Origin of the sequence: Pseudochrobactrum asaccharolyticum (genome assembly GCF_003314995.1) — a bacterium.
Classification (GTDB): Bacteria; Pseudomonadota; Alphaproteobacteria; order Rhizobiales; family Rhizobiaceae; genus Pseudochrobactrum; species Pseudochrobactrum asaccharolyticum.
In genome coordinates, this window is record NZ_QNRH01000002.1 from 692,058 (window position 1) to 749,394 (window position 57,337).

Genomic DNA, 57,337 nt, shown 5'->3' on the forward strand with positions numbered 1-57,337 from the left:
TGAAGGCGGCTGCTACGCCAAGACCATCCGTCTCTCGGCAGAAGCTGAACCGGAAATCTATTCCACAACACAGCGTTTCGGTACTGTACTGGAAAATGTTGTTCTCGATGAAAACCGCCAGCCGGATTTCAATGATGGTTCACGCACAGAAAATACCCGCGCAGCCTATCCGCTGGACTTCATCTCCAATGCATCCAAAACCGGTACTGCCGGTCAGCCGAAAAACGTCATCATGCTTACTGCTGATGCGTTTGGTGTGATGCCTCCGATTGCCAAGCTGACCCCTGCTCAGGCTATGTACCACTTCCTGTCCGGCTACACCGCTAAGGTTGCCGGTACAGAAAAAGGTGTAACCGAGCCGGAAGCAACCTTCTCCACCTGCTTTGGTGCGCCTTTCATGCCGCGTCACCCTTCGGAATACGGCGATCTGCTGCGTAAGCTGATTGCTGAGCACAAAGTTGACTGCTGGCTGGTAAATACCGGCTGGACCGGTGGTGCTTACGGCACAGGCAACCGTATGCCGATCAAAGCAACCCGCGCCCTGCTCTCCGCAGCGCTGGATGGTTCGCTCAATGGTGCAGAATTCCGCACAGACCCGAATTTCGGTTTTGAAGTTCCGGTTGCAGTTCCAGGTGTTGATTCAAGCATTCTTGACCCGCGTTCCACATGGGCAGACAAAGCTGCTTATGATGCACAGGCTAAAAAGCTGGCCAACATGTTCATCGCAAACTTTGCCAAGTTTGAAGATCATGTTGATGCTGATGTGCGTTCGGCTGCACCGGCTCAGGCCATTGCTGCTGAATAAATAATCTGCAGTTCTGAATTTAAGAACGGTGCCCTTCAGGCACCGTTTTTTATTTCTGCACTTCTCTTCGCAGTTTTAGGATAATCCGTTATAAATCCGCTCATGACGGAACAAAACAAACATCTTATCCGCATTACCAACCGGATCAGTATTCACGAAAATCTGCTGGAAGAGAGCTTTATCCGCTCGTCAGGTCCCGGCGGACAGAACGTGAATAAGGTTTCAACAGCCGTGCAACTGCGCTTTGCAGCTCTGCAGGCAGGACTTTCGGAAGATGTCTATTCGCGCCTCATGAGCCTTGCAGGGCAGCGTGGCAATAAAGACGGTGAGATTGTGATTGAAGCCAGCCGCTTCCGCAGTCAGGAGAAAAACCGTGAAGATGCCCGTGCCCGTATGATTGCTTTGATTGCCGAGGCTGCCAAACCACCACCACCGCCACGTAAAAAGACCAAACCGACCAAAGGCTCTGTTGAACGGCGTCTGAAAGCAAAATCCGGACGTTCAGATGTCAAGAAAATGCGCCAGCGGGTCAAATCGGACTAATCGAACAAGAATAGCGGTATTTTAAATAACCGGCTTTCTTAATTCATATATCTGCCTATATTCTTTACCGGATCGTACCTGATACCAAAAGGAGAGACAGAATGGGCATATTTGATTTCGTGAAATCGGTTGGTACCAAACTTGGTTTTGGTGACGATGAACCTAAAGCTGAAGATCTGAAAAAAGAGCTGGATTCCCACAATCTCGGCACCGGTGATGTGCAGGTCTCTGTGCAGGGCGACAAAGCTGTTCTGACGGGTAATGTCAAAGATCAGTCTGCTTTTGAAAAAGCAATTATTGCAGTCGGCAACTCCCTCGGTGTATCCAAAGTGGAAGCCTCAGAGTTGAAAGTTGATGGCACAGCGGAAGGCGCTGCACCGGTTTTCTACACTGTGAAAAAGGGCGACAATCTCTGGAAAATCGCTGAAGCCCAGTATGGCAAAGGCCATGGTGATAAAAATCCGCAGATTTTTGAAGCCAATAAACCAATGCTGACCTCACCGGACAAAATCTATCCGGGTCAGGTTCTGCGCATTCCGCCACTGGCATAATAATAGTTTTAATAAAAAAGCCCCGCCTGTCAGCAACAGCGGGGCTTTTTCACATAAAAAACTCAGATTTTGCGTAGCGCGACTTCTTCAATCATATGGTTTTCGCCCTTGCGCAGGATCAGATCCGCGCGCGGGCGTGTCGGCAGAATATTCTCAAACAGGTTTTTGAGATTGATATTCGTCCACAGCCCTTCGGCAATCGACAATGCTGCCTCTTCCGACAATTGCGAATAACGATGAAAGAAACTCTGCGGATCACGGAACGCCGTTTCACGCAGTTTCATGAAGCGGTTGATATACCATTTGTGGATCAGTACCGGATCAGCATCAATATAAATCGAGAAATCAAAGAAATCCGACACAAACGGCACCGCTTTGCCATCCGCAGGCAGATCACGCACCTGCAAAACATTAATGCCTTCGAAAATCAGGATATCCGGCCGGTCAATTTTCACATGCTCACCGGCAACCACGTCATAGGTCAGATGCGAATAGACCGGTGCCTCAACATGGCTCATCCCCGCCTTCATCGATGACAGGAAATTCAAAATAGCGCCGGCATCATAACTATCCGGAAAACCTTTACGCTCCATCCGGCCTTCAGCACGCAGCACTTCATTGGGATAGAGAAAGCCGTCGGTGGTCACCAGCTCGACTTTAGGGCTAGACGGCCAGCGACGCAGCAATTCCTTCAGAATACGCGCTGTGGTCGATTTTCCGACGGCAACAGAACCGGCAATACCAATAATGAACGGTGTTTTGACCGTATCATCTTTCATCAGAAACTGTTTGCGCTGCTTATAAAGCGATTGCAGCGCCTCAACATGGGTGGACAGCAAACGCGACAGCGACAGATAAATCCGGCGCACTTCATCCAGATCCACCGGATCGTTGAGTGAGCGCAGACGCTTCACTTCATCCAATGTCAGGGTCAGCGGCGTATCGGCACGAAACTCTGCCCATTCTGCAGCGGTAAAAACCTGATAAGGCGAATAATGCGTCTTTTTAAAAAGATCCATGGAGTGCATTTCGATCTCTGAATAAACTGGATTGCGAATGAAGACTTCCGGTTATTCCGGTTTTCGCGCAGCTTTTTCCTGAAGGCCGGTCTGAGACGTGCGATTGTCCAGCTCCTCCATTACGGATTCCAGAGAGACCCCTGCAATTTTCCACACCACCATCAAATGATAGAGCAGATCGGCACTCTCCGAAATAACGGCTTTTTCATCCTGCATCATCGCTGCAATAACAGTTTCAACCGCTTCTTCGCCCAGTTTCTGGGCGGCCTTATGCTGACCTTTGGCAATCAATGAAGCCGTATAAGATGAGCCGTCTGTGACCGCTGCGCGTTTTGCAACAATCTGCTCAAGCTCAGCAAGGGTGAAATTTGTCATGCTGCACTCCCGTTTCAGTGCAATTTATGGAATGCGCGATAAGAATCCCGCACAGCAATGCCAGTGGTCTTTAAAGCAAATGAGGGATGAAAAGCACCCCTCATTGCATGAAACAACTTAATTTACCAAAGAAACAGAGGTTTTCTGTTTGAAAAACCTCTGAATATTTAATTTTGAATATCATCCAGACGCATAGCAATACCGTGACTTGCCATATAGCGTTTAGCTTCTTCAATTGTGTAAGTGCCGAAGTGGAAAATAGATGCTGCCAATACCGCGCTGGCATGACCTTCTTTAACACCAGCCACCAGATCATCCAGCGAGCCGACACCGCCGGATGCAATTACCGGAACACTTACAGCATCTGCCACAGCGCGGGTCAGCGCCAGATCATAACCAACTTTAGTGCCGTCACGATCCATCGAGGTCAGCAGGATTTCCCCTGCTCCGCGATCAACCATTGTGCGGGCAAACTCAATCGCATCCAGACCGGTTGCGTTGCGACCGCCATGGGTGAAAATCTCCCAGCGATCCGCCTCGCTTTGCGCCGATACTTTCTTGGCATCCACGGCGACTACGATACACTGATTGCCGAATTTATCGGCTGCTTCTGCAATCAGATCAGGATTTTGTACCGCAGCAGTATTGATTGAAACCTTATCGGCACCGGCCAGCAAGAGTTTGCGGATATCAGCAACGGCACGTACACCGCCACCGACTGTCAGTGGCATGAAACATTGCTCAGCGGTACGCGCAATCACATCAAAAATCGTCTCACGATTGTCGGAGGATGCAGTGATATCGAGAAAGCACAATTCGTCAGCACCTGCTGCATCATAGGCTTTTGCAGCTTCCACCGGATCACCGGCATCAATCAAATCAACAAAATTGACGCCCTTGACGACACGCCCGTCCTTAACATCAAGACATGGAATAACCCGTGCTTTAAGCATTTTCGCCTCCCCGCGCGGCTTTTAAGATTGCAAGCGCCTCAGTCGGGTCAATACGGCCGTCATAAAGTGCACGACCGGAAATCGCACCTTCAAGCTTGCGCGCATCAGGCTGCGTCATCCGATGAATATCATCCATCGAGGCAAGACCGCCGGAAGCAATCACCGGAATAGACACGGCTTCTGCCAGCGCCAAAGTTGAAGACCAGTTGATGCCTGCCAGAATACCGTCGCGGTCAATATCCGTATAGATAATCGCTGCGACCCCTGCCCCTTCAAATTTCTGCGCCAGTTCAATCACGCCGAGTTCTGAGGCCTCTGCCCAGCCCTCAACTGCAACCTTACCGCCTTTGGCATCAATACCAACAGCGACTTTGCCCGGAAATTCTTTACAGGCTTCAATCACCAGCTGCGGATCACGCACGGCAACGGTGCCGAGAATGACACGGGAAAGCCCTTTGGAAAGCCATGCATCAATATGCTCCAGCGTGCGGATGCCGCCGCCGAGCTGAACCGGATTTTTGGTTGCTTTGAGAATAGCCTCAACCGCTGCACCATTGACACTGGAACCGGCAAAAGCGCCGTTCAGATCAACCACATGAAGCCACTCAAATCCCTGATCTTCAAAGGCTTTCGCCTGAGCTGCAGGATCAGTGTTATAAACCGTGGACTGGTTCATATCACCCAGTTTCAGGCGAACGCATTCACCGTCTTTAAGGTCAATTGCCGGAAAAAGTATCATGGCTTCCACTTCAGGAAATTAGTAATGAGTTTAAGGCCGAGGTGCTGGCTTTTTTCCGGGTGGAACTGCGTGCCGACGATATTATCGCGTGCAATTGCCGCCGTGACTGATCCGCCATAGCTGGTGGTTGCCAGCACATCAGCGCTGTTTTTCACATCAAACATATAGGAATGCACGAAATAGGCATGCAAACCATGCTCACCGGTCGCAATATCATTGAAAACCGGATGATCATGCTTGAGCTCAATCGTATTCCAGCCGATTTGCGGGATTTTCAAAGCGGGGTCAGACGGTTTCATCTCGCGCACATCGCCTTCAATCCAGTTCAGACCATTGGTTGTGCTTTTTTCCAAACCGCGTGTTGAAAGCAGCTGCATTCCGACGCAAACGCCGAGAAACGGCCGCGCTTTATGCTGCACAGCCTCATCCAGCGCATCGACCATACCGGCAACGGCATCCAGTCCGCGGCGGCAATCGGCATAGGCGCCGACACCCGGCAGCACAATATGATCTGCGGCCAGCACGGCTTTGGCATCACTGGTCACGTCCACATAAATAGGACTGCCCATATCCGATACCGCACGTTCAAAAGCCTTGGCTACCGATTTGAGATTTCCGGAACCATAATCAATAATGGCAACACGCATGTCACGACCTTCCGTGATATTCAACCAGACCGATCATAGTGTTTTCCGTATCAGGTACACTATTGCCGGTTGTGCTTTTCAACACTGCTTTGGCGGGAGTATCAGCCGGAGGCTCCGCTTTTTCAGCAGGTTTTGACGCACCATAAAAATAAAGAATTTCCGCATCGCTCAAGTCATTGGCACTGATCAGTGCCACCTCCTCATAACCTTTGCGTCTGAGAGCCGTGAGATACCAGTTACGCCCTTCCAGCGCAACAAACAGCGACAGCAAAAGTGACAGGCCGGAAACGACAAAAGCCGAGGAAAGATATGAGCCTAAAACGCTGAATGCGCCCCAGCTGATCAGTGCAACCATCAGCGCATGCCACCACAGCCGATGCGTAAGCAGCCAGAGAAACGGCAGGATCAGAGCAAAGACCGTAAATTCATCGCGCACGAAAATCGTATGGTCACCGCTGACAGCTTTAACCGGTTTCAGTTTCACTGCATCCGTTGGTTCCAGAACGATATAGCTGGCCATAATCAGCCTTTCAGCGTACCTTTTGTCGAAGGAATGGCATCTTTCTGCCGCGGATCGGTTTCAATCGCCATACGCAATGCGCGCGCCACAGCCTTGAAACAGGTCTCGGCAATATGATGATTATTGATACCATAGCGCATATTCACATGCAGGGTAATGCCTGCATTCTGCGCCAGCGCCTGAAAGAATTCGCGCACCAGTTCTGTATCGAATGTGCCGATTTTCGGCGCATTGAATGCCACATTCCACACCAGAAACGGACGACCGGATACATCGAGTGCCGCAGAGGTCAGTGTCTCGTCCATGGCGAGATCAATCGAGGCATAGCGCACGATACCGCGACGCTCACCCAGAGCTTCCGCAATAGCCTTGCCGATCGCAATACCGGTATCTTCAACCGTATGATGGTCATCAATATGCGTATCACCCTTGGTGGTAATATTCATATCAATCAGCGAATGTCGCGATAATTGCTCCAGCATATGATCGAAAAAGCCAACGCCGGTCGAAATATCGAAACGACCCGTACCATCCAGAAACACTTCAGCTTCAATGCTGGTTTCTTTGGTGCTGCGGCTGACTTTTGCTGTACGCTGATTGCTCATATTGATAACCCGATTTTGTTCTTCTCCAAGGTTGTTCTAGAACAGAGCCGGAGTTTTGCCAAATGCTTTGATCATACAGGGTGTATTATTGTCCGTTGTAATTTACGTATGAGAACATAAATACAGCAGATCGATTTGATGAATACCAATCAGCGGAGTTGCGCAAATGATTGAACATAATCCGAATACAATTTACGGCACCACCATTGTTACCGTGCGCAAGGGCAATAAAGTGGTGATCGCCGGTGACGGACAGGTGTCCCTCGGCCAGACTATTATGAAGGGCAATGCCCGCAAAGTGCGCCGTATTGGCAAAGGCGGCAGTGTAATTACCGGTTTTGCCGGTGCGACAGCCGATGCTTTCACCCTGCTGGAGCGACTGGAAGCCAAACTGGAGCAATATCCGGATCAGCTGATGCGCGCATCCGTAGAACTGGCCAAAGACTGGCGTACGGACCGTTATTTGCGCAAGCTGGAAGCGATGATGCTCGTTGCTGACAAAAACATCACTCTGGCTATTACCGGTCTTGGTGACGTTCTGGAGCCGGAAAACGGCGTTATGGCCATTGGCTCCGGCGGCAATTATGCCCTGTCGGCAGCACGCGCGCTGATTGATACAGATATGGATGCAGAAACCATTGCCCGTAAAGCAATGACCATTGCCGCTGAAATTTGTGTCTACACAAACAGCAATTTCACCGTAGAAAGTCTTGATTGCGCGTAAGAAGCTGCCAATTATGCGAAAACTAAATTTAATTCTGTTTTTCGCTAAAGGTATATTGTGAACGCATCACCAGTTTCATCCAAAGCAACCGGCTCATCGTGGCCATGGGGTAAAATCCTGTTCATCATCGGGATAACAACAGCCATACAGGCGGTTATCCTTTATATGATGGGTCGTGTACCGGTTTGTGAATGCGGAACAATCCGTCTCTTCGTGAATGAAGTGAACAGCAATGAAAACTCCCAGCAATTCTTTGACTGGTATACGCTGTCCCACATCATTCACGGGTTTCTTTTTTACGGATTGTTCTGGCTGATTGCACCAAAAGCACCGCTGCATGTGCGGTTGCTGCTGGCGCTTGGATTAGAAATCGGCTGGGAGCTGGTTGAGAATTCGAATTTCATTATTGATCGTTACCGTGCCAATACATCTTCCGTAGATTATTTCGGCGACAGTATCCTCAATTCCGTATTCGATACGCTCTCCATGGTTCTGGGCTTTTTTCTGGCAGCCCGGCTTCCTATATGGGTGATAGTCGCCACGGCAGTGTTTTTCGAAATTCTTGCCCTTATCGTTATTCGAGACAACCTCATTCTTAATGTTATCATGCTGCTGCATCCGTTCGACTTTATCCGGCAGTGGCAAAGCGGATCCTGATAAATATGACCACATTTTCTCCCCGTGAAATCGTCTCTGAGCTTGATCGCTTCATTATCGGTCAGAATGCAGCCAAACGCGCTGTAGCTATTGCCCTGCGTAACCGCTGGCGCCGTCAGCAGCTGCAAGGCCAGATGCGCGAAGAAGTGATGCCGAAGAATATTTTAATGATCGGGCCTACCGGCGTCGGTAAAACAGAAATTTCACGCCGTCTTGCCAAACTGGCCGGCGCACCTTTTATCAAGGTTGAGGCAACCAAATTCACCGAAGTCGGCTATGTCGGCCGCGATGTGGAACAGATCATCCGTGATCTGGTGGAAATTGCCATTGGTCTTGTTCGCGAGAAAAAACGCGAAGAGGTCAAAGCCAAAGCCCATATCAATGCGGAAGAACGCGTGCTGGACGCACTGGTCGGCAAAACAGCCAGCCCTGCAACCCGCGACAGTTTCCGCAAAAAGCTACGTGAAGGCGAACTCGACGACAAAGAGATCGAGATTGAAATTGCCGATACCAGCTCAGGTATGCCGGGCTTTGAAATTCCGGGCATGCCGGGTGCCAATATCGGCATGATCAATTTAAGCGATATGCTTGGTAAAGCGATGGGCGGGCGTACAAAGCCGCGCAAGACAAGTGTCAAAGAATCTTATGCGCTGCTGATCAATGATGAATCCGACAAGCTGCTGGATCAGGATCAGGTGACACAGGAAGCGCTGGAAGCAACCCAGAACGACGGTATTGTTTTCCTTGATGAGATCGACAAGATCGCATCACGTGAAGGCGGTACAGGGGCAGGGGTTTCCCGCGAAGGCGTACAGCGCGATTTGCTGCCGCTCGTCGAAGGCACAACCGTTGCGACCAAATACGGACCGGTTAAAACCGACCATATCCTGTTTATCGCTTCCGGTGCGTTCCATGTGGCCAAGCCATCAGATCTCTTGCCGGAATTGCAGGGTCGTCTGCCGATCCGCGTTGAGCTCAATGCCCTGACACGTGAAGATTTCCGCTCGATCCTGACCGAAACTGAAGTGAGCCTGCTGAAACAATATGTGGCACTTATGGCCACAGAAGAAGTGACGCTGGAAATTACGGATGATGCAATTGATGCACTTGCGGATATTGCCGTTGATCTCAATTCCACCATTGAGAATATCGGTGCGCGTCGTTTGCAGACAGTGATGGAAAAAGTGCTGGATGATATTTCATTCAACGCGCCGGATAAAAGCGGCTCCGTCTTTACCGTTGATGCGGATTATGTCCGCAACAGTATCGGTGATCTGGCCAAGAATATCGATCTGTCGCGCTTTATTCTGTAATCAGGCTATAAACGCGCATATCAGTATTGTGTGACATTCACACATCAGATGCAGTTAAGTTTTGAAACCCTCTCGACTTGTGCGTGAGGGTTTCTTATTTTCTGCACGAAGTTAAAATGCCGTGCTTTCCTGAAATTCTTTTAGTAATGAGAGCAAGTGCAAATGGAGCAAAATACTTATGAATCTCGGCCATCCTTTTAAAAAGATCGCAATCGCAGCCGGAACAGGTATTTTTGCATCCACAATCATTTCAGGCGCACTCATCTCAGCCGCACAGGCAACGACAGTTGTACCGGCAGGCAATCGTAATGCGACACAGCCACCAATTCCTGGCGCTTCGGCCAACCGTACAAAAAAGCTGAATACAACTTATGAAGCGAAATATCAGAAGATTTATACGCTTCTGAAAACCGACCGTAATCTGCGTTCAAAAATCAAATCAACAGCTGCCGCCTACAATATTGATCCGGTGCATATTGCCGGTGCAATCATTGGTGAGCACACCTATAATGTTGATGCCTATGACCAGTTGCAGACCTATTATGTCAAAGCCATTTCCTATGTGAAACAAGGCGTCAGCTTTGAATATAAAGGCGAGGCTGTCGGTGATTTTATCAAGCGCCCGGAATTTGCGAAATGTTCAGGCCTGTCCGACAGCTATTCTCTGTGGGTCTGCCGCGAAAACATCTGGGATACACAATTCCGTGGCAAAAAAGTCGATGGTAAATCCTATCCAAATAACCGCTTTGCCGCTGTATTCTTCCAGCCTTTCTATGCCGGTCAGACCTTTGGCCTCGGTCAGATCAGCCCGCTGACCGCGCTGCAAATGTCCGATACGGTCAATCGTGTTTCCGGCCTGCCAAAACTCAACGCAGAGAATGGTGCGCAGGTCTATAAAACCATTATGGATCCGGATCTAAGCCTCGCTTATATGGCAGCGACGATCAAACATTCCATCAGTTCTTACAAGAAATATGCCGATTTCGATATTTCGAAAAATCCGGGTATTACAGCAACTTTGTATAATACCGGCGGTGCGGATTCACGTGCCCGTGCACTGGCTGCTGCCAATGCAGGTAAACCAAATAAACAGCTGCCGCAAGAAAATTACTATGGATGGCTGGTCAATTCCAAAATGGATGATTTGCAATCACTGTTTTAATTAAACAGTTTAGCGCAGGCTGCGGTGCTTTTTATAAGCCTGCCGCAGCATTGTGCTGAGACTTGTAATCGTTTCTTTATCCAGAATATGGATATGATTGGCCAGCAGATTGGCCAGTTCTGTGGCCTCCGGTGATAATCCCGCCGTATCAATCGTCACGCGCGGATGCGAGATCATTGCAAGATTTTGCAGTTCTTCGGCTTCGTCCCAGATAATATTCAGATAGCCGATCATTCTTTGCAGCAGATCCCAGGTCGGCTGTCCGCGCCGCCCGTGCTCCAATGCTGAGAGATATGCAGCAGAAACGCGAATGGCTGCGGCCATCTCTTTCTGACTGACACCCCGTTCTTCACGCAATTGCCGTAACCGCTGCCCAAATGGCGTCATGATAGTGACCGTTTATTCAATTGGAGAGACTGGCGTTCTGCAAGCTTCTCAGCCGGTGTTTTACGCAGTCTGACATAGAGCGCACCTTGTCCGCCGTGATGGCGCACAGCATCCTCATAGGCGCTCACATAGAGGCGGAAGAGGGGTGTAGAGAACCAATGCGGCACTGCCTGTTTTAACACCCCGTCACTGCCCATGGATGTGCCTTTACCGGTAATAACCAGCACAAAGCGCAGGCCTCTGTGCCATGCATCCGCAAGAAAACCGTAAAGCAGGTCATGCGCCTCGCGCTGGCGCATACCGTGCAAATCGATCCGTGCCTGAATTTCAACACGCCCCTTAGCAATTTTGCGGATGGTTGGCCGGTCAATATCATGGAGCGGATTGGTGACCGTCTCCTGCTTTTTACGCGTTTGCAGAGATGTTTCGCTCGCAGCTTTTGCTGTTGCGGCTTTCACCGGTTCTGCCTGCACCCGCTGCGGAATATTCAACCCGTTTTCCATATCCCACAGATGCATATCCTCAATCGCAAAAGCTGGCCGTTTGGCGACCGGACGTAAAGGACGGGTGGTGCGGGCAACAGTTTCCCAGAGAATGCGATCTTCCGATTTCAGAAAACCGGAGGTTTGCTTCGGTGCGATTTCCGCAGGCTTCTGCTCTTCTTTCGGATTTTTCAACATTCTCATTATATTTTTATCCGAAACGCGTGGTACAGAGCGTTTTTTCTTCGTGGTTTTCATCGCACTACTCCGCTCCATTTTTGCGGGGAAGTAACATAATGAAATCCGCATCATGACGTATCCGGCCGGCAAGCTGGCCTGCTTCATCGCCGGAACCGAAAAACAGATCGCCGCGGGCAGGGCCAAGAATGGCTGATCCGGTATCTTGCGCAATCATCAAATGACGAAATGAACCGTCATTTTCTAAAAGTCCGTGTACATTTATGAAAAACGGCGTGCCAAAGCAATGATATTTACGATCAACCGCCAGCGATCTTTGTGCGGTGAGAGGTACTTTGGCAGCTGCCACCGGCCCTGCCGCCGCATCATCCACCGGTGCCTCACGGAAGAAAATATAAGAACGGTTATGCCATAGAATTTCATCAACACGGGCAGGGTGCTCTGCCAGCCATTGCCTGATGGTCTGCATGGTGACCTGTGAAGGTTCCAGTTCACCTTTATCGATCAGGACGCGTCCGGCGCCCGTAAAGCCATGACCGGACTTGGCCGCATAGGTCAGACGCATCTGTGTGCCGTCTTCAAAGTTCAGCCGCACAGCGCCCTGTACATGGGCAAAATAGGCATCCACTTTATCCGCAACATAGGCGATTTCCAGATCTTGCCCTGCCAATGCCCCCTGATCAATCGCCTGCCGGTCAAAATACTCTGTCACCTGCCCGTTGTGATAACGGCCAAAGGCCATATCCTCAGGCAAATGTTTCGGGCGTTTATCCGCATCCAGCTTAATGAGATCTGCCGGCTTTCGGTAAAACGGCACAGAAAATTGCACCGTTTTTACACGGGAAGCCGCAATTTCCGGCTCATAGAAACCGGTTACAAAACCGGTTTTCCGGTCATGGGGAATAATTCTGACAGGATAGAAATGGTGCTCAAAAAACGCACGTGCTGTATCAGCGCTAACTTGGTGTGATGCTGCCAGTGAGCGTGCTTTTACAAAAACCGGTAAAAGCTCTTCAAATTTCGGGCCTAAAATCCCGCTTTTATAAATATTTGTTTCCGCATAGATCGCGCATTTTAAAAATGTAGAAAACGCCGCTGCGTGATCATCCTGTGCCCAGCCGTCACAATCAGCGAAATCTAAAACGTCAAAAGAGCAGTGTTTTTCAGACAGATCTGACATCACACTGCTCCTCTCATCATTTCAGCAACAGGAATTAGTCTTCCGCTTCTGTAGCAACCAGTTTCCAGTTTGGATCGCGGTTTGCGGTATTCCGCGCGAAAGTCCAGACATCGCGGATTTCCGCAACTGTTTCCAGATCGCCATCAATAATATTGCCCTGCTTATCCTGCGTTGCAGAAATCATCTCACTGACAATACGCACTGTAACCTGTGCATCTTTGCCCTTCATATCAGCCGCAACAATTTTCGCCTGATTGATACCGACAAAGGTGGAATTGACCTTTTCACCACGGGTTTCGCGTTCTTTGATCGCAGCATCAAAACCTTCATAAACATCTTTGGAAAGCAGGTTTTTCAAGGTTTTACGATCGCCGTCCGCATAGGACAGTACAATCATCTCATAGGCCATTTTAACGCCATTGAGGAATTCTTTCGGATCAAAGCTGGCATCCTGTGCACGGATATTGCGCAGACCGGTATTCAGCTCTGTGCCCTCAGGGGCAATCGCATCGATCGATTTGAAATCTTTAGCCTGATTTTCAATGGTCTGGCGCTGCGGCAAGGCGACAACATTATCTTTCTGCTGAGACGCCTGCGCTGTGTCTTCCTCGCGCCGTGTATACGGATCGAATGGCGGGCGCTCATTACCTGTGCGTTTTCCCAGCACGCTGCGCAATTGCAGAAAAATAATCACTGCAACGATGAAGAAAAAGAATGTGCCAAAACTGAAAAAATTCATACCGCTCGCCAACTATCTCCGCAGTTATCTGCCGGATCACACAATGAACACCTCAGTCTCAGGTTTTGCCTGTACTGATGAATTATACAATATCTTTTTTACAGAGCATATTCAGAATATGCTGTAACAGGCCTGATCCTTATACCGAAAAAGCCTTCAGATACGCTGTCATCAGCCATAATCTGCTGATAAGATACCATAAAAACGCTATGTTTTAAAAAAATATATAGTTCACTGCATTCCGGCATTCAAATGCCAAACCGGCATTCTTATCTATATATTCTGTTTAATTTCATAATCCGGCATATTTACGGTCAAAACCGCATCTGTCGTCTGTCCATCAAGAGGTCAATCACCCGTGAAGAAAATGCTAGGTCCGATCAGCCTGCTCATGTTTTTAGCACTGCCATTTATTGAAATTGCAGGCTTTGTCATTGTCGGTTCCGAAATCGGCGTACTGGCAACACTTGGCCTGATTGTCCTCAGTGCTGTTCTGGGTTTTGCCCTGCTGCGCCGTCAAGGTCTGAGCCTGCTCAACCAGATGAAAACAGAAACTGCGGCAGGCCGTGCGCCGGAACGTGAAATTATTCATGGAACGCTGCTTATTTTTGCCGGTATCCTGCTGATTATTCCGGGTTTTCTGACCGATATTATCGGTCTTTTACTGTTTATCCCGTTTGTCCGCGACCTGATCTGGAACCGGTTCTTACGCAACCGTATCGTCATGGCGAGTAATTTTCAGGCAAGCGGTGCCGGTTATTCATCATATACTCAGAGAAACGCTCCGCAGGATGATGATATTATTGATCTTGATCCTGAGGATTATTCCAGTTTCTCCGATACTGCCAAAAAGAGTAATGACTCTCCCTGGGGACAGGACCCAAAAGAGATTGAAGACAACCGAAAATGAGGAAAAGCAAATGGACATGCAATTCATTGTCCTGTCTTATTTCAATGCCTGTTCTTTTTAGCTTTATCAAATAATACCAAGCGTTATTGCCTGCAAAAGGCACATATGCTAGCCAAATGGCACAAGTTTCGGATTGCTTTTGCACAAGCTTTGGTTTTCTGAAACCACGAGATCAATTTTATGGTTTAATTTCTTCTTCTGAAGTTGTTTTCTCAATAAAATTGTATGAGCTTTCAAAGTGTTACAGCACAATATCCTGTGTTGTCATACTGTTCGACGATCTGTCGATCATCGTTAACAAAAAGGTATATGATAATGGCAGAGACGCCAAACGAAGCACAGAACGGTAACGGTAGTGCACAGCCATCCCTCAACATTCTGGCTCAGTATATCAAGGATTTTTCCTTTGAAAGCCCGAATGCACCGCTTTCCCTGCGTCCGCGTGAAAATGCGCCAAACATCAGCATCAATGTTAATGTGAACGCAAATCCAATCGCTGAAGGCGATTTTGACGTTGTTCTGACCCTGACAGCACAGGCTGGCGAAGGCAAAGAAGTTCTGTTCAGCACTGAACTGGTTTATGGCGGCGTTTTCCGCATTCAGAACATTCCGCAGGAACACATGCTGCCGATCCTGTTCATCGAATGCCCGCGTCTGCTGTTCCCGTTTGCCCGTCAGATCATTGCTGATGCAACACGCAATGGCGGCTTCCCGCCACTGATGATCGACCCGATCGATTTTGCAACCATGTTCCAGCAGCGTATGGCTGAAGAACAGGCAAAAGCTCAGGTAAACTAAGCTTTTACGTAATGATTTTTAAAAAAGCCGCTGTGTCTGAGACATAGCGGCTTTTTTATATTTTGAAAAAATCAGTTCAGATATTTTTTCCAGACAGCCTTATCGCCCATTTTATCAATGAGCTTCTGATGAGCTGCAAGATCATCTGCAGTCAGCCGTGAGGGCAGGGGCTTTGGCCGTGCTTTCAGCACAATCTCAGTAACCGGTTCATCGCCATTGGTTGTTTCACTTGATGATTGAACACTCAAGCCCAGCGATGTCTGACGTCCGCCGAGCAACTCAATATAAACTTCTGCCAGCAATTCCGTATCGAGCAATGCACCGTGTAATTTACGATGCGCATTATCGACGCCATAGCGCTTACACAACGCATCCAGCGTGTTTGGCCCCATCGGATGCTTGCGGCGCGCCAAAGCCAGCGTATCGATTACCACGTCGGTAGAAATCGGTGTCCGGTTAATGCGCTCCAGTTCGGCATTCAAAAAGCCGATATCGAACATCGCATTATGCGCAACCAGCTTAGCCCCTTCGATAAAGGTCAGAAACTCATCCGCAATGTCAGCAAAAACCGGCTTATCCAGCAGGCTTTCATCGGTAATACCGTGCACTGCCAATGCATCCGGATGAACCTTTTTGCCCTGCGGATTGATATAGATGTGAAATGTTTTGCCGGTGATGAATTTATTCACCATCTCGATACAACCGATTTCGATCACACGGTCTTCATTTTTCTCAAGGCCGGTGGTTTCTGTATCGAAAACAATCTCGCGCATGGTTCGTCCTGTAAATTACTTATACAGCTGCGTTTAACAGCTTTTCAAAAATATCTGATACTTGCTGACGGGCAAAATCCTTGTCCCGCCCCGTATCAACAATAAAATCCGCTTTTGTCCGTTTTTCAGCATCCGGCATTTGACGTGCTAAAATCGACTGAAATTTTTTTTCCGTCATATTCTCGCGTTCCAATACCCGCTGACGCTGAATATCATAAGGTGCGCTGACCACCAAAATTTTGTCCACACGACCTGTTCCGCTTGTTTCAAACAACAGCGGAATGTCCAGAACGACCAGTTTGGCGCCTTTGGCCTCTGCATCGCATAAAAACTGCTGTTCTTTTGCATGGACGAGCGGATGAACAATCTTCTCAAGCTTTTTAAGCTCATCCGGTTTGCCCAAAACACTGGCAGACAGAATTTTACGATCAATCTTCCCGTCAATAACGGCTTCCGGAAAAGCTTCCGCAATCAGCGGTACGGCTTCAGATTGATAAAGCTGGTGGACTGTCGCATCAGCATCGTAAACCGGCACACCTTTTTCTGCAAAAAGCTGCGCAGTTGTGGATTTTCCCATGCCTATTGAACCGGTCAGTCCCAGCTTGATCATAAGTCTGCCTATCAAGATTTTAGAATATCATCCAATATGAGCTGGCGTAACTCATCTGTCACCTCAGGACGCACACCAAACCAATGCACGAAGCCCGGCACAGCCTGATGCAGCAACATGCCAAGGCCGTCCACACAGTGTAAACCAGCCTGACGCGCCTGATGTAAAAACGGTGTTTCCAAAGGAATATAGACAATATCCGTTGCAACCGCACCGGCTTTAGCTTCAGAGAAATCAAGCGGAAAAGCTTCTGCCTCACCATGATCGCTCATACCCAGTGACGTTGTATTCACAATCACATCGGCAGAACTGACATAGCTCTGTGCCTGATCCCAGCCAGCAGCTTTAATTTTTGAACCAAAATGATCAACTAAGGCCTGCGCCCGTTCTACAGTACGGTTCACCACGATGATCTTTTCAAAACCACGGTTCAGTAAAGCATAGAGCACAGCGCGGCTGGCACCACCGGCACCCAGCACCAAAGCTGTTTTGCCGTCTTTATCCCAATCCGGCAATTGCGCATCAAGATTTGCAGCAAAACCATAGGCGTCCGTATTGCCGCCGTTGAGCTTGTTTTCCGCATCTATCCACAGGGTATTCACAGCCCCGATGGCCTCCGCTGCCGCATCACGTTTTTCACATAATGCAAAGGCAGTTTCTTTATGCGGAATAGTCACATTCCCGCCGCTTAAGCCTTGTTCTGCAAGGGTTTTGGCAAAATTTTGAAAGTTCTCAGGGCTGTTTTCAATTGCCTTGTAAGAACCGCTCAAACCATAGCGTTGCAGCCAGTAATTGTGGATTAAAGGTGAGCGCGAATGTTTAATCGGAAAACCGGTAACAAAAGCCTGTTTCTTCTCAGCCATCAATAATTCCTCTGGCACGCAATTCTTTCAGTAAAGGCAGCAATGGCAAACCGACAATGGTAAAATAATCACCGTCAATTTTATCGAAAAGCTGAATACCTTCACCCTCAACCTGATAAGCACCCACACTGGAAAGCGCAATATCACCGACACGCGCAAGATGGCGGCCAATAAAGCCCGGCTCCAGATGACGCATTGTCATATAAGCCACCGAAACATGACGCCATACGGTCTGGCCGTTCTGAACCAGCACCACCGCGCTGTTCAATTGATGGGTTTTACTCGACAAAGCCAGAAGATGGCGGCGTGCGCCATCCATATCCGCAGGCTTGTGAAAAATTTCACTCCCAAGTGACAATGTCTGGTCACAACCGATAATCAATGCATGTGGAAAATGCTGACTGACTTCTTCTGCTTTAGCTTCACTGAGGATCAGAGCCACATCTTCCGGCGTTGCACCGGTTTCATAGAGTGGTGCCTCTACCGCGCGCTCATCAATATTGGCTTTCTGCGATGTAAACTGAATGCCGGCATTCTTTAAAATTGTTGCACGAAAAGGGCTTTGAGAAGCAAGGATCAAAGGCAGTGCCATATTGAAAACTCCGTTCAAATATCAAAAAACTCACTGCCATTTACGCAGCTCAAAATACTTCCCTGAAGAATATCAGATATTTCATCGTACTACAGCATAATTCATTGAACTGGAATCATTCTAGGTAAAATTATGCTGTAAATATAATGAGTTAGAGCGACCTTTATGCGCCAAAGAGGGCGCATGGCGCTCTAAACAGCGAAAAAACACCTATCAGTCATCCGATCTGACACGCGGGCGTAAAGCCAGAATAGCTGCCGCGGTTTCTTCGATAGAGCGGCGTGTGACATCAATCACCGGCCAGTTATTGCGCTCGCAAATATTGCGCGCATAGGCCAGTTCCTGCGCAATATTGATACGATCCGTATAGCTCTCCGTATCCAGCCCCGGAGATGTGCCCAGCATCCGGTTCTGACGGATGTGAGAAATACGCTCGGCACTGGCAATCAGCCCGACAACAAGCGGCTTTTTTACATGAAGCAGCGCTTCCGGCAGCGGAATGCCTAAAACCAACGGAATATTGGCCGTTTTGATCCCGCGATTGGCCAGATAAATGCTGGTTGGTGTTTTAGATGTACGTGAAATGCCGATCAAAATAATATCTGCTTCTTCCAGATCCGGCGGCAATTGCCCGTCATCATGCTCCATAGTGAAATTAAGTGCATCAATCCGGCGGAAATAATCGGCATCCAGCACATGTTGCGCACTGGCACGGCGATGGGCAGGAGCACCGAGATAAGATTGAAAAGTCGCCAGCACCGGTTCCAGCACAGAAACACTCGGAATGCCCATCTGCGAACAGGCTTCATCAATCTTCAAAGCCAATTTCTGATCCACCACTGTGTAGAGAACAATGCCTGGTTCGGCATCAATATTCTCCAGAATTTTAGCCAGCTGTTTCTCGGTTCGGATCAACGGATACATGTGCTCAATTGCGCGCGCATGGCTGTATTGAGCGGCCGCCGCACGGCCTGCTGCAAGGAGAGTCTCTCCTGTTGCATCTGAAATCAGATGAAGATGAAAGTAAGAAAGAGTCTTTGTCACAGATTTCTCACATCCCTGTTGATGGCTGTGTGTAAAAAGTACCGGCTCTGAGACGTCTTTCTCTGCCTGTTGATTTAAACAGGATTCATCCACAGCGCGCCTGACTGTATATTCGTGACAATAAACACTGTGGGTAACAGGAGCAATTCAAAGTTGGAAAGAATTCATTCAATGGTTGTCCACAGGATAGCATGAATGATATTTTCAATAAGTATCAGTTTTTATTGATGAATTTTTGGTCGCATTGCTTTTTCCCGATTGATGGGCAATTTATCCACATCAGCCGGTTTTCATGATCAGCCTGTGGGAAAACTCAGGGAAACATTTAATCCCCGTTATCAACAGACTCTAAGAATCATAAGAATCCAAAAATCATCACTTTCTTTATGGGATAACCGGGGAAAACCGGTGTGGGTAAATCGCATGACACGTAAAGTTCTGAACGTTCTCAAAGGTGAAACCGTCTTTCCACCACCAATCTGGATGATGAGACAAGCAGGACGTTATCTCCCGGAATATCGCCAGACACGACAACAAGCAGGAAGCTTTCTTGATCTGTGCTATAATCCTGAACTGGCAACGGAAGTGACACTTCAGCCTATCCGCCGTTATGGCTTTGATGCAGCCATTCTCTTTTCAGATATTCTTGTCATCCCTCACGTTCTTGGACGTGACCTTCGCTTTGAAGAAGGAAGGGGACCTTTAATGACACCTGTGACAGTTGATGAAATCAAAGATCTCGACATTACAGGTAAAGCAGCCAAATTAAGCGCTGTTTATGAAACCGTCAGCCGATTGCGCGAGCAATTGCCGAATGAAACCACGCTGCTCGGATTTTGTGGTGCCCCGTGGACTGTTGCCACCTATATGATCGCCGGTCACGGCACGCCGGATCAGGCACCGGCACGTCTGTTTGCCTATCAGCACCGCGATGTTTTCGTGAAACTGCTGACTGATCTTGCAGATATTTCTGCGGAATATCTGATTGAGCAGCTTAATTGCGGTGCCGATGCGGTTCAGATCTTTGATTCATGGTCCGGCGTACTGGACGAAGATTGCTTTGAAGATTTCTGCATTAAGCCGGTTGCCCGCATTGTTAAAAAAGTCCGCGAAACCCATCCTGATGCCGTGATTATCGGTTTTCCGAAAGGGGCAGGGATGCTCTATCGGGATTATCGCGCCAAAACCGGTGTAAATGCTCTTGGGCTGGACTGGTCTGTTCCTTTGACCTTTGCACAGGAACTACAACAGCAAGGCGCTGTACAGGGCAATCTGGACCCGCTGCGTGTGGTTGCGGGCGGTAAGGCTCTGGATGAAGGCGTGGATGTCATTCTGGAAAAACTGGGACAGGGGCCGCTGATCTTTAATCTCGGTCACGGAATTACACCTCAGGCGCCGCTCGAAAATGTCGCTCAAATGGTCAACCGTATCCGTCAGGCAGGTGCATAATGGATAAATCCGGCACAAATACAGGCAATCCTGCTGTGAGAGCAGTGATTGCTGTCGCTATCACTGCCATTGCAGCCTATGCGCTGTTTTTTGCGGCAACTGATGCAGCCTATCTCTGGATCAAAGCTTTTCATATTATTGCTGTGATCGCCTGGATGGCAGGCATGTTATATCTGCCTCGCCTTTTTGTGTATCACAGTCAGGAAAAGGCCGGATCTGAAGCCTCCGAAACTTTCAAAATCATGGAACGCCGGTTGCTGCGTTATATCATCAATCCGGCGATGATTGTGACCTGGGTTTTAGGTCTGTGGTTGGCATGGAAAATCTTTGAATTCCGTGGCGGCTGGTTGCACGGCAAGATTTTGCTGGTTGTTTTGCTGTCCGGTCTGCATGGTTATCTTTCCAAGAGCGTGCGGATGTTCGCTCAGGATAAAAACACCAAATCGACCAAACATTGGCGCATTGTGAATGAAATTCCGACAGTTCTGATGATTTTGATCGTCATTCTGGTTGTCGTAAAGCCGTTCTGATCACTATTTAAGCTAAGAAATTACGCTTTAAGCTCCGTTTAGAGCGTAATTTCACCCTGTCTGACTATTTTTATAGCGCTGCAAAGCAGCTTGGCTCTTGCTCAAATCACCGGAACCGGTTAAGGAAAGACACCTTCCTTCAAGAATAGCAGGTTTCCGATGCCGGTCATGCCCCTCATGACCATTATGAGCGCACAACTGCATTTTTCTTTTTTCAATCTTTTATAATATGAGTTCCGCACCCATGCAGGAAATGAAACTACAAGATCTTAAGAACAAGACACCTGTCGATTTGCTCGCTCTCGCTGAAGAGCTGCAGGTTGAAAACGCCAGTGTTATGCGTAAACAGGAACTGATGTTCGCTATTCTGAAGAGCCTTGCCTCTCAGGAAGTCGAAATCATCGGTGAAGGTGTCGTTGAATTATTGCCGGACGGCTTTGGCTTTTTGCGTTCGGCAAATGCCAACTATCTTCCGGGCCCGGATGATATTTACATTTCTCCTTCGCAGATCCGCCGTTTTTCACTGAAAACCGGCGATACGGTTGAAGGACCGATCCGCAGCCCGAAAGAAGGCGAGCGTTATTTCGCGCTTCTCAAAGTCAATACAATCAATTTTGAGGATCCGGAAAAGATCCGTCATAAAATCCATTTTGATAATCTGACACCGCTCTATCCGAATGAGCGTTTCAAAATGGAACTGGATATTCCGACCAATAAAGACAATTCAGCCCGTGTGATCGATCTGGTTGCACCGCTTGGTAAAGGCCAGCGTGGTCTGATCGTGGCGCCGCCACGCACCGGTAAAACGGTTTTGCTGCAGAATATTGCGCATTCGATTACCGCTAATCATCCGGAATGCTATCTGATCGTCTTGCTGATTGATGAGCGTCCTGAAGAAGTGACTGATATGCAGCGCTCGGTAAAGGGCGAAGTTGTATCCTCGACCTTCGATGAACCGGCATCCCGTCACGTTCAGGTTGCTGAAATGGTGATTGAAAAGGCAAAACGCCTTGTTGAGCATGGCCGCGATGTGGTCATTCTGCTTGACTCGATCACCCGTCTCGGCCGCGCTTACAACACTGTTATTCCTTCATCCGGTAAGGTTTTGACCGGTGGTGTGGATGCCAATGCATTGCAGCGTCCGAAGCGCTTCTTTGGTGCTGCCCGTAATATCGAAGAAGGCGGCTCGCTGACCATTATCGCAACTGCGCTGATCGATACCGGTTCGCGTATGGACGAAGTTATCTTTGAAGAATTCAAGGGTACCGGTAACTCGGAAATCGTGCTTGACCGTAAGGTTGCCGATAAGCGCATCTTCCCTGCTATGGATATTCTTAAATCCGGTACACGTAAGGAAGATCTTCTGGTACCACGTCAGGATCTGCAGAAAATCTTTGTTCTGCGTCGTATTCTGGCGCCAATGGGCACAACCGATGCTATTGAATTCCTGATCGATAAGCTGAAACAGACGAAGAATAATGCTGAATTTTTCGATTCAATGAATACGTAATTTGTTTCATTATGCTGATATTAAAAACGCCGCCTCAAAAGGGCGGCGTTTTTGTTTAGAGCATTTCACCGTCAAGTTGGATCAACTTGACGGTTGTGATAATGCGACCCAATAAAGAATCTAGAGCATACGCTGAGATTCAATCCGTAAATAAACTGCTCTAGAGCAGTTTCTCAAGATCAGCGGCATCATAGACCGGCGGTAAACAGACCTGATTGCGGCAGAGAATGGCACAGGAGCGTTTACCAGTCAGAGACAGGAAAGATGCCCATTGCGGCTGCTGTAAGGCTTGGTGGTGGTTTAGAATGATATCTGTACGGCATGGATCGGCATGTCGGGATGCGCAGCGGTATAATTCATCCTCTGTGTCCTCAACGATCAGCACCAGTTTAACCGGATCAAGCAACTGAACTGCAGCATTGAGAATAGCGGCCTGACCATAAGCCATATGTTTGCTACGCCCTAACGCACGTTCTGCCAGCTCATTGGTTTTGGTCAGCAGTGCTTCATCTTCCGTTATCAGTGCCAGCCTTGTGCACGCTTCGATAATCTGGCTGGTGGAGCTTGGAATAGCTTCATCCTGATCCCCATAAAGATAAAAAATCACATCATCATTATCCAAAGCTGTCAGCCGGTAATCACCATTCTGATCGAGATGATGCTGATTGAGTGAGATCAGCAATGACTTGGCATCATCGATATAGTTTTGCTGCGGATCAGCCTGATAGAGTGACAAAGATGCATTGATGAGCGCTGCATAATCAGAGGAGAGAGCAGGGAGCGTAGTTTCAGTATTTGACCATATATGACTGACGGCTGTGCCTTGTTTAGGCATCAAGATTTGATAAGTGTTTTTTGCCAGTTCGAGCCAGTCAGTGCGATTAAAAACACGGGCAGCTTCAGCCAAAGCGCGAATGAAATAGGCATTCCAGTCGGTCAGACATTTTTCATCACGCCCAGGTCTGATGCGCAAGTTTCTGATACCAAGCAGTTTTTCCCGCATTGGCTTTAGGGTTTCATCTTCTTCCTGGTTGAAGTTCAGCATATCCAGCCGATGAAGAATATTGCTGTCTTCCCAGTTTCCCGCAACACTGACATTGTATTTAGCAATGAACTCAGGAGCATCTTCTCCGAGAATGCTCTCTATTTCTGACTGATCCCAGATATAGAATTTGCCTTCAACACCTTCGCTGTCCGCATCAAGACCGGAGGCAAAACCGCCATCCGGCAAAGTCATTTCAGTTGTAATCCAATGAATAATTTCTTCGATTCGATTCCGAAACAATGGATTTTGAGTGCTGCTCCAGCCCCATGAGCATTGCCGGATTGTCTGCGCATTATCGTAAAGCATTTTTTCAAAATGCGGAACGAGCCAGAATGCGTCAGTACTGTAGCGCGCCAGACCACCGGCAAGATGATCATAAATACCACCATTGAGCATTTTCTCGGTGCTGAGAATAAAAAGATCATGGTGTTGTTGCTGCTGGCTGACTTTCCAGGACGTCCAAAGCATCGACATAAACGGGAAGTTCGGAAATTTAGGTTCTCCGCTAATACCACCATATGTGGTATCAATACGTCTGGCTATTGTATCAGCATAGCGCTGGAAGATGCCTTCATCATTTGCTGCCGGTTCAGCTTCCGGTGTTAAAACATTCTGTAAATGTGTTTTAAGCGCAGTAACATTGCCGTTAATTCGCTCGCGGTCATTTTTCCATAAAGTGCCGAGGCTTTGAATAATATCCATAAAGCCGGGCAGCCGACCATTGGCATATTTAGGAAAATATGTGCCACCCCAAAAAGCATCACCCTGAGGGGTTAGAAAAATTGTCAGTGGCCAGCCGCCTTGTTCGCCCATAGCGGTCAGAGCAGACATATAAATCTGATCAATATCCGGCCGTTCTTCACGATCGACTTTAATATTGATAAAATGCTCATTCATCAACTGAGCTACTTGCTCATCCTCAAAACATTCGTGCGCCATAACATGGCACCAGTGGCAGGCAGAATATCCGATGGAAAGCAAAATCGGCTTGTCATGAAGACGAGCGAGTTCGAGCGCTTCATTGTTCCAAAGCTGCCAATTGACCGGATTGTCGCTATGCTGTTTCAAATATGTACTGTTCGCTGTATGAAGGCGATTAGAACTGGCATTGTTTTGTGTTGGGCTTTGCGTCGGGTTCATGGCTTTGCCTTTCCGATATTCAAACCGATACGATAGTGCTTCAAGCAGCTAAAGAGCGGCAATTTTTCTCTTAACTTGTAACGGATTTTCGATGTCAGTGCAGTCTTTTCATCACGATACTATTTTTGCGCTTTCAAGCGGGCGTTTGCCTTCTGGCGTGGCAATTATCAGATTATCAGGCCCGCAAGCTCGATTCATTACCGAAACCATTGTGGGGAAATTGCCTGAACCACGCAAAGCGCATTTCAGCCTTTTAAAAAACAAAACAGGCGAAGTTCTGGACAGTGGTCTGACACTCTTCTTTGAGGGACCTAAAAGCTTTACCGGTGAAGATTGTGCGGAATTTCATATTCACGGTGGAATTGCTGTGGTGGAAAAATTTCTGGAAGGCCTGTCAGAATTTGAAAAATGTCGTTTAGCGGAAGCTGGAGAATTCACGCGCCGTGCATTTGCAAACGGCAAAATGGATTTAACTATGGCGGAAGGGCTGGCGGATTTGATCTCCGCTGAAACGGAAACACAAAGACGATTAGCACAGCAAGTTGCTTCCGGTGCGCAACGTAATCTTTATATGGATTGGCGACAGAAGCTCATTCAGGCGCGAGCTTTTATTGAAGCTGAATTAGACTTCGCAGATGAGGGCGATGTTCCGGGTTCAGTATCCGATCGGGTCTGGAGCGAAATGCAGGATCTTAGCGCAAAGATTGAAAAACATATTGAAGACGGAAAACGCGGATCAATGCTGCGCGATGGTTTTCATGTCGTCATTATTGGTGCACCGAATGCAGGGAAATCCAGCCTGATGAATTTATTGGCCGCGCGTGATGTGGCCATTATTTCGGATGAAGCGGGCACAACACGTGATCTGCTTGAAGTGAAATTGAATCTGAATGGCGTCGCTACTTATGTGACTGATACTGCCGGTATTCGCGAAACAACAGGTAAAGTTGAGCAAATCGGTATTCAGCGTGCAATGGATAAAGCGGCGGAAGCTGATTTAATTTTATATATTGAAGATATCTCCAATCCGATTGCGGTAGATATTTCTGAGTTCCAGACAAATATTTGGACAATCGGTAATAAAGTCGATTTAAAAATCACCTCTACACCAAATTATAATTATCTGATTTCAACAAAAAATAATGATGGGATCAGCGCACTTTTAGACAATCTAAACACATACATCTCAGAGAAAACAAAACTGCATAATGATGTCGTACCAACACGACGCAGGCACATTGATTTACTAAATCTCTGCAAATCAGAAATTCAAACAGCATACAAGTCTAACCAACTTCCTTTGGAATTGAGAGCTGAAAATTTACGTATCGCCTCTCAATACTTAGGAAAAATTACAGGTGATGTAGACGTCGAAGATATTCTTGATCTCGTATTCTCTCAATTTTGCATCGGAAAATGATTCACGTGAAACAATTTTCATGATATAGCCTAATTAACGATCAGACGTGTTTCACGTGAAACATTCTGTGGAATCTTAAAACACGATTTGACTCAAGAGAGTTATTCTGAGTCAATAGATTCCCGTCTCTGAAATTAGTATTAATAGTTTGAGTGAGTGCGTAAAATATTTTAGTACCGCGCTCACGAAAAACGATAGCTGCTTACATCATTATAAGTACCCAGTTAAAATAACTTGATGGTGAAATGCTCTAGTTATGTGTTCCCTTTTCAGAGAGAACATGAGAATGATGATTCACGTGAAACCAAACAAGTTTTGGATATGATTATGACAGGTTTTTATGACGTCATTGTTATTGGTGGTGGACATGCTGGCACCGAAGCTGCCGCTGCATCAGCAAGAACAGGCGCTAAAACTGCTTTAGTAACACACCATTTTGATACGATTGGTGTTATGTCCTGTAATCCTGCTATTGGCGGATTAGGGAAGGGACAGCTTGTTCGTGAAATTGATGCCCTTGATGGTTTGATGGGCAAGGCTGCCGATCAGGCCGGAATTCAATTTCGTTTATTAAATCGTCGAAAGGGACCAGCAGTACGCGGTCCGCGTACGCAGGCAGATCGTAAATTATACCGCCTGGCCATTCAGAGCTTTATCAAAGAGCAAAGCAATTTGACGGTTGTTGAAGGCGGGGCAGCGGATATAATTGTTAAAAATGGTTCAGTTAAAGCTGTTCAACTTATGGATGGCACCATTATCAATTGTGCTTCTGTTGTTTTGACGAGCGGAACATTTCTCAATGGCTTGATCCATATTGGTGATAAAACAATCCCTGCTGGACGCATGGGCGAAAAACCAGCTCTTGGCTTGTCTGAGCGTTTGATTGGTTTAGGTTTTGGTTTAGGGCGCTTAAAGACCGGCACGCCTTGCCGTATTGATGGTAAAACTATTGACTGGGCAAGTCTGGACAAACAATCTGCTGATGAATATCCGGTTCCGTTTTCTATGATGACGGATAAGATCACAGTGCCGCAGATTGATTGCGGTATTACGCGTACAACAGACGCTACTCATCAATTAATCCGTGATAATATACATCGTTCAGCAATGTATTCAGGGAATATTGAAGGCATAGGTCCGCGCTACTGCCCATCTATTGAAGATAAAATTGTAAAATTCGGTGATCGTGACGGCCATCAGATTTTTCTTGAGCCGGAAGGTCTTGATGATGATACCGTTTATCCGAATGGTATTTCGACCAGCTTGCCGGAAGATGTTCAGATCGATATTCTCAAAACTATACCAGGTTTAGAGCATGCCAAGATGCTGCAGCCGGGTTATGCTATTGAGTATGATTTTATTGATCCGCGCGAGTTGCAGCGCAGCCTTGAAACGCGTCGTGTTAAAGGACTATTCCTGGCTGGTCAAATTAATGGTACGACCGGTTATGAAGAGGCTGGTGCGCAAGGTTTGCTGGCTGGCTTGAATGCTTCCAGACATGCTGGTGGTAGTGAACCGGTTATTCTTCAGCGTACAGAAGCCTATATAGGTGTGATGATTGATGACCTGACATCTCGTGGTGTCAGTGAACCTTATCGTATGTTTACGTCTCGCGCAGAGTTCAGGCTTTCCCTTCGTGCTGATAATGCAGATACTCGTCTGACGCCGCTTGGTGAAAACTGGGGGCTGATTGGTCCGGCACGGCAGGTGCGTTTTAATGAAAGAAAGCAGGAGCTGGATAAAGCAAGAGACCTTGCACAGACGCTTTCTATTACGCCTAATGCAGCAGCAGCACATGGGCTGAACTTGAACAAAGATGGCATTCGTCGCTCTCTTTATGATCTTCTTTCTTATCCGGATATTGATCTGGAACGTCTTACCGGCATTTGGCCTGAACTTTCTGATTTATCCTCGGCTACAAAAGAAGCTTTGGAAATTGAAGCGCAATATTCAGTGTATCTTGATCGTCAGACGGCAGATATTGCTGTGATGGAGCGGGAAGAACAATTGATTATTCCGCAATCAATTCAGTTTTCTGGAATTTCCGGTTTGTCACTTGAACTGAAGCAAAAGCTTGAAAAACGTAATCCTTCAAATATTGCCGAAGCGCAAAGAATTGAAGGAATGACTCCGGCTGCGATCGCATTATTGATAACACATATCCGCAGACATGGTATTGCACAGGATATTTCGGGTGATTTGGCAAAACCAGCATGACAAAAGATAAATATTTTGATTCACTGAAACAGATATACCCATCTGTTTCACGTGAAACAGCAGATGATCTGATTGGCTTTGAAACTCTGTTTAAAAAGTGGTCTAAAGCAATCAATCTGGCTTCGCCAAATACGCTTGAGACACTTTGGGAACGGCATATTCTGGATAGTGTTCAGGTTTTCAAATTAGCGCCACAGGCAAAACAGTGGCTTGATTTGGGATCTGGTGGTGGTTTTCCAGGTATTGTTTTGGCTGTTATGCTGAAACAAACTGGGGGGACAATTCGACTGGTTGAAAGCAATGGTAAAAAATCGGCATTTCTACGAAATGCTCTGGCACAATTTCAGGCTCCGGGGCAGGTGGTAAATGCAAGAATTGAAAGCTGTTATGACCTCATTCAGGTTCCTGAAATCATCACAGCCAGAGCATTGGCTTCGCTTGATAAACTCTTTGAGCTGACAGAGCCATGGATGACAAACGGTGCTAAAGCCTTGTTTCAAAAGGGCGGGACTATCAGCGTGAAGTGGATGAAAGCCTGATAAATTGGAAGTTCGATCTGATACGGCATGAAAGCGCGATAGAAGCAGATTCTGTCATTCTTGAAATCAGCAATTTACAGCGGCGCTGAATGTTTTTCATTCAGTCATGCTTGGAAACAGAAGTTATTCGGGACAATTATTATGAATAACAGAACACGGATTATAACAATCGCGAACCAGAAAGGCGGCGTAGGGAAGACTACGACCGCTATTAATCTGGCGACTGCTTTGGCTGCAATCGGTGAAAATGTATTGATTGTTGATCTCGATCCGCAGGGCAATGCCAGTACTGGACTGGGTGTTGATCGTCAAAATCGCCCGCTATCGTCTTACGATGTGTTGACGCAGGGAGCATCAGTTCCGGATGCGGCAATTGCAACAGATGTACCAAATCTTTATTTGATTGCTTCGACGCTGGATTTGCTCGGTATTGAAATGGAAATTTCCAATGCACCTGACAGAACCAGACGTTTGCGTGATGCGTTACGCTTTGATTCAGGGATAGCGGATCATTTCAGCTATATTTTGATTGATTGTCCGCCATCACTTAATCTTTTGACACTGAATGCTATGGCTGCTGCTGACTCTGTTTTGGTACCATTGCAATGCGAATTCTTTGCACTGGAAGGTCTTAGCCAGTTGCTGGAAACTGTTAATCAGGTTCGCAATTCGCTGAATCCTGATCTTACAATTCAGGGTGTTGTGCTGACCATGTATGACAGCCGTAACAATCTGGCCAATCAGGTTGTTGATGATGTGCGCGCATTTATGGGCGAAAAAGTTTATCGCACGGTTATTCCCCGTAACGTTCGGGTTTCAGAAGCGCCATCTCATGGTAAGCCGGCCATTTTGTATGATCTGAAATGTGCAGGAAGTCAGGCATATCTTCAGCTGGCTTCTGAAGTGATCCAGCGGGAACGCCAGCTTCGCTCCGCAGCATAAAAAATGAATATTCGATTCGAATACGTAACAATTTGCAGAAAGCATTCAACTGATGAACGATGATCCTTCAAAAAAGCGTCTTGGTCGCGGTCTGGCAGCTCTGATTGGGGATATCGACCGGCCTGTGGAAGAACGTAAGGCACCGGTTCCGCTTGAACGTTATGTGCCTATTGAATTTGTAAGCCGTAACCCGCGTAACCCGCGTCGTATTTTTACAGAGGCTGAACTCGAAGATCTGGCACAATCTATTCGCGAGCATGGTATTGTACAGCCGATTGTTGTTCGTCCGGCACCTGAAAATCGTGAACATTTTGAACTGATCGCCGGTGAACGCCGCTGGCGTGCAGCACAGCGCGCAGGTCTGACCGAGATTCCGGTTATTCTGCGTGATGTGGATGATCGTGTTGCTCTTGAACTGGCGATTATTGAAAACGTTCAGCGTGCTGATCTGAATCCTGTAGAAGAAGCAATGGGTTACCAGCTTCTGATTGATGATCATGACTATACGCAAGCTGATCTGGCACAGGTTATCGGTAAAAGCCGTAGCCATGTCGCTAATACATTACGCCTTCTGAAACTTCCGCCGGAAGTGCAGGGATTGATCAATGATGGCGCTTTGACTGCCGGTCATGCACGTACGTTGATTACAATGGAAAATCCCCATGCTGTTGCCGAGCGTATTGTTAAAGAAGGGCTGTCTGTTCGTCAGGTAGAGGCTTTATCTCAGGCTGAAAGCAAGGGCATTCCGGCGGTTAAACCGGAACGTGTTCCTGTAGAAAAAGATGCGGATACACGCGCACTCGAAAAATTACTGTCTGATGTAACCGGTATGAAAGTTGAAATTAATCATCGTGATCGCGGTGGTGAAGTTCGTATCCGTTATAGTTCTCTTGAACAATTGGATGAAATCTGCCGTCGCTTGCAAAGCTGATATATTAAAATCAATAAAAGCCGGTCTTTGTACCGGCTTTTTATTATCAAAAATCATAAATGGAATGCTGAAACCAGTGCCGTTGAAGTTTTAACGGCGCTGTTTATTACGGATTGCCTCTACAGTGAGAGCAATAAAAGTCTGTCTGATAATTGCAGTGGAAAGCGCTGAATTCTGGCGACTTTCCAGAACGGTGCGCTGAAGTCTGTCTGTCACGCGGTTAATGGCTGCGACACTCCACAGCCCTAATGCTGTCTCGACGAGTTTTTTGCGAGCAAAGAATATCGGTGGTTTTGCTGAATTAACGACAAGGCCTGCCGGTACATTTCCTGTTTCCATAGCATATCGCAGAGTTTGCAACTGGCTGAACTGGCGCATAGCACTATTCACCAGCAGAAAAGGATGTGTGCCGGTATTTACGACACGGTCAAAGGCAGTGTTGAATTTTGGCAAATCACCGATCAGCACAGCATCAATCACTTCATCCTGAGAGAGTGCTGCCACATCACCCACAGATTCCCGCACATCTTCAAGTTCAATACGCTGCTGACCACGCGCATAGAGGCAGAGCTTTTCAAGTTCACCGCGTGTTGCGAGACGATCCCCGCCAAGGCTCAAGCGTAAAAACTGGCGAGCATCATTGGAAATTTGTAAATGATTGGCTTGCAAGACATCGTCAATCAGTCCGTCAATGCCACGGGCATCATCCGTATAGCAGGGAAGTGCCATGCCGATTGCACCATTTTCGACATTGGTGCGCAGGCCGGCACCCTTTTTCAGGTCACCTGCCTCAATCAGAATATAGGTATCCTGAGGCGGCTCTGAGATCAGCAGTTTAACAGCCTCGGCCAGACTTTTTTGCGCTGAAGCATTTTTAATCCAGATCAGACGATCGCCGCCAAACATTGAAATTGTTCGGGCCTCATCCATCAGGCGGGCAGGGTCTTTGTCAATCTCATCCGCTTCAATGCGTAAGACCGCGAAAGGATCATCCAGAGGCAGGCCGGTAAGCTTTGCATATTTAGCACCGCGCTCACTGACCAGGCCTTTGTCAGGTCCATAGATCAGTATGACCGTTCCGGTTTGTGCCGGACGCGCGAGAAACCCATCAACTTCATGTGCTTTTTTCTGTGCCATAAGTCTGCTTACAACAAAGGCAGTGAAAGGGAAATCAGTGTTTGTGTTTTCAAATAAAAATGCCGCGGGATGAGCGCGGCATTTAAAGTTTCATATGACACAACTATTTATTGGATCAGCAGAGCATCGTCATCCAATGTTTCGCCACGTACCTTTTTGAACATATCAATCAGGTCTTTGACGGTTAGGTTCTTACGTTCATCGCCGGAAACATCGAGAATGATATTGCCACCGTGCAGCATGATTGTACGTGTGCCGTAATCAAGCGCCTGCTGCATGGAGTGGGTAACCATCATCGTTGTCAGCTTGTTTTCGCTGACCAGTTTGGCTGTGAGCTTCATGATGAAATCTGCCATGCCCGGATCAAGCGCGGCGGTATGTTCATCGAGCAGTAGCACTTCTGAATCTGTCAGGGTTGCCATGATCAGAGACAGTGCCTGACGCTGGCCGCCGGAAAGCAGATCCATACGATCCTGCACACGGTTTTCCAGACCAAGATTAAGACCTGCAATACGCTCACGAAACAGCTCACGGCGCTTATGATTGAGCGCATGGGAGAGGCCGCGTTTTTTGCCGCGCATGGCAGCGAGGGCAAGGTTCTCTTCAATCGTCAATGCACCACAGCTGCCTGTCAGCGGATCCTGAAAGACACGGGCAACCATGGATGCACGGTCAGCAGTGGACTGTCTGGTGACATCTTTATTGCCGATGAGGATTTTGCCTTCAGATGCCTGAACGTCACCGGCCAGCGCTCCAAGCAAAGTAGATTTGCCTGCACCATTGGAGCCGATCACCGTAACAAATGTGCCTTCTTCAATCTTCAGATTGATACCGGACAGAGCCTGTTTTTGCAGTGGTGTTCCGCGACCGAAGACAACACCAAGATTTGAAACTTCAATCATTTGGATGCACCTCCGCGACGCAGGCGTGGCAGAACCAGTGCCAGTGTGACCAGTACAGCTGTTGCAAGATTAAGATCGGAAGCTTTCAGCCCAATAAAATCACTGCCAAGAGCCAGCTGAATGGCAATACGATAAAGAATGGAACCGATGATACAGCCGGCCAGTGCCCAGAGCAGGAAGCGCGTGCGGAACAGTGTTTCACCAATAATCACAGCGGCAAGACCGACAACAATTGTACCAACACCGGAGGTGACATCAGCAAAGCCGTTTGTCTGCGCAAATAATGCACCGCCCAGAGCAACCAGAGCATTGGACATAGCCATGCCCAGATAAATCTGGCGATCAGTCTTCACGCCCTGTGCACGCGCCATACGCGCATTGGTACCGGTTGCACGCATGGCAAGACCGATATTGCTTTCCAGAAAGCGCCAGACGAGCAGGGCGGCGATAATAACAAGCACGCCAACAAAAAGCGGACGTACATAATATTCAGGAACACCCAACCCGTAAAAAGGTGAGATCATTGTATCCTGATTAATCAGAGCGACATTCGGCTTGCCCATCACACGCAGATTGACTGAGAAAAGTGCAGTCATGGTGAGAATGGAGGCCAGCAGATTAAGAATGCCAAAACGGAGATTCAAAGTCGCGGTGACCAGTCCGGCAACAGCACCGGCCATCATGGCAATCAGTGCAGCGAGCCAAGGATTAACACCGGCAAGAATAAGAACAGCAGTAACAGCTGCGCCGAGCGGAAAGGAACCATCTACAGTCAGGTCAGGAAAATCCAGCACACGGAATGACAGATAAACGCCGAGAGCTACAAATGAAAAGACCAGACCTAATTCGACCGCGCCCCAAAAAGCGATCAGACTCAAAATAATGTTCCTTCGGCTTGTGCAGACGGCCGGCACTTTCAAACACATCATTCACAGAGGTTCTGTTTTGACGATTTGAAATTACGGGGCAGCCTGCCTGTTGATATCTGAGTGTCGTTTCACGGCATCAGTGCCGCATATAAAAGACACAAAGGAAAGTGTCCGGATATTCAGATTTAAATTTCTGCCGAATATCCGGATGATGAAAAACCGGTAAAGCTGCTTTACCGGTTTGAATGCAGATTATTCTTTGATGACTTTGCTGGCGCGATCGACAACAGCCTGAGGGATTTCAATACCCATTTTCTTAGCTGCAACCAGATTGACGACCAGATCGGTACCGGCAGCAACATTCACCGGAATGTCACCTGGCTTTTCGCCCTTCAGAATACGGACAACAACTTCACCGGTCTGTTTGCCAACATCGTAATAGTTGAAACCGAGAGCAATGAAAGCACCGCGGCTGACGGAATCTGTGTCGGCAGTCATCAGAGGAATTTTAGCTTCTTCTGCAACGCTGACTGCACCTTCAAGCGCAGAGATAATGGTGTTGTCGGTCGGAATATAAATCAGGTCTGCTTTGCCGATCAGCGCACGGGCGGCGCCCTGAACTTCAGCGGATTTGGTCGCTGCGGATTCAACCACTTCCAGACCACCTTCTTTAGCGGCAACTTTCAGGCCTTCAAGAAGAGAGATCGAATTGGCTTCACCGGAATTATAAAGGAAACCGATGGTCTTTACATTTGGTGCAACTTCTTTGATCAGCTTGACGTGATCAGCAACCGGAGAAAGATCGGACAGGCCGGTAACATTGCCGCCTGGCTTTTCCATGCTTTTAACCAGCTGTGCGCCAACCGGATCAGACACTGCTGTGAAGACAACCGGAATATCGCGGGTGCCGGAAACAACAGCCTGAGCAGAAGGTGTGGAGATCGGAACGATCACATCCGGTGCTTCACCGATGAACTGACGTGCGATCTGAGCAGCCGTTGCAGGATTGCCCTGAGCTGACTGATAGGTGAATTTCAGATTTTCACCTTCTTTATAACCGGCAGCAGCCAGAGCATCTTTTACACCGTCACGGGCGGCATCAAGAGCAGGGTGTTCAACAATTGCTGTTACCGCAACGCTGACATCTTTTGCATTTGCCGGACCAGCAATCATAGTGGTGGCCATAGCTGCTGTTGAGAGCAAGGCCATAATAAGTGTACGCATGAAAATCTCCCTCTGTTCCGCGTCCCGATCAAAACGAATAATCAGTTCTCGAAGAGAGGTCAACGCGCATCATATGGCTTAGCGTGGTGCGAAGCATTTTAATGCTATTCTGAGTCCGGTCGTGGCAACAAAAGCATAATTGTTTCACGTGAATCATCGTGGTTAGCAAAATCTTAATGTGGTGTTTGTGAAATTTATAAATTCTGGAAATCAGAACTGTGCCAATTCAGATGCTAGGTCGCTCTCTTTCGTCCAGTGAATTGCATGCCAACCGCACTCTTTGGCAGCAATGATATTGGCAAGGGTGTCATCAATCAGAATGATCTCTTCTGGTCGTAGCTTGGAAAGGTTAGTGACCTTTTCGAAAAATGCATGATCCAGTTTTTTAACCCCGAGTGCTGCGGAATAATAAACAGCATCGACAAGCTTACCTAGTTTTAGTGTCTGCGTAATATATTCAGCACGCAAATGCTCCTGATTGGTCGCAAGATAAATCCGCACACCAGCAGAGCGATAAAATTCCAGAGACTCTATCAGCTCCGTATTCAGGCGGGCATCATTCTTAAACCAATAGGCGATGAATTCCTCTGGGGTGAGGTAGGGTGATAAATCTGAAAGCACCGGTTTGAGGGCTGAAAGAATATCCAGTTTTCCGGTGACAATTTTATCCCAATATGGTGTGAAAAATCTTTCATGGAACAGGGAAGGCGACAGGCCAAGATCCGTCTCTAAATCCGTTGACCAGTGCTTTCCGTCCCAAGGGCGTCCGTTAATGAGAACACCATCAACATCAACCATCAAAACTTTTATCATAAACCTGGACATGGGTGTGGACCTAGCTGAGATTGAGATATGCACTCAGTTCTTTTGCGGCAGCTGCACCGGCGCGATTGGCACCGATTGTCGAAGCAGAAGGACCATAACCGACGAGATGAATACGCGGGTCTTTCATGACCTGCGTTGCCAGTCTGCCGCCCATAACAATACCACCATTAGCTTCACGGATTTGCAATGGTGCCAGATGATCAAGGGAACTGCGAAAGCCGGTACACCATAAAATCACATCGGCTCTTTTTTCCGTACCGTCAGCCCAGCGGATGCCGGTCTCCGTTATTTCGCTGAACATAGGCAGGCGGTTGAGTGCGCCGCGTTCACGGGCTGCTCGCAAAGCAGGGGTGAGGGGAATACCGGTAACGGAAACAACAGAGCCGGGAACCAGCCCGCGACGGACACGATCTTCAACAATGGCAACAGCAGCACGGCCGTCTTCTTCGGTAAAAGGCGTTTCACGAAATTGCGGTTCAGTGCGGGTTACCCATGTTGTTGTTGTAACCTGAGATATTTCATCAAGCAGCTGCAAAGCGGAAATGCCACCGCCGACAATAATGATATGCTTGCCTGAAAACACTTCGGCTGTTTGATAATCGCGGGTGTGAAGCTGCTGCCCTTTGAAAAGTTCAGCGCCGGTATAATGTGGGATGACGGGTGTCTCCCAGGTGCCGGTCGCGTTGATAATGCCGCGTGCAGTAAAAGTCTCGCGATCAGTTTCTATACGAAAGCGGTCATTGCGCTCACAAACGACACTAACATTTACTGGCCGGTAAACCGGCAGCTGAAACTTCTTTTCATAGGCTGCGTAATATTGCGGTACAGCCACCGACGCTTTGACCTCGGATATTTCCGGTTCCAGCACATCAGAGAAAGACATGCCCGGAAGATCATGAATCCGGTTGACGGTACTGAGAGTGAGAGAAGGCCAGCGATATTGCCATGCTCCTCCCGCATTGGGCGACTTATCCAGAAGAAGAAAATTGCTTCCCGCTTTCAGTCCGGATTTTTGCAGATGATAGGCAGAGGATAAACCGGCCTGTCCGGCTCCGATAATGACAATATCGGTTTTATAGGCCATGCGCAGATTATTGGATGGGGATGCCGCTTCTGAATAATCTGCCATGACCACAATTCACCTGTATTAAGCCCGAAATAAGAATGTCTCATTCTTACTTAGGTTTTCACACGGCACATACAAGTTGCCTCAGGCAGTGAAGGGAGAGGTGGTGATCCCGACTGGATTCGAACCAGTGGCCTCAAGATTAGGAATCTTGCGCTCTATCCTACTGAGCTACGGGACCGGATAGTGTCTTGTACACATACTGATTTTTTGACTGTAAGCCAAGGGCAGGCAGGGCAGAAAATGCCGGAATAGTCGCCAATGAAATAAAAAAGCGAAGAGGGGATTATGCCTCTTCGCTCAACAGTAACCTGTTTAATTTGCAGTCTGAGATCAGGCTGCGATTTTCTCAGCCGGTGTAAGCTGCGCATCTTTAAGACGATATTGTGCCAACTCAACCCAGTAGCTCATGCCATATGGCAAGGCATCATCATTGAAGTCATAGGCCGGATGATGCAGGTTTGCGCTCTCACCATTACCGAGGAAAATATAGCAACCCGGACGGGTTTCGAGCATATAGGAGAAATCTTCTCCGCCCATCATCGGTTCAACTTCACGGGTGATCGGGCCATTGATGCTGACTTTGTCAGCGACATCAGCAGCGATATCCGTCTGACCGGAATGGTTGAATGTCACCGGATAGTTGTTTTTAAAATCGAGATCGATCTTGATATTATTAAGCAGACCAAAGGCTTCACAATGCGCACGCATACGCTGCTCGGCAAAAGCACGGCTGTGTTTTGTCAGGCTGCGCACTGTTCCTGCGAGAACTGCTTTTTCCGGAATGATGTTATAAGCTTCACCGGCATTGAATTTGGTCACCGAGACGACCAGTGAATCCAGCGGGTTTGATCCACGTGAAACAATGCTCTGCAAAGCAGTAACCAGCTGCGAGCCGATAACGATCGGATCAATATTGCGATGCGGCTGGGCAGCATGGCCGCCTTTACCATTGATGGTGATTGTGAACTCATCGGTCGCGGCCATAATCGGGCCTTTGCAAACTGCCAGCTCACCGACTGTGATACCCGGCATATTATGCATGCCGTAAACTTCAATAATATTGAAGCGCTCCATCAGGCCGTCTTTGACCATGGCCAGACCACCGGCGCCACCTTCTTCGGCAGGCTGGAAAATGACGATAACCTCACCATAGAAATCGCGAGTCTCGCAGAGAATTTTTGCAGCGCCCAGCAACATGGATGTGTGACCGTCATGGCCACAGGAATGTGCTTTGCCCGGATTTTGAGAAACCCATTCCGGTGTGCCTGTTTCTGTCAGCGGCAGCGCGTCCATATCGGCGCGCAGACCAATGGCCTGACCTGCACCTTTTTTCCCCTTAATCACACCGACAACGCCGGTGCGGCCAATACCGGTCACAATCTGATCACAACCAAATTCGCGAAGCTTTTCTTCAACAAATGCCGCAGTTTCATGAACATCATAGAGTAGTTCCGGCTTGCTGTGTAAATGTCTGCGCCACAGGCTTACTTCCTGTTTTAATTGAGCGGCGCGGTCTAAAAGCGGCATTTCTGTTCTCCGAACCTGTGTGCCTCTCCTCCGGGGCACTGTGTGTGGATAACGTAACCCCGATGGCTTTTTTGCTACGGGAATTATGCAATTGCGACTGTTTCTAGTTTGAGGCAGTGTGGGTAAAACACAACGCTCTCAGATAACATAATGTGTTTTATAAAATTTCGCCAATCCGTCTTTGCCTTTTATGTCCGGACTGAGGTAGAAAAGTGCAACCGAGTAAAAATGTGAAGGCATTTTTTCTGACTGCCGGATTTTTGCCTTTTTATCCCGATTGAAGAACTGCTGAATTGAAGCAGTTATCGGTCTGCGGATAGAGCGCATGAAATCCGGATATCTGTCTATTGAATATTTCGCCTTGAAAGGTGGTCATCCCATGATCCCGCGTATTTTAAAACAATCTGTTCTGGCTATGACTGTGTCATGCCTTGCTGTTTCTCAAAGCATGTCGGCGGCAGAGGCCAATCCTTATATGTCTGTCGATGTGGCATCGGGGCAGGTGCTGGCACATAATGAAGCTTTTAAGCGCTGGTATCCGGCATCGCTTACCAAGATGATGTCAGCCTATGTGGTTTTTCGCGCTTTGCGCTCTGGTCAGAAAACGCTGGAATCGCCGGTGCGTATGTCTGTTGCTGCAACGAAAGAGCCACCGAGCAAGATGGGCTATAAAGCCGGTTCGGTGATGACACTCGACAGCGCTCTGAAAATTATGATGGTGAAATCTGCCAATGACGTATCCGTCGCGGTGGCGGAATCTGTTGGCGGCAGCAAAGCCGGATTTGCAAAAATGATGAATGCCGAGGCAAAGCGCATCGGTATGTTCGGTTCCAATTTTTCTAACCCGCATGGTCTGCCGGATCCGAACAACTACACGACTGCTCGTGATATGGCTTTGCTGGCTGCACAGTTGCGTCGTGAGTTTCCTGAATATGCCCATTACTTCAATACTGAAGCGATTGATCCGGGTGAGGGCAAAAAAGTTCAGGCGAATTACAATATTCTGCTCGGCCGCTTTAATGGTGCGGACGGTATGAAAACCGGTTTCATCTGCGCCTCCGGATTTAATCTGGCCGGATCAGCAACCCGTAATGGCCGCACCATTGTTGCTATTGTGCTGGGTGCATCCAGACAGGAAGACCGTACCGTACAGGCTGCGGAACTGTTGCAAAGCGGTTTCTCCACCCGTGGTGGTGGCGGTGCTACACTGGCAAGCCTTGCGCCTTACGGCAGCAATAATAATCAGGTCACAGATTTGCGTGCGCAGATTTGCAGTCAGGAAGCGATGTCTGACCGTTGGGATGGCCGCGATGTTGAAGGTCGTCTGAAAATTAATTCACCTTATATCACAGCAATGACCCGTGAGCCTGTGGCTGTGCCGGTCGGTCTGATTGCGAAAGCGCCGGATGTGAAAGCAGGCAATGCTCTGCATATTTCACAGGTACCGATCCCGTTGCAGCGACCTATGCGCGGAAATATGACAACTGCAGTGAATTGAGCGGGTCAGAATATTTATTGGGCGTATCGCAGAGAGAATAGAAATCAGCCCAACGGGCTGATTTCTTTATAGTGACGTTTCGTAATTTTACCGGAAATACTTTAAAGGCCTGACATGTCTTTCAAACCAATCAGCGTTTCTGTGCTTACAGGTTTTCTGGGTGCAGGAAAAACGACCTTGCTCAACCGGCTGCTGAAAGATCCTGCTCTGCAGGACACCGCAGTCATCATCAATGAATTTGGTGATGTGAGCATTGACCATCTGCTTGTTGAACAGGCTGCTGACGGAGTGATCCAGCTGGCGGATGGTTGTCTGTGCTGCACCGTCCGCGGTGAGCTGGTCGATACGCTGGCGGATTTGATTGAGCGCGTGCAGATGGGCAAGATCAATGAACTTCAGCGTATTGTGATTGAGACAACAGGTCTGGCTGATCCGGTACCGGTCTTACAGGCGCTGATGGGGCATCCGGTGCTGATGCAGGTTCTGAAGCTGGATGGTGTGATTACTGCCGTTGACGCTGTGAATGGTATGGCAACACTCCATGCGCATATTGAAGCTGTTAAACAGGTTGCTGTTGCCGACCGGATTACCATCACCAAATCTGATCTTGCGGATGCAGAGCAGCTTACTGCTTTGAAAGCACGGATCAGAGCGATCAATCCGGCTGCGGAAATTTATGATGTAGTGGCTGACGAGATTGGTTACGCATCTCTGTTTGATTGCGGCCTGTATAATCCGGCCGGTAAAACACCGGATGTGCAGAACTGGCTGAAAGCCGACAGCTATGATGATCATCACGATGATCATATTTGTGAAGTTCACGGCGCCGGTTGTTCGGGGCATCATCATGATGATCATGGACATCACTACCATCATCACCATGATACTGCGATCCGCTCTTTCTCACTGAAGCATGATGCGCCGGTACCGTTTTCGGCGATTGAGATGTTTCTGGATTTGCTGCGCTCGACCCATGGCGATAAATTGCTGCGTATGAAGGGCATTATTGCTGTTGCTGAAGATCCTGAGCGCCCGCTGATTATCCATGGTGTTCAGCAGATTTTGCATCCGCCGGTACGCCTGAAAAGCTGGCCGCAGGAACTGCAGGACAGCAAATATCAGACGCGTCTGGTTCTGATTACCAAAGATCTGGATGAGACCTATATACGCGATCTGTTCGATGCGTTTTTAGGCAAGCCGCGCATTGATCAGGCGGATGCTCAGGCACTGACTGATAATCCGCTGGCAATACCGGGCTTTTCTATGAAGAGCTGATAGCTCTAGCCTTTTTGTATCAGAAAATGAAAGATGCGCCCTTCGCTCTGCTGCTCCAGCAGAGTGTGCCCTTCGGATTGGCAAAAATGGGCAATATCAAGCGGTGAAAGCGGATCAGTGGTTTCAATTCTGATCACAGCACCGGCTTGTAAATCTTGTAGTTTTTTACGGGTTTTCAAAACAGGTAAGGGGCATTGCAGCCCCTTAAAATCGTAAAATATTGCCGTTTCAGACGTGATCATTATTGACCGGTCATTCTGTTCCAGAGAGATTTCTTCTCCGGTGACGGTACAACCGGCAGTGCCTGAGGTGTCGTTTCAGCAGCAACAGGGTTGCTTGCAGGTACCGGCAGCGACGCAGTTACATTCTGGTCAAGTTCCGGCTGGGCTGCAACCGGAGCTGTTGTTGCAACAGTTGTCGTTGCCGGAGCAGGGGTCTGCGCAATCGCGGTCGGTGCTGCTGTATCCGGTGCACCCGGTGTTTCTGACGATGCAGGGCTCAGTGATGGCGGTGTGCGTGATACTTTCTCACCACGTGCACGACGTGCACTCCAGTCAGAGACCAGCTTCGCTTCCTGAATTCCCATAATTGATGGTGCAAGATTTTTCTTGGACGACTTGTTTAAAGCAGTCGAGAAAGCTGCATCATAGGTCTTCTGATAGCTGGAATAGGCAGACTGGATTGAATCCGGCTGAGACATTGGCGGGCAGGCGGCAGAAGCCGAAATTCCCTGCTGTCCCGGGAAATTCTGGTTAAAGACGTAGCGCTTGCCGCAAACATCAACTTTTGGCGGCACTTTGGTAATTTCAAACTGGTCATAGCCTTCTTTCAGCATGATCCAGAATTCATAATTCGGATCGCTCTTATAGCGTGCCATATTCGCTGCGGTCATACGGAACGGGAAAGCCTGAACCTGAAAATCGCGCTGGCCGCCTTTAAAGGCATCACGACCGAAAGCATAAATCTCGGACATGCTTTCATCTGTCATGGAATAACAACCGGCTGATGAGCAGGCACCATGAACCATCAGATGCTGACCGGTGCGGCCATGTGCACGGTCATAGGCATTCGGAAAGCCGAGATTGAAAGACAGATAATATTGCGAGTTCGGGTTCATCTGCGCGGCAGAAACTGAATAGAAACCTTCCGGCGCCTGACGGTCACCTTCAACAAATTTTGGACCCAGCTTGCCCGACCATTTGCAGATTTCATAGGAGGCAACCATGTCATAACGACCATTGGTTTTCTGCTTCCAGACCTCCAGCACGCCTTCTTCCTTGAAGATACGCGCCATAACCGGCGAGGTTTTGTTCATGCCCTTGGCTTTGATTTTAGCTAGAACTTTGGAAGGCAGCTCACGTTCAGCCTTGGCTTCAACACCATCAAAAACAGAGCCCTGACAACCGGCAAGAGCGACGGTTGCGATCAGTGAAGCAAAAATTGCAGTTCTGAGTTTCATAAGGTTCACCGGCAGAAATACGTAAGAGTTAGACCAAAATATCCTGAAATAGCAAAAAGGCAAATTTTTAGCCGCAATCAGTTTGTCCCGCATTATCGGTCAGTATGATTGATAAAGTGTTATAAACTTGGGTCAGGACAATATTTACAACAGAACGCCGGTTTTGACTATAGAGCCGAAAAGACAAAGGCCGCGCTGATAGCGCGGCCTGTATCTTAAACAGTCAAACAAGTGCCGGTAATCAGAGATTACGACCCATTGCCAGATATTTCTGACGGCGTTCCTGTTTGAGGGTTTCACCGTCAATACCTTCAAGTGATTTCAGTGCTGTAGCAATGACATCACCGGCAGCATCAATAATCGCGTTTTTGCCGCGATGGGCGCCACCCAGAGGCTCAGGAATAATATTGTCGATGATTTTCAGCTCAAGCAAATCCTGCGCAGTAATACGCATATTGGTGGCTGCATCTTTCGCACGGGTCGAATCACGCCACAGAATGGACGCTGCACCTTCCGGCGAAATCACCGAATAAATTGCATGTTCCAGCATATAAACGCGGTTGGCGACGGCGATCGCAATCGCACCACCCGAACCGCCTTCACCAATCACAACAGTGATAACCGGAACGCGCAGTTTCAGGCTCATTTCTAATGAGCGGGCAATAGCTTCTGCCTGACCGCGCTCTTCCGCACTCACACCCGGATAGGCACCGGCTGTATCTACGAATGTAATAAGCGGCAGTTTGAAACGGTCTGCCAGTTCCATGATGCGGATGGCTTTACGATAGCCTTCCGGACGCGGGGAACCGAAATTATGCTTCAGACGGGTCTTGGTATCGTTACCTTTTTCCTGTCCGAGAATAGCAACAGCTTGACCATTAAAGCGGGCAAAGCCAGCCTGAATAGCCTGATCTTCCGCAAAATTGCGGTCACCGGCCAGCGGTGTGAATTCTGTAAACAGCTGATTTACATAATCCAGGCAATGCGGGCGATCCGGATGGCGGGCGATCTGAACCTTCTGCCAAGGTGTAAGCTTACGATAAATATCTTTGAGCGCATCGCTAGAGCGCTTTTCAAGCCGCCGTATCTCGTCACTCATCTCAACGCTGCCGCTTTCCTGCGCCAGTTTTTTCAATTCGAGAATCTGACCATCGAGATCTGCGACGGGTTTTTCAAAATCAAGGTAATTATACATATGACCTGACTATTACGCTCCGGAGACTAAATCAGTTTTCCTAATTTCATAATTAGAAAAACTGATCTATCTTTTTTTGGTGCAGCGCCGGACAGCGGTTTCCGCTTTTGCCTTTGCTGCTTTAAATCCGCCAGACCAAAAGGCCCTTCAGACGGTTTCATTCTTCTTATATAGATTGTCTGGCAGAAATTTCTATCTGCCGAATATGTTTCTCTTAAACTTCATAGCGTCAATCGGCAAGCGGATGATGCGTTGCAACAAGCTGATGAAGCCTTTCTTCCAGCACATGGGTATAAATTTGTGTCGTAGAAATGTCCGAATGGCCCAATAATTGCTGAACTGCACGCAAATCTGCACCATTTTGCAAAAGATGGCTGGCAAAAGCATGACGCAGCACATGGGGAGAAACGGCAGCGGCTGAAATTCCCGCACGGGCGGCAAGGGACTTCAAATCGCGGGCAAAGATCTGACGTGCCAGAAATCCAGTTTCCGAGCGGGCAGGAAACAGCCAAGGGCTATTCTGCCATTCAGGTACCCTGTCGCGTAAACTGACGTAAACCTGCAGGACATTTTGCGCTTTTACAGATAGCGGCACCATGCGTTCTTTGGCACCTTTACCGCGCACCAGCAGAAAGCGCTGATTGCTGCGGATGGTTTTCTCAGGAAGGCCTACAAGCTCGGTGACACGCATACCAGTGGCATAGAGCAGCTCCAGAAGCGCATGGAGGCGCACGGCGTTGAAATAGCCGCTCATATCTTCTTGTGCCGAGAGTTTAAGATCGGCTTCCGCTTCAGCCTGTGCCAGCAGCTTTGAAACCGTGTCTTCGCTCATGATTTTTGGCAAAGCCTGCTTTTTCTTCGGCGCATCAATGATGCCTGTCGGATCATCTGTGCGCATGCCTTCTGTATAGAGAAAGCGATAGAACTGGCGCAGTGAAGAAAGGCGGCGTGCCTGTGACGTGGAGGCGAAGCCCTGAATATTCATGTCATCAAGGCAGGCTTTAATATCTGCAGATGAGGCTGTAAGCAGTCTAATTTTGCGATCTGCCAAAAATTGTGCTGCTGTTTCCAGATCACGGCGATAGGATTCCAGCGTATTTTCAGCGGCACCGCGTTCTGCACTCATCATTTCCAGAAATGAGTCGATTGCAGCTTCTGTCGCGTAATTATTCTGCATCTTCAGCCTCCGGCTCTCCGTCTGTATAGGGCGATGGTATCGGCGCAGGGCTGACAGGACCTGTGTCGCGCGGTTGTTGCAGCATTTTATGCGCAGGCACACGAACCGTAATCTCTGAAGTCACCGGACTAACAGTTTTAACAAGAACCAGCATCAGCCCGTAAATACAGGCGGCGATAACAGCCAGCAGAATGATCAGTCGGGTGAGGGTCGGCATAAAGGCAGCAGTGCTTTCATTTTTCATGGTGCGTGAGCCTATTGTGCCCTGATATTCTCAATAAAGCCTAACCAAATTCGATCTGAAAAAGAAAAGGCCCGGTAAAACCGGGCCTCGTATTTTGTGTAATTCGCAGATTACATATGACCAATTACATATGAATCGGCTTGTCGTAAGTGGCCATTGCCGATTCACGAACAGCTTCCGACATGGTCGGATGTGCGTGGCAGGTACGAGCCAGATCTTCGGAAGAACCGCCAAACTCCATCAGAACGGTCAGTTCGTGGATCATTTCACCGGCATTGTAGCCGAGGATATGTGCGCCGAGAACTTTGTCGGTTGCTTTATCAGCCAGAATTTTCACAAAACCGTCTGTGTGCTGCATTGCACGTGCACGGCCATTGGCTGTGAACGGGAATTTGCCGACTTTATATTCAATACCGGCAGCTTTCAGTTCTTCTTCAGTTTTACCAACAGAAGCGACTTCCGGCTGGGTGTAAACAACGCTCGGGATCACATCAAAATTGACGTGGCCTTTCTGGCCGGCGATGATTTCTGCAACCGCAACGCCTTCATCTTCCGCTTTATGCGCAAGCATCGGGCCTTTTACCACGTCGCCGATTGCATAAATGCCGGCAACATTGGTCTGCCAATGATCGTTGATCGCAACGCGGCCGCGTTCATCAAGAGCAACACCGGCTTCCGCCAGACCCAGACCATCTGTGTAAGGACGACGACCGGTTGAGATCAGCACAGCATCGGCTTCAAGGGTAACAGCATCGCCGCCCTTAACAGGTTCGAAAGTAACCTTGGCGCCAGTGCCGGATTTTTCAACAGCAGTCACTTTGGCGCTGAGTTTGAAATCCATGCCTTGTTTGGCCAGCATACGCTGGAACTGCTTGGAAACTTCGCCGTCCATGCCGCCGAGAATTTTGTCGAGATATTCAACAACAGTCACTTTTGAGCCCAGACGCGACCATACGGAACCGAGTTCCAGACCGATAACACCGCCGCCGACAACAATCATGTTCTCAGGCACTTTGGTGAATTCCAGTGCACCGGTTGAAGAAACGATGATTTTCTCATCAATATCAACCTGAACACCTGGAATACCGGCAACATCAGAACCGGTAGCGATGATGATGTTTTTGGTTTCGAGTTCTTTGACAGAACCATCTTCAGCTGTAACCGACACTTTGCCTGCAGCAACAACTTTACCAAAACCGGTGAAAGCTTCGATCTTGTTCTTTTTGAACAGGAATTCAACGCCTGTGGTGTTGGCTTTTACAGTCGCAACTTTATGACCCTGCATTTTCTCGAGGTTCAGCTTTGGCGCGCTAACTTCAACGCCGAGTGCGTCAAAGGAATGACCGGCTTCAGCAAAAACTTCCGAAGCGTGCAGCAATGCTTTCGAAGGAATACAGCCGACATTGAGGCAGGTACCGCCAAAAGTGCTGCGCTTTTCAACAACTGCCACTTTCAGACCGAGCTGTGCAGCTTTGATTGCTGCAACATAGCCGCCAGGGCCGGTACCGATGACTACGACATCGTAAGACATTGCTTTATCCTTTTAACTCTTTTTAAGTCCGCTCAGGCAGGGGATTTCTGCATGAGGGAGAGGCTAACTTTTATTCTTCGGGTGTGCAGGCTTTAAAACGAAACACATCCCAGTTCAGCGGCTCGGCTGGTTTGACCTCACCAAAATCATAGCTGTCCAGCATGCTGACAAAATCCGGCAGAAGAATAGCAGCTGCAGCCGGTTCGTCATTGCGGGGCAGAAACTCTGCATCTGCGCCATCTTTAAGGGCATATACTACGCCCTGCCAGATCGTGCAGTCATCAATTTCATCTTCAGCAGCATCATCACCCGCACAATTATAAGTGATCATGGCTGTGGGACGCGTTGCGCCCTCTGTCCATTGCACGGTACCCTGTAATTTAAATTCAGGTTTTTCATTGGCAATGATCGTAAAACTGTTAGCGGACTGCTCATCCTCTTTTTGTACAGGGCTGAAAGTCAGCGTATAATTCTGGTTCTTGTCAGAATAGCTGGCGCGGTTCTGCATACAGGCTGCCGAAGCAACCGCTGTTGCAGTCAGCAGAATTGTGCAGCTTGCGAGACAGGCAAAAGTCTTTTTCAAAATGACTGTTCTGATAAGCATTGTTCCCTCACCGGGCTTTAAAAGTCTGATTTACACCATTGGCCTGAAGCACAATGTGTTGTTTTAATGGGCTTGTTGGCTCGCAAGCTTAATGCCCAGGCCGATAAATACCATACCGGTCACACGATTAAACCATGCGCCCAAAGCAAAAAAGCGTTTACGCACCGGTTCCAGCGTGAAGAACAGCGTTACAATCGCAAACCAGCCGATCACGACGATGGCGATCAACAAGCCATAAATGCCCTGTATGGCAGCTGGTGTTTCATGGCTGACAAGGGATGAGAACAGGGAAAGAAAGAACAAAACGGCTTTCGGGTTCAGCGCATTGGTGATGAAGCCCATCGTGAAGCAACGCTTTGCGGAAATTGCCATTTGCTGTGGTTTTGCTGCTTCGCCGTCTGTCTGAATGATTTTCTCTGCATCGGCTGCATTGAGCGGTTTTTCGCGCAGCGCCTTGATGCCAAGATAAAACAAATAGGCAGCACCGGCCCATTTAATCAGCGAGAACAAAAACAGGGATTGGGAAACGATCAGGCCGATGCCGAGGATCGTATAGGAGATGTGGAACATCAACGATGCGCCGATGCCCAGACTGGTAATAAAGGCTGCACGGCGGCCATGCACAATGCTCTGGCGCACAATCAGTGCGAAATCCGCACCGGGCGCAACGAGCAGGATCACGAATACCGCCATCAGACCGGTAAATTCGATCACATACTGCATGAAAGGCTCCGTGATTTTGGCGCACATCCCGAAAACCATCAGACAGTTTTCACAATCAAAATGTGCATTATAAAAAGAGAGAGCCGGATGGCTCAGAAATTATGCAGATGAAAAGAGCGCTGTTTTAAAAACAGCGCTCCTTGTCAGTTTATTACAGGTCGAGAACCAGACGTTCCGGATCTTCCAGGCTGTCCTTCACGCGAACGAGGAAGGTAACAGCTTCTTTGCCGTCAACGATACGGTGATCGTAGGACAGAGCCAGATACATCATTGGACGGATAACGATCTGACCGCCGACAACAACCGGACGTTCCTGAATTTTGTGCATGCCGAGAATACCGGACTGCGGTGCGTTCAGGATCGGGGAAGACATCAGGGAACCGTATACACCACCGTTGGAGATGGTGAAGGTGCCGCCCTGCATATCAGCCATGGAAAGCTGACCGTCACGGGCTGCACGGCCGAGACGACCGATTTCTTTTTCGATTTCCGCAATCGACATCTGGTCAGCATCACGAACAACAGGAACCACGAGGCCCTTGTCAGTACCGACTGCAACGCCGACATGCGCAAAGTTCTTGTAGATGATGTCTGTGCCGTCGATTTCGGCATTAACAGCAGGAATTTCTTTCAGAGCATGGGTTACAGCTTTGGTGAAGAAACCCATGAAGCCGAGCTTAACGCCGTGCTTTTTCTCGAAGATGTCTTTGTAGCGCGAACGCAGATCCATAACAGCCGACATGTCGACTTCGTTATAGGTGGTCAGCATTGCTGCAGTGTTCTGAGCATCTTTCAGACGACGTGCAATGGTCTGACGCAGACGGGTCATTTTCACGCGTTCTTCGCGTGGTGCATCGCTGGCAGGCGACGCCGGACGAGCGGCAGCAGCAGGTGCGGCGGCTGCCGGTGTTGTGCCTTTTGCAAGAGCTGCAAGAACATCGCCTTTGAGAACCTGACCACGTTTGCCGGAACCGTCAACCTGATCATTGTTCAGACCGGCTTCAGCCATCAGCTTGGCAGCTGCCGGCGCCGCAGGCATGGAAGAAGAAGCTGCGGCTGGTATGGAAGAAGCGGTTGCAGCAGGAGCAGCAGCGGCTACAGGTGCAGCGGCTGGCGCAGCAGCAACAGGTTTGGCTTGAGGGGCGCTCGCTGCACCCGATGCATCGATCTGACCGAGCAGAGCATCAAGACCAACATTGTCACCTTCCTGAGCGGTGATTTCTGTCAGAACGCCGGAAACTGGAGCCGGAACTTCAATAGAAACTTTGTCGGTTTCCAGCTCAACCAATGGTTCGTCAGCAACGATCGCATCGCCAACTTTTTTGAGCCATTTGCCGATGGTTGCCTCTGTAACGGATTCCCCAAGGGTGGGAACGCGGATTTCGGTGGCCATGGTTTTATCTTCCCTGGATCTTAATCTTGTCAAATGAAACAGCGCTGATGCGCTTCGAAATTCAGTTGACCCGCTGACGATAATCAGCGGGTCAGAAAATTAAATTTTAAGAACCGAGCGCATCTTCGAGGAAGGCTGCGAGCTGTTCAAGATGCTTGGACATCAGACCTGTTGCAGGCGATGCAGCAGCCGGACGGCCGGCATAGCGGGCACGCGGATATTTTGCATCAATATGCGCCAGAACCCACTCCAGATAAGGCTCGATGAACGACCATGCGCCCATATTCTTCGGCTCTTCCTGACACCAGACGATTTCTGCACCGCGGAAGCGGGACAGTTCGTTGATGAGAGCTTTTGCCGGGAACGGATAAAGCTGTTCAACGCGCAGCAGGTAGATATCGTCGATACCGCGTTTTTCGCGCTCTTCGTAAAGGTCGTAATAGACTTTACCGGAGCAGAGAACGACGCGACGGATCTTGGCATCTTTCTGCAGCTTGATCGGCTGATCCTTGAGATATTGTGCATCATCCCACAGCAGACGGTGGAACGTGCTGTCTCCGGACAGTTCGCTCAAAGAAGAAATTGCACGCTTGTGACGCAGCAAGGACTTCGGTGTCATCATGATCAGCGGCTTACGGAAGTCGCGTTTCATCTGACGGCGCAGAATGTGGAAGTAGTTTGCCGGTGTCGTAACGTTGGCAACCTGCATGTTATCTTCCGCGCAAAGCTGCAGATAACGTTCCAGACGTGCTGACGAATGCTCAGGACCCTGACCTTCATAGCCGTGCGGCAGAAGGCAAACGAGACCGGACATACGCAGCCATTTGCGCTCACCCGAAGAGATGAACTGGTCGAAAACAACCTGAGCACCGTTGGCGAAATCACCGAACTGAGCTTCCCACAGTACCAATGCACGCGGGTCGGTCAGCGAGTAACCATATTCGTAGCCAAGCACAGCTTCTTCAGAAAGCATCGAGTTGATAGCTTCGTAGATCGCCTGACCCTTTTGAAGATTATTCAGCGGGATATAGCGGCTCTGATTTTCCTGATCGTAAAGAACAGTGTGGCGCTGCGAGAATGTACCGCGTTCCACGTCCTGACCGGAGAAACGGATCGGATGACCTTCCAGAGAAAGGGAACCGAATGCCAGCGATTCAGCCGTTGCCCAGTCAATGCCTTCACCGCTGTCGATCATCTTCGAGCGATTGTCGAGGAAGCGCTGAATGGTACGGTGTACGTTGAAGCCTTCAGGAGTTTCGGATAGTTTTTTACCGATTTCCTTGAGTGTCTTCGCCGGTACGCCGGTTTTACCGCGACGCTGTTCATCAGCATTGTCAGCTGTGCGCAGACCTGCCCAAGCACCGTCCAGCCAGTCGGCTTTGTTCGGCTTGTAGTTCTGACCGGCTTCGAATTCTGTTTCCAGCTTATCGCGCCATTCAGCTTTCATCTGGTCGATGTCAGCCTGTGTCAAAAGACCTTCGCCAATCAGCTTGTCACTGTAGAGCTGTACAGTGGTTTTGTGCTTGCGAATTTCTTTGTACATCAAAGGCTGTGTGAACGCAGGCTCGTCGCCTTCGTTGTGACCAAAGCGGCGGTAGCAGAACATGTCTACAACAACCGGCTTATGGAAAGTCTGACGGAATTCGGTTGCAACTTTCGCAGCGAATACGACAGCTTCCGGATCGTCACCATTCACGTGGAAAATCGGAGCTTCAATCATTTTCGCTACATCCGATGGATATGGCGAAGAACGGGAGAAGGCCGGATTGGTGGTGAAACCGATCTGGTTATTGATGATGAAGTGAACTGTACCGGCAACGCGGTGACCGCGCAGACCCGACAGACCAAGACATTCCGCAACAACGCCCTGACCGGCAAATGCCGCATCACCATGCAGCAGCAGCGGCATGACTTTAGCGCGTTCAGTCAGTGGCACGATTTCATCACGGGTGCGGCCTGCCAGCAGATCCTGCTTGGCGCGGGCTTTACCCATAACAACCGGATTGACGATTTCGAGATGCGAAGGGTTTGCTGTCAGTGACAGGTGAACCGAATTACCATCGAATTCGCGATCCGAAGATGCGCCCAGATGGTATTTAACGTCGCCCGAACCTTCCACGTCATCCGGCGCATAGGAGCCGCCTTTGAACTCGTGGAAAATTGCGCGGTGTGGTTTACCCATAACCTGCGAAAGCACGTTCAGACGGCCACGGTGAGCCATACCGAAGATGATTTCTTTAACGCCCATGGAACCGCCGCGTTTGACGATCTGTTCAAGAGCAGGGATCAGTGCTTCACCGCCATCGAGACCAAAACGCTTGGTGCCTTTGTATTTCACGTCGATAAACTGTTCAAAGCCTTCAGCTTCGATCAGTTTGGACATGATGGCTTTCTTACCTTCCGGTGTGAAAGCAATGCTCTTATTGGCGCCTTCGATGCGCTCCTGAAGCCAGGCTTTTTCAGCCGGATCAGAAATGTGCATGAATTCAAAGCCGATTGTCGAGCAATAGGTGCGCTTGAGAATATCGAGCATTTCGCGAACGGTCGCATATTCGAGGCCGAGCACGTTGTCGATGAAGATTTTGCGGTCAAAATCTGCCGGTGTGAAACCGTAATTTTCCGGTGCCAGTTCGTTATGATCATTCGGCTTTTCGGAAAGACCGAGTGGATCAAGATTGGCATGCAGGTGACCACGCATGCGGTAAGCGCGGATCATCATGATCGCGCGAACGCTGTCGCGTGCTGCCTGTGTAATTTCTGCTTCGGTCAGAGCCGGTGCAGCAACAGCAGCTTTACCGCCTTTGCCTTTCAGCTTGTCCGAGATGTGCTTTTCAACTTCTGCCCAGTTGCCGTCGAGAGCATTGGTCAGCTCATCTTTTGGCGTAACAGGCCAGTTGCTCTTTTCCCAGGATGCACCGCGGGCATTTTCAAGCACATCCTGCCGGTTGTCACCGAGATTTGCGAAAAAATCACGCCATTCTGCATTAACCGAATTCGGATCGGTTTCATATGCAGCATAGAGCTCCTCAATATAGTCGGCATTGCCGCCATAGAGAAACGAGGTCAGGGCGAAAACGTCATTGGCTTCTTCTTGCCGTGCCATTGTCCTTGCCGGAGTATCCACTCCGTCTCCTTATACCGGCCATACCGGAAATTCTTCCGGTCCCGTTTTAAGTTACTGGTCTGTTGTCTCTGTATGGAAAAGTAGTGTTTTAAAACTGATTTCCAATAGAAACGGGCATAAGTTTCATTTTAATCACCCGGTTCGGGGCTGGCTGTGCCTTGGGCCATGAACAGGGCTTTTTAGAGGCAGTCGCTGATAGCGACTGCCAATATTGTCGGAGTTCCAAGGGATTAGCCTTTGAGAACCTCAACGAGTGTTTTGCCGAGCTGTGCAGGCGATGGGGAAACGCGGATACCGGCTTCTTCCATAGCTGCAATCTTGTCCTCAGCGCCGCCCTTGCCACCGGAGATAACAGCACCGGCGTGACCCATGGTGCGGCCTTCCGGAGCGGTACGACCGGCGATGAAGCCAACCATTGGCTTTGAACGGCCGCGCTTGGCTTCGTCTTTGAGGAACTGAGCTGCTTCTTCTTCAGCCGAACCACCGATTTCACCGATCATAACGATCGATTTGGTGTTGTCGTCTGCGAGGAACATTTCCAGCACGTCGATGAATTCTGTGCCTTTAACCGGATCGCCGCCGATACCAACAGCGGTTGTCTGGCCGAGACCTTCATTGGAGGTCTGGAACACAGCTTCATAGGTCAGTGTACCGGAACGGGAAACAACGCCAACCGAACCTTTTTTGAAGATGTTACCTGGCATAATGCCGATTTTGCATTCTTCAGGGGTCAGGATGCCCGGGCAGTTAGGACCGAGGAGACGTGATTTTGAACGTTCCAGACGCTCTTTCACACGAACCATGTCCATAACCGGAATACCTTCGGTGATGCAGACGATGAAGCCGACTTCAGCTTCAATGGCTTCGATGATGGCATCAGCTGCACCTGCAGGCGGAACGTAGATTACGGATGCGTCTGCACCGGTACGTTCTTTAGCTTCAGCAACAGTTGCAAAAATCGGCAGATTTTCGCCCTTGGAACCGGTCCAGGTTTCGCCGCCCTTTTTAGGGTGGATACCGCCAACCATCTGGGTGCCGTAATATGCAAGCGCCTGTTCGGTGTGGAAAGTACCTGTCTTACCGGTCAGACCCTGAACGAGAATCTTGGTGTCCTTGTTTACAAGAATAGACATGGATCAATTTCCCTTCACTGCAGCAACGATTTTCTGTGCTGCATCGTCGAGATCGTCAGCTGAAATAACATTCAGGCCGCTCTCGTTGATGATTTTCTTGCCAAGCTCAACATTGGTGCCTTCGAGACGAACCACCAGAGGAACTTTAAGGCCAACTTCTTTAACAGCTGCGATCACGCCTTCAGCGATAACGTCGCATTTCATGATGCCGCCGAAGATGTTCACGAGGATACCTTCAACAGCTGGATCAGCAGTGATGATCTTGAATGCAGCAGTTACTTTTTCTTTGGTAGCGCCGCCGCCAACATCGAGGAAGTTTGCCGGTTCTGCGCCGTAAAGCTTGATGATGTCCATGGTTGCCATAGCAAGGCCGGCACCATTGACCATGCAGCCGATGTTACCGTCGAGGGCAACATAAGCCAGATCATGCTTGGAAGCTTCGATTTCTTTTTCGTCTTCTTCCGACAGATCGCGCAGTTCCTGAATGTCAGGATGACGGAACAGAGCATTGCCGTCGAAGGACACTTTGGCATCCAGCACGCGTACACGACCATTGGTCATGACGATCAGTGGATTGATTTCCAGCAGGCTCATGTCTTTTTCAACAAAAGCTTTGTAGAGAACCGGGAACAGAGCGATTGCATCTGCGCGGGCTTCGCCTTCGAGCTTCAGAGCGTCTGCGAGCTTCGCATTGTCTTCATCGGTCACGCCTTTGGCAGGATCGATTGCAACATTGATGATCTTTTCCGGTGTTTCTTCCGCAACAGCTTCAATGTCCATGCCACCTTCGGTGGAGACAACGAATGCCGGACGGCCGTTGCTTCGGTCGATCAGCAGGGAGAGATACAGTTCACGGTCAATATCCGCACCATCTTCGATGTACAGACGGTTAACCTGCTTGCCGGCAGGGCCGGTCTGCTTGGTCACCAGAGTGTTGCCGAGCATTTCTTTAACGTTGGCAACAACTTCTTCGATGGATTTGGCTAGACGTACGCCACCTTTAGCATCGGCAGGCAGTTCTTTGAACTTACCTTTACCGCGGCCACCGGCGTGGATCTGGCTCTTGACCACATAAAGCGGGCCAGGAAGGGTCTTTGCCCATTCTTCAGCCTGTTCAGCGGAGTATACAGCCACGCCATTGGCAATCGGTGCGCCGTAGGAGTGGAGCAGGCGCTTAGCCTGATATTCATGAATGTTCATCTGGTTGTCCTTTGTAAGGCGCCCTGAAAACTGTGGTTTCAACTTGCGTTGATAGACAGGTTTCGTGATTTTTATATGAAGTTCCAGAGAGCAGTTCGGGGCCACTTTTGGGAAAAGCGCCCCGATACATCCCAGAACTTTAAATTACGGGTGCTTATTTCAGATTAGGTGCAATCGCGATGCAGGCGTCGCAAAGACCCTGAACTGCAGCAACTGATTTCTCAAATGCGGCCTGTTCTTCTTTGTCGAGCTGAATTTCGATGATTTGTTCTACGCCGTTCGCACCGATAATGGTTGGTACGCCGACATACATGTCTTTAACGCCGTACTGGCCGGTCAGGTGAGCGGCAACAGGCAGAACGCGGCGCTTATCCTTGAGGTAGGATTCTGCCATCTGGATAGCGGAAGCGGCTGGCGCATAGTAAGCCGAACCGGTTTTCAGCAGGCCGACGATTTCAGCACCACCGTCGCGGGTGCGCTGAATGATCTTGTCGAGTTTGTCCTGTGTGGTCCAGCCCATTTTGACCAGATCCGGCAGAGGAATACCGGCAACAGTCGAATAGCGGCTTGAAGGAACCATGGTATCGCCGTGACCGCCGAGAACGAATGCGGTGACGTCTTCAACGGAAACGTTGAATTCTTCAGCGAGGAAGTAACGGAAGCGGGCGCTATCAAGCACGCCAGCCATACCGACAACTTTGTTTGCTGGCAGACCGGAGAATTTCTGCAGAGCCCATACCATCGCATCGAGCGGGTTGGTGATGCAGATCACGAAAGCATCAGGTGCGTATTTGGCAATGCCGCTACCTACCTGTTCCATGACTTTCAGGTTGATGCCCAGCAGGTCATCACGGCTCATGCCTGGCTTGCGCGGTACACCGGCGGTTACGATAACAACGTCTGCGCCTTCGATGGCAGCATAGTCATTAGCGCCGGTGAACTTTGCGTCGAAACCGTCAACCGGTGAGGATTCAGCGATATCGAGGCCTTTGCCCTGCGGGGTACCTTCGGCGATATCGAACAACACAATGTCACCGAGCTCTTTGAGACCGGCCATATGGGCGAGCGTTCCGCCGATCATGCCTGAACCGATGAGAGCAATTTTATTGCGAGCCATGCTGGTTACTTCCCTGATCTAAAATCTAACTAAAACAGCTTAACCTCTGCTTGAGCTTTTCGTTCAGTTCTGCCCGCAGAGGCCATTACGCTGTATGGTCGATATGCCCGTTTTCAAAATAACTCAACTAATAAATTTGTATTTAATTATTTCAATCGTTTAGCTAAATAAGTTCTTACGTAAACGTAAATCATTTTTGACAAAAGCCGAATATTTCCCCCGTTTCATCTGGTGAAAACAGGAAGAGGAATTTTCCCGGATTTTTGTCCGCTTACAGCTGATTTTTGTTTATTCAGAATGGCTTACAGTCAGCCCGATTGCGGAATGCTTATTTGTTGAATCATAAGTGCTGTTATGATTCCCTTCACCGGCATAAATTAGGCCATGATCGTCACAAAATAGTGACGATCAGTGAATTTGGCCAATTGCACGCGGTTTTCATGCGTTCTTCAGGCGGTTACCCGCACTGCATCTGATTCATTTGTCTCAAATGCTTCCAGATATTCGGCACTTTGCATCTCGAAAAGACGTGATGCGGTACGGTCAAATTCAAATGCTTCTGTACCGCTTGAGGCGATATAGAGCTGGTCAGGAGAGGCAGCAGCGCTGATCACCGCACGGGCGCGATGGTCATAAAGTGTATCGACCAGCAGGATAAAGCGTTTGGCCTCATTGCGGCGGCTCAAATCAAGTACTGGCACATGATCAATAAACATGGTGCGGAAACGCGCCATGATTGCCAGATAATCGGCAGCAGCCAGCGGTTTGGCACAGAGCTCATCAAAAGTAACACGGACAGCATCACCAACAGTCCGGTTCAGCACAATCTTACGACCGCGAAAATCAATCGTAACCGATGTTTCCCTGCGGCCTTCAGTCAGAATCTTCCAGGCTTCATCCATCTTGGCATCACTCTCAGCACCAAGCGGCGTGAGATAGACCGGCTGGCGGTCGAGCTTTTCAAGACGGTAATCAGTTCGTGAATCCAGATTAATTACGTCTACGCGGGTTTTAAGAATACTGACAAACGGCATGAACAGCTGGCGGTTCAGCCCGTTCGGATAGAGATTATCCGGTGCCACATTGGAGGTTGCGATCAGCACCACACCGCGCTCAAAAAGCGCTGAGAACAGGCGGGA

General features: G+C 48.8%; 56 protein-coding genes, 1 tRNA gene and 1 pseudogene (2 of these 58 only partly in view). 19 read left to right on the plus strand and 39 right to left on the minus strand.

Annotated features, from left to right (window positions below; genetic code table 11):
- The 3 genes from DFR47_RS07650 to lysM all read left to right on the plus strand — a co-directional run.
- Positions 1-805, plus strand: partial view of a phosphoenolpyruvate carboxykinase gene (locus DFR47_RS07650; RefSeq protein WP_113943762.1) — the end only. The gene continues 806 nt to the left of window position 1, outside the view; the window shows 805 of its 1,611 coding nt (coding positions 807-1,611); its start codon lies off the left edge, out of view; its stop codon occupies positions 803-805.
- A gap of 102 nt (positions 806-907) precedes the next feature.
- Positions 908-1,348: an alternative ribosome rescue aminoacyl-tRNA hydrolase ArfB gene (gene arfB, locus DFR47_RS07655; RefSeq protein ID WP_113943763.1), complete on the plus strand. Its 441-nt coding sequence runs from the start codon at positions 908-910 to the stop codon at positions 1,346-1,348.
- A gap of 101 nt (positions 1,349-1,449) precedes the next feature.
- Positions 1,450-1,899, plus strand: a complete 450-nt coding sequence (lysM, locus tag DFR47_RS07660) for a peptidoglycan-binding protein LysM (RefSeq protein WP_113943764.1) — start codon at positions 1,450-1,452, stop codon at positions 1,897-1,899.
- A 62-nt stretch (positions 1,900-1,961) separates the two neighbouring features.
- Here the strand turns inward: lysM and coaA are convergent, their stop codons facing one another.
- From coaA to hisB, 7 genes are all read right to left on the minus strand, one after another.
- The gene (gene coaA / locus DFR47_RS07665) at positions 1,962-2,918 is read right to left on the minus strand and encodes a type I pantothenate kinase (RefSeq protein ID WP_374788339.1); all 957 of its coding nucleotides are present in this window, start codon (positions 2,916-2,918) and stop codon (positions 1,962-1,964) included.
- 51 nt (positions 2,919-2,969) lie between these two features.
- Positions 2,970-3,293: a phosphoribosyl-ATP diphosphatase gene (locus tag DFR47_RS07670; RefSeq protein ID WP_113943766.1), complete on the minus strand. Its 324-nt coding sequence runs from the start codon at positions 3,291-3,293 to the stop codon at positions 2,970-2,972.
- 167 nt (positions 3,294-3,460) lie between these two features.
- The gene (gene hisF, locus DFR47_RS07675; protein WP_113943767.1) at positions 3,461-4,246 is read right to left on the minus strand and encodes an imidazole glycerol phosphate synthase subunit HisF; all 786 of its coding nucleotides are present in this window, start codon (positions 4,244-4,246) and stop codon (positions 3,461-3,463) included.
- Positions 4,239-4,985: a 1-(5-phosphoribosyl)-5-[(5-phosphoribosylamino)methylideneamino]imidazole-4-carboxamide isomerase gene (gene hisA, locus DFR47_RS07680; RefSeq protein ID WP_113943768.1), complete on the minus strand. Its 747-nt coding sequence runs from the start codon at positions 4,983-4,985 to the stop codon at positions 4,239-4,241. The genes hisF and hisA overlap by 8 nt, the downstream gene beginning before the upstream one ends.
- Positions 4,982-5,632 (minus strand): imidazole glycerol phosphate synthase subunit HisH, encoded by a 651-nt coding sequence (gene hisH / locus DFR47_RS07685; protein ID WP_113943769.1) that lies wholly within the window; start codon positions 5,630-5,632, stop codon positions 4,982-4,984. The genes hisA and hisH overlap by 4 nt, the downstream gene beginning before the upstream one ends.
- A gap of 1 nt (position 5,633) precedes the next feature.
- The gene (locus tag DFR47_RS07690; RefSeq protein WP_113943770.1) at positions 5,634-6,152 is read right to left on the minus strand and encodes a DUF2628 domain-containing protein; all 519 of its coding nucleotides are present in this window, start codon (positions 6,150-6,152) and stop codon (positions 5,634-5,636) included.
- Between the two features lie 2 nt (positions 6,153-6,154).
- On the minus strand, positions 6,155-6,757 hold the full coding sequence (gene hisB, locus DFR47_RS07695; protein WP_113943771.1) for an imidazoleglycerol-phosphate dehydratase HisB: 603 nt from the start codon (positions 6,755-6,757) through the stop codon (positions 6,155-6,157).
- A 166-nt stretch (positions 6,758-6,923) separates the two neighbouring features.
- On the opposite strand from hisB, the gene hslV reads away from it, so the two are divergent.
- From hslV to DFR47_RS07715, 4 genes are all read left to right on the plus strand, one after another.
- Entirely contained in the window at positions 6,924-7,481 is a 558-nt protein-coding gene (gene hslV / locus DFR47_RS07700; RefSeq protein ID WP_022709154.1) for an ATP-dependent protease subunit HslV, read from the plus strand.
- Between the two features lie 54 nt (positions 7,482-7,535).
- The gene (locus tag DFR47_RS07705) at positions 7,536-8,138 is read left to right on the plus strand and encodes a DUF2585 domain-containing protein (RefSeq protein ID WP_374788352.1); all 603 of its coding nucleotides are present in this window, start codon (positions 7,536-7,538) and stop codon (positions 8,136-8,138) included.
- A gap of 5 nt (positions 8,139-8,143) precedes the next feature.
- Entirely contained in the window at positions 8,144-9,451 is a 1,308-nt protein-coding gene (gene hslU / locus DFR47_RS07710; RefSeq protein WP_113943773.1) for an ATP-dependent protease ATPase subunit HslU, read from the plus strand.
- 178 nt (positions 9,452-9,629) lie between these two features.
- Positions 9,630-10,613 (plus strand): DUF1402 family protein, encoded by a 984-nt coding sequence (locus DFR47_RS07715; RefSeq protein ID WP_113943774.1) that lies wholly within the window; start codon positions 9,630-9,632, stop codon positions 10,611-10,613.
- Positions 10,614-10,622: 9 nt separating this feature from the next.
- On the opposite strand, the gene DFR47_RS07720 is transcribed toward DFR47_RS07715, so the two are convergent.
- From DFR47_RS07720 to DFR47_RS07735, 4 genes are read right to left on the minus strand one after another with little or no spacing between them, the layout of a single operon-like run.
- The gene (locus DFR47_RS07720; RefSeq protein ID WP_113943775.1) at positions 10,623-11,000 is read right to left on the minus strand and encodes a helix-turn-helix domain-containing protein; all 378 of its coding nucleotides are present in this window, start codon (positions 10,998-11,000) and stop codon (positions 10,623-10,625) included.
- Positions 10,997-11,686, minus strand: coding sequence for a Smr/MutS family protein (locus DFR47_RS07725; RefSeq protein WP_374788340.1), 690 nt, complete (start codon positions 11,684-11,686; stop codon positions 10,997-10,999). Before DFR47_RS07725 ends, DFR47_RS07720 begins: the two co-directional genes overlap by 4 nt.
- Positions 11,687-11,744: 58 nt before the next feature.
- On the minus strand, positions 11,745-12,860 hold the full coding sequence (gene mltA, locus DFR47_RS07730) for a murein transglycosylase A (protein WP_113943776.1): 1,116 nt from the start codon (positions 12,858-12,860) through the stop codon (positions 11,745-11,747).
- A 34-nt stretch (positions 12,861-12,894) separates the two neighbouring features.
- On the minus strand, positions 12,895-13,599 hold the full coding sequence (locus tag DFR47_RS07735) for a Tim44/TimA family putative adaptor protein (protein WP_113943777.1): 705 nt from the start codon (positions 13,597-13,599) through the stop codon (positions 12,895-12,897).
- A gap of 367 nt (positions 13,600-13,966) precedes the next feature.
- On the opposite strand from DFR47_RS07735, the gene DFR47_RS07740 reads away from it, so the two are divergent.
- Both DFR47_RS07740 and secB read left to right on the plus strand, forming a co-directional pair.
- Positions 13,967-14,509, plus strand: a complete 543-nt coding sequence (locus DFR47_RS07740; RefSeq protein ID WP_113943778.1) for an FxsA family protein — start codon at positions 13,967-13,969, stop codon at positions 14,507-14,509.
- Positions 14,510-14,824: 315 nt separating this feature from the next.
- On the plus strand, positions 14,825-15,307 hold the full coding sequence (gene secB, locus DFR47_RS07745; protein ID WP_113943779.1) for a protein-export chaperone SecB: 483 nt from the start codon (positions 14,825-14,827) through the stop codon (positions 15,305-15,307).
- Between the two features lie 71 nt (positions 15,308-15,378).
- Here secB and dnaQ read toward each other — a convergent pair whose 3' ends face one another.
- From dnaQ to DFR47_RS07770, 5 genes are all read right to left on the minus strand, one after another.
- A complete protein-coding gene (gene dnaQ / locus DFR47_RS07750) occupies positions 15,379-16,080 on the minus strand; it encodes a DNA polymerase III subunit epsilon (RefSeq protein ID WP_113943780.1) in 702 nt (233 codons plus the stop codon).
- Positions 16,081-16,099: 19 nt separating this feature from the next.
- On the minus strand, positions 16,100-16,690 hold the full coding sequence (gene coaE / locus DFR47_RS07755; RefSeq protein ID WP_113943781.1) for a dephospho-CoA kinase: 591 nt from the start codon (positions 16,688-16,690) through the stop codon (positions 16,100-16,102).
- Between the two features lie 11 nt (positions 16,691-16,701).
- A complete protein-coding gene (locus tag DFR47_RS07760) occupies positions 16,702-17,553 on the minus strand; it encodes a shikimate dehydrogenase (protein WP_113943782.1) in 852 nt (283 codons plus the stop codon).
- Positions 17,546-18,145: a Maf-like protein gene (locus DFR47_RS07765; RefSeq protein WP_113943783.1), complete on the minus strand. Its 600-nt coding sequence runs from the start codon at positions 18,143-18,145 to the stop codon at positions 17,546-17,548. Before DFR47_RS07765 ends, DFR47_RS07760 begins: the two co-directional genes overlap by 8 nt.
- 213 nt (positions 18,146-18,358) lie before the next feature.
- Positions 18,359-19,282, minus strand: coding sequence for a pyruvate, water dikinase regulatory protein (locus DFR47_RS07770; RefSeq protein WP_374788341.1), 924 nt, complete (start codon positions 19,280-19,282; stop codon positions 18,359-18,361).
- 330 nt (positions 19,283-19,612) lie between these two features.
- Between DFR47_RS07770 and hemE the strand changes: the two genes are divergently transcribed.
- The 3 genes from hemE (at position 19,613) to rho (ending at position 22,678) form a co-directional block, all read left to right on the plus strand.
- Positions 19,613-20,638 carry a uroporphyrinogen decarboxylase gene (hemE, locus tag DFR47_RS07775; protein WP_113943784.1) on the plus strand — a complete coding sequence of 342 codons (1,026 nt, stop codon included), beginning with the start codon at positions 19,613-19,615 and terminating at the stop codon, positions 20,636-20,638.
- Positions 20,638-21,168 carry a protoporphyrinogen oxidase HemJ gene (gene hemJ / locus DFR47_RS07780; RefSeq protein WP_113943785.1) on the plus strand — a complete coding sequence of 177 codons (531 nt, stop codon included), beginning with the start codon at positions 20,638-20,640 and terminating at the stop codon, positions 21,166-21,168. The genes hemE and hemJ overlap by 1 nt, the downstream gene beginning before the upstream one ends.
- A gap of 244 nt (positions 21,169-21,412) precedes the next feature.
- Entirely contained in the window at positions 21,413-22,678 is a 1,266-nt protein-coding gene (gene rho, locus DFR47_RS07785) for a transcription termination factor Rho (RefSeq protein ID WP_113943786.1), read from the plus strand.
- Between the two features lie 160 nt (positions 22,679-22,838).
- Here rho and DFR47_RS07790 read toward each other — a convergent pair whose 3' ends face one another.
- Positions 22,839-24,863, minus strand: a complete 2,025-nt coding sequence (locus tag DFR47_RS07790; RefSeq protein WP_113943787.1) for a thioredoxin domain-containing protein — start codon at positions 24,861-24,863, stop codon at positions 22,839-22,841.
- A 91-nt stretch (positions 24,864-24,954) separates the two neighbouring features.
- Between DFR47_RS07790 and mnmE the strand changes: the two genes are divergently transcribed.
- From mnmE to DFR47_RS07815, 5 genes and pseudogenes are all read left to right on the plus strand, one after another.
- Positions 24,955-26,283: a tRNA uridine-5-carboxymethylaminomethyl(34) synthesis GTPase MnmE gene (gene mnmE / locus DFR47_RS07795; RefSeq protein WP_113943788.1), complete on the plus strand. Its 1,329-nt coding sequence runs from the start codon at positions 24,955-24,957 to the stop codon at positions 26,281-26,283.
- Positions 26,284-26,604: 321 nt separating this feature from the next.
- The gene (gene mnmG / locus DFR47_RS07800; RefSeq protein ID WP_113943996.1) at positions 26,605-28,500 is read left to right on the plus strand and encodes a tRNA uridine-5-carboxymethylaminomethyl(34) synthesis enzyme MnmG; all 1,896 of its coding nucleotides are present in this window, start codon (positions 26,605-26,607) and stop codon (positions 28,498-28,500) included.
- Positions 28,497-29,128: pseudogene (rsmG, locus tag DFR47_RS07805) on the plus strand (16S rRNA (guanine(527)-N(7))-methyltransferase RsmG). The gene mnmG and the pseudogene rsmG overlap by 4 nt, the downstream one beginning before the upstream one ends.
- A 52-nt stretch (positions 29,129-29,180) precedes the next feature.
- Positions 29,181-29,981: a ParA family protein gene (locus tag DFR47_RS07810; RefSeq protein ID WP_113943789.1), complete on the plus strand. Its 801-nt coding sequence runs from the start codon at positions 29,181-29,183 to the stop codon at positions 29,979-29,981.
- Positions 29,982-30,033: 52 nt separating this feature from the next.
- Positions 30,034-30,912: a ParB/RepB/Spo0J family partition protein gene (locus tag DFR47_RS07815; RefSeq protein WP_113943790.1), complete on the plus strand. Its 879-nt coding sequence runs from the start codon at positions 30,034-30,036 to the stop codon at positions 30,910-30,912.
- Positions 30,913-31,002: 90 nt separating this feature from the next.
- On the opposite strand, the gene holA is transcribed toward DFR47_RS07815, so the two are convergent.
- From holA to DFR47_RS07855, 8 genes are all read right to left on the minus strand, one after another.
- The gene (holA, locus tag DFR47_RS07820; RefSeq protein ID WP_113943791.1) at positions 31,003-32,049 is read right to left on the minus strand and encodes a DNA polymerase III subunit delta; all 1,047 of its coding nucleotides are present in this window, start codon (positions 32,047-32,049) and stop codon (positions 31,003-31,005) included.
- A 107-nt stretch (positions 32,050-32,156) separates the two neighbouring features.
- The gene (locus DFR47_RS07825; protein WP_113943792.1) at positions 32,157-32,951 is read right to left on the minus strand and encodes an ABC transporter ATP-binding protein; all 795 of its coding nucleotides are present in this window, start codon (positions 32,949-32,951) and stop codon (positions 32,157-32,159) included.
- Positions 32,948-33,829 (minus strand): ABC transporter permease, encoded by an 882-nt coding sequence (locus tag DFR47_RS07830; protein WP_113943793.1) that lies wholly within the window; start codon positions 33,827-33,829, stop codon positions 32,948-32,950. The genes DFR47_RS07825 and DFR47_RS07830 overlap by 4 nt, the downstream gene beginning before the upstream one ends.
- Positions 33,830-34,072: 243 nt before the next feature.
- A complete protein-coding gene (locus DFR47_RS07835) occupies positions 34,073-35,029 on the minus strand; it encodes an ABC transporter substrate-binding protein (protein WP_374788353.1) in 957 nt (318 codons plus the stop codon).
- A gap of 225 nt (positions 35,030-35,254) precedes the next feature.
- Positions 35,255-35,902 carry an HAD-IA family hydrolase gene (locus DFR47_RS07840; RefSeq protein ID WP_245416481.1) on the minus strand — a complete coding sequence of 216 codons (648 nt, stop codon included), beginning with the start codon at positions 35,900-35,902 and terminating at the stop codon, positions 35,255-35,257.
- Positions 35,880-36,998, minus strand: coding sequence for an NAD(P)-binding domain-containing protein (locus DFR47_RS07845; protein WP_210207270.1), 1,119 nt, complete (start codon positions 36,996-36,998; stop codon positions 35,880-35,882). The genes DFR47_RS07840 and DFR47_RS07845 overlap by 23 nt, the downstream gene beginning before the upstream one ends.
- Before the next feature lie 101 nt (positions 36,999-37,099).
- Positions 37,100-37,176 (minus strand) — tRNA-Arg (locus DFR47_RS07850).
- Positions 37,177-37,328: 152 nt separating this feature from the next.
- The gene (locus DFR47_RS07855) at positions 37,329-38,525 is read right to left on the minus strand and encodes a M20 aminoacylase family protein (protein ID WP_113943796.1); all 1,197 of its coding nucleotides are present in this window, start codon (positions 38,523-38,525) and stop codon (positions 37,329-37,331) included.
- 415 nt (positions 38,526-38,940) lie between these two features.
- On the opposite strand from DFR47_RS07855, the gene DFR47_RS07865 reads away from it, so the two are divergent.
- Both DFR47_RS07865 and DFR47_RS07870 read left to right on the plus strand, forming a co-directional pair.
- A complete protein-coding gene (locus tag DFR47_RS07865; RefSeq protein WP_374788354.1) occupies positions 38,941-40,023 on the plus strand; it encodes a D-alanyl-D-alanine carboxypeptidase family protein in 1,083 nt (360 codons plus the stop codon).
- Positions 40,024-40,137: 114 nt separating this feature from the next.
- Positions 40,138-41,298: a CobW family GTP-binding protein gene (locus DFR47_RS07870; RefSeq protein ID WP_113943798.1), complete on the plus strand. Its 1,161-nt coding sequence runs from the start codon at positions 40,138-40,140 to the stop codon at positions 41,296-41,298.
- A gap of 5 nt (positions 41,299-41,303) precedes the next feature.
- Here the strand turns inward: DFR47_RS07870 and DFR47_RS07875 are convergent, their stop codons facing one another.
- The 14 genes from DFR47_RS07875 to zapE form a co-directional block, all read right to left on the minus strand.
- Positions 41,304-41,540 (minus strand): sulfurtransferase TusA family protein, encoded by a 237-nt coding sequence (locus DFR47_RS07875; protein ID WP_113943799.1) that lies wholly within the window; start codon positions 41,538-41,540, stop codon positions 41,304-41,306.
- The gene (locus tag DFR47_RS07880; protein ID WP_113943800.1) at positions 41,540-42,757 is read right to left on the minus strand and encodes a L,D-transpeptidase family protein; all 1,218 of its coding nucleotides are present in this window, start codon (positions 42,755-42,757) and stop codon (positions 41,540-41,542) included. The genes DFR47_RS07875 and DFR47_RS07880 overlap by 1 nt, the downstream gene beginning before the upstream one ends.
- Before the next feature lie 241 nt (positions 42,758-42,998).
- Positions 42,999-43,952 carry an acetyl-CoA carboxylase carboxyltransferase subunit alpha gene (locus DFR47_RS07885; RefSeq protein WP_113943801.1) on the minus strand — a complete coding sequence of 318 codons (954 nt, stop codon included), beginning with the start codon at positions 43,950-43,952 and terminating at the stop codon, positions 42,999-43,001.
- A gap of 229 nt (positions 43,953-44,181) precedes the next feature.
- Positions 44,182-45,129, minus strand: coding sequence for a site-specific tyrosine recombinase XerD (gene xerD / locus DFR47_RS07890; RefSeq protein ID WP_113943802.1), 948 nt, complete (start codon positions 45,127-45,129; stop codon positions 44,182-44,184).
- A complete protein-coding gene (locus DFR47_RS21990) occupies positions 45,119-45,373 on the minus strand; it encodes a hypothetical protein (RefSeq protein WP_210207271.1) in 255 nt (84 codons plus the stop codon). The genes xerD and DFR47_RS21990 overlap by 11 nt, the downstream gene beginning before the upstream one ends.
- 124 nt (positions 45,374-45,497) lie before the next feature.
- Complete coding sequence (gene lpdA / locus DFR47_RS07900) at positions 45,498-46,904, minus strand: dihydrolipoyl dehydrogenase (protein ID WP_113943803.1); 1,407 nt, start codon at positions 46,902-46,904, stop codon at positions 45,498-45,500.
- A 70-nt stretch (positions 46,905-46,974) separates the two neighbouring features.
- Positions 46,975-47,502: a hypothetical protein gene (locus tag DFR47_RS07905; RefSeq protein ID WP_374788355.1), complete on the minus strand. Its 528-nt coding sequence runs from the start codon at positions 47,500-47,502 to the stop codon at positions 46,975-46,977.
- A gap of 69 nt (positions 47,503-47,571) precedes the next feature.
- A complete protein-coding gene (locus tag DFR47_RS07910; RefSeq protein WP_113943999.1) occupies positions 47,572-48,231 on the minus strand; it encodes a LysE family translocator in 660 nt (219 codons plus the stop codon).
- Between the two features lie 151 nt (positions 48,232-48,382).
- Positions 48,383-49,624 carry a 2-oxoglutarate dehydrogenase complex dihydrolipoyllysine-residue succinyltransferase gene (gene odhB, locus DFR47_RS07915; protein WP_113943805.1) on the minus strand — a complete coding sequence of 414 codons (1,242 nt, stop codon included), beginning with the start codon at positions 49,622-49,624 and terminating at the stop codon, positions 48,383-48,385.
- A gap of 106 nt (positions 49,625-49,730) precedes the next feature.
- Positions 49,731-52,727, minus strand: coding sequence for a 2-oxoglutarate dehydrogenase E1 component (locus DFR47_RS07920; protein ID WP_113943806.1), 2,997 nt, complete (start codon positions 52,725-52,727; stop codon positions 49,731-49,733).
- A 251-nt stretch (positions 52,728-52,978) separates the two neighbouring features.
- Complete coding sequence (gene sucD, locus DFR47_RS07925) at positions 52,979-53,881, minus strand: succinate--CoA ligase subunit alpha (protein WP_113943807.1); 903 nt, start codon at positions 53,879-53,881, stop codon at positions 52,979-52,981.
- A gap of 3 nt (positions 53,882-53,884) precedes the next feature.
- Positions 53,885-55,081 (minus strand): ADP-forming succinate--CoA ligase subunit beta, encoded by a 1,197-nt coding sequence (sucC, locus tag DFR47_RS07930; RefSeq protein WP_113943808.1) that lies wholly within the window; start codon positions 55,079-55,081, stop codon positions 53,885-53,887.
- Between the two features lie 154 nt (positions 55,082-55,235).
- A complete protein-coding gene (gene mdh, locus DFR47_RS07935) occupies positions 55,236-56,198 on the minus strand; it encodes a malate dehydrogenase (RefSeq protein WP_113943809.1) in 963 nt (320 codons plus the stop codon).
- A 449-nt stretch (positions 56,199-56,647) separates the two neighbouring features.
- Positions 56,648-57,337, minus strand: partial view of a cell division protein ZapE gene (zapE, locus tag DFR47_RS07940; RefSeq protein ID WP_113943810.1) — the 3' portion only. Its footprint extends 495 nt past the window's final position; 690 of the gene's 1,185 nt are visible here — the last part of the coding sequence; the start codon falls outside the window, past its right edge; it ends in the stop codon at positions 56,648-56,650.

Bases quoted from the DNA above. Each gene is read 5' to 3' on its own strand.
- DFR47_RS07875 (WP_113943799.1), bottom strand. From the start codon at position 41,540: ATGATCACGTCTGAAACGGCAATATTTTACGATTTTAAGGGGCTGCAA.
- lysM (WP_113943764.1), top strand. From the start codon at position 1,450: ATGGGCATATTTGATTTCGTGAAATCGGTTGGTACCAAACTTGGTTTT.
- hisB (WP_113943771.1), bottom strand. From the start codon at position 6,757: ATGAGCAATCAGCGTACAGCAAAAGTCAGCCGCAGCACCAAAGAAACC.
- DFR47_RS07845 (WP_210207270.1), bottom strand. From the start codon at position 36,998: ATGGCAGATTATTCAGAAGCGGCATCCCCATCCAATAATCTGCGCATG.
- DFR47_RS07920 (WP_113943806.1), bottom strand. From the start codon at position 52,727: ATGGCACGGCAAGAAGAAGCCAATGACGTTTTCGCCCTGACCTCGTTT.
- DFR47_RS07865 (WP_374788354.1), top strand. From the start codon at position 38,941: ATGACTGTGTCATGCCTTGCTGTTTCTCAAAGCATGTCGGCGGCAGAG.
- lpdA (WP_113943803.1), bottom strand. From the start codon at position 46,904: ATGTCTTACGATGTCGTAGTCATCGGTACCGGCCCTGGCGGCTATGTT.
- hslV (WP_022709154.1), top strand. From the start codon at position 6,924: ATGATTGAACATAATCCGAATACAATTTACGGCACCACCATTGTTACC.
- mnmG (WP_113943996.1), top strand. From the start codon at position 26,605: ATGATTATGACAGGTTTTTATGACGTCATTGTTATTGGTGGTGGACAT.
- DFR47_RS21990 (WP_210207271.1), bottom strand. From the start codon at position 45,373: ATGAAAAATGAAAGCACTGCTGCCTTTATGCCGACCCTCACCCGACTG.
- DFR47_RS07760 (WP_113943782.1), bottom strand. From the start codon at position 17,553: ATGGCTGAGAAGAAACAGGCTTTTGTTACCGGTTTTCCGATTAAACAT.
- DFR47_RS07835 (WP_374788353.1), bottom strand. From the start codon at position 35,029: ATGGCCTTGCTCTCAACAGCAGCTATGGCCACCACTATGATTGCTGGT.
- DFR47_RS07765 (WP_113943783.1), bottom strand. From the start codon at position 18,145: ATGGCACTGCCTTTGATCCTTGCTTCTCAAAGCCCTTTTCGTGCAACA.
- hemJ (WP_113943785.1), top strand. From the start codon at position 20,638: ATGGATAAATCCGGCACAAATACAGGCAATCCTGCTGTGAGAGCAGTG.
- DFR47_RS07880 (WP_113943800.1), bottom strand. From the start codon at position 42,757: ATGAAACTCAGAACTGCAATTTTTGCTTCACTGATCGCAACCGTCGCT.
- mltA (WP_113943776.1), bottom strand. From the start codon at position 12,860: ATGTCAGATCTGTCTGAAAAACACTGCTCTTTTGACGTTTTAGATTTC.
- holA (WP_113943791.1), bottom strand. From the start codon at position 32,049: ATGGCACAGAAAAAAGCACATGAAGTTGATGGGTTTCTCGCGCGTCCG.
- sucC (WP_113943808.1), bottom strand. From the start codon at position 55,081: ATGAACATTCATGAATATCAGGCTAAGCGCCTGCTCCACTCCTACGGC.
- mnmE (WP_113943788.1), top strand. From the start codon at position 24,955: ATGTCAGTGCAGTCTTTTCATCACGATACTATTTTTGCGCTTTCAAGC.
- DFR47_RS07715 (WP_113943774.1), top strand. From the start codon at position 9,630: ATGAATCTCGGCCATCCTTTTAAAAAGATCGCAATCGCAGCCGGAACA.
- DFR47_RS07735 (WP_113943777.1), bottom strand. From the start codon at position 13,599: ATGAATTTTTTCAGTTTTGGCACATTCTTTTTCTTCATCGTTGCAGTG.
- hisH (WP_113943769.1), bottom strand. From the start codon at position 5,632: ATGCGTGTTGCCATTATTGATTATGGTTCCGGAAATCTCAAATCGGTA.
- DFR47_RS07815 (WP_113943790.1), top strand. From the start codon at position 30,034: ATGAACGATGATCCTTCAAAAAAGCGTCTTGGTCGCGGTCTGGCAGCT.
- hemE (WP_113943784.1), top strand. From the start codon at position 19,613: ATGACACGTAAAGTTCTGAACGTTCTCAAAGGTGAAACCGTCTTTCCA.
- secB (WP_113943779.1), top strand. From the start codon at position 14,825: ATGGCAGAGACGCCAAACGAAGCACAGAACGGTAACGGTAGTGCACAG.
- DFR47_RS07740 (WP_113943778.1), top strand. From the start codon at position 13,967: ATGCTAGGTCCGATCAGCCTGCTCATGTTTTTAGCACTGCCATTTATT.
- DFR47_RS07790 (WP_113943787.1), bottom strand. From the start codon at position 24,863: ATGAACCCGACGCAAAGCCCAACACAAAACAATGCCAGTTCTAATCGC.
- DFR47_RS07810 (WP_113943789.1), top strand. From the start codon at position 29,181: ATGAATAACAGAACACGGATTATAACAATCGCGAACCAGAAAGGCGGC.
- hslU (WP_113943773.1), top strand. From the start codon at position 8,144: ATGACCACATTTTCTCCCCGTGAAATCGTCTCTGAGCTTGATCGCTTC.
- DFR47_RS07870 (WP_113943798.1), top strand. From the start codon at position 40,138: ATGTCTTTCAAACCAATCAGCGTTTCTGTGCTTACAGGTTTTCTGGGT.
- coaE (WP_113943781.1), bottom strand. From the start codon at position 16,690: ATGATCAAGCTGGGACTGACCGGTTCAATAGGCATGGGAAAATCCACA.
- sucD (WP_113943807.1), bottom strand. From the start codon at position 53,881: ATGTCTATTCTTGTAAACAAGGACACCAAGATTCTCGTTCAGGGTCTG.
- DFR47_RS07910 (WP_113943999.1), bottom strand. From the start codon at position 48,231: ATGCAGTATGTGATCGAATTTACCGGTCTGATGGCGGTATTCGTGATC.
- arfB (WP_113943763.1), top strand. From the start codon at position 908: ATGACGGAACAAAACAAACATCTTATCCGCATTACCAACCGGATCAGT.
- DFR47_RS07720 (WP_113943775.1), bottom strand. From the start codon at position 11,000: ATGACGCCATTTGGGCAGCGGTTACGGCAATTGCGTGAAGAACGGGGT.
- coaA (WP_374788339.1), bottom strand. From the start codon at position 2,918: ATGGATCTTTTTAAAAAGACGCATTATTCGCCTTATCAGGTTTTTACC.
- mdh (WP_113943809.1), bottom strand. From the start codon at position 56,198: ATGGCTCGCAATAAAATTGCTCTCATCGGTTCAGGCATGATCGGCGGA.
- rho (WP_113943786.1), top strand. From the start codon at position 21,413: ATGCAGGAAATGAAACTACAAGATCTTAAGAACAAGACACCTGTCGAT.
- dnaQ (WP_113943780.1), bottom strand. From the start codon at position 16,080: ATGCGCGAGATTGTTTTCGATACAGAAACCACCGGCCTTGAGAAAAAT.
- DFR47_RS07725 (WP_374788340.1), bottom strand. From the start codon at position 11,686: ATGAGAATGTTGAAAAATCCGAAAGAAGAGCAGAAGCCTGCGGAAATC.
- xerD (WP_113943802.1), bottom strand. From the start codon at position 45,129: ATGCAGAATAATTACGCGACAGAAGCTGCAATCGACTCATTTCTGGAA.
- hisF (WP_113943767.1), bottom strand. From the start codon at position 4,246: ATGCTTAAAGCACGGGTTATTCCATGTCTTGATGTTAAGGACGGGCGT.
- DFR47_RS07885 (WP_113943801.1), bottom strand. From the start codon at position 43,952: ATGTATAATTACCTTGATTTTGAAAAACCCGTCGCAGATCTCGATGGT.
- odhB (WP_113943805.1), bottom strand. From the start codon at position 49,624: ATGGCCACCGAAATCCGCGTTCCCACCCTTGGGGAATCCGTTACAGAG.
- DFR47_RS07670 (WP_113943766.1), bottom strand. From the start codon at position 3,293: ATGACAAATTTCACCCTTGCTGAGCTTGAGCAGATTGTTGCAAAACGC.
- DFR47_RS07690 (WP_113943770.1), bottom strand. From the start codon at position 6,152: ATGGCCAGCTATATCGTTCTGGAACCAACGGATGCAGTGAAACTGAAA.
- DFR47_RS07855 (WP_113943796.1), bottom strand. From the start codon at position 38,525: ATGCCGCTTTTAGACCGCGCCGCTCAATTAAAACAGGAAGTAAGCCTG.
- DFR47_RS07825 (WP_113943792.1), bottom strand. From the start codon at position 32,951: ATGATTGAAGTTTCAAATCTTGGTGTTGTCTTCGGTCGCGGAACACCA.
- hisA (WP_113943768.1), bottom strand. From the start codon at position 4,985: ATGATACTTTTTCCGGCAATTGACCTTAAAGACGGTGAATGCGTTCGC.